Below are 57,671 nucleotides of genomic sequence, written 5' to 3'. Positions count from 1 at the left end.
ATTGTCACTTATTTTACCAATAGCTTTTATTCAAAAACTATTTATTACTGGAGTTTTGGCAGCTATTATTTTGAGTGGTAGAAGTATAACTAGAAACTTTTTTGACAATAAGTTTGTTGTTTGGTTGGCCAGTTTATTGACTTTAGTAAATCCATTTGTATATGATCGGCTAATGTATGGCCAATTGCATTTCTTGTTAGCTTTTGCCTTGTTTGGTTTTGGTTTTTCCCATTTAATCAGGTTAGTTCAATCGAATCAAATAAAAAATTTATTCAAGGCAGCAATTTATTTCTCCTTTAGTTTAGTTTTTTCAGCACATTTTTTATTTTTCATAGGATTAGTAGGAATTATCTTTTTCTTGCTATATCTTTTTCGGATTCCGAAAAATATATTGAACAAACAAAAATTAAAAAAAATAGTTTTATGGTCACTGCTAATTTGCATTGTGATTAACTTGAACTGGATAATCGGAGTTTTTGCAACCAAAACCTTGGATCAAGATTTTATTGGTCAAACAATTACCAAAGAACATCTATTTTTTTTCAGAACTGCTGGTGAGACGGGGCAAGATGCACTGCTTAATGTTATTTTATTATCAGGCTTTTGGGGTAGTGAACAGCATCGTTATTTGGATATTGCTACTAATACTAATTTTCGAGTAGCCTTTATAATGCTAGTGCCATTACTAATTTATGGTGTCTGGCGATTATTCAAAGATCCAAAAACTAAAAAAATAGCTATCGGCCTGATAATCATGTGGATAGTTGCTATCACTTTAGCTGTTGGTATTCGTCTCCCAATAACTAAACAAATTACTGAATTCATGTTTGATAATTTCCCGTTTTATAAAGGGATGAGAGATACAGCCAAGTGGATAAGTCTAATTGTTTTGGTGTACACAGTTTGGTTTGCGTGTGGTGTATATGGTTTAACTCAAAGTAAAGTATTTAAAAGTTATAAAACAGTCTTTATAACAACTTTAATCTTTTTGGTCTGTTTTCAGTCATTACCTTTGTTTGGGGCTGGCTATGGACAGATTAATCCCGCTAGGTATCCTCCAGATTGGCAAGAAGTAGATCAATATTTACTGGAACAAGACTGTGATGGGAATACTTTGTTTTTGCCCTGGCATATGTATATGAGTTTCAATTGGATTGGTAGGATAGTTGCAAATCCAGCAAATTTATATTTTGAATGTCCAGTGATTATAGGAACAAATATTGAGATTGGAAATATTTATAGTAATAATGTAGCTAATGACAGCAATTTTATTGAAGATTGGATAAAGTATAAAGCTCCAGTACAATTATTGAAAAAAGATGAATTAAATATAAAATATATTATATTAGCCAAGGAATTAGAGTGGGAAGATTATTTGTGGATGGAGAAGGATGAGGATATTGAAAAAATAATAGATACTAAGAACTTACTTCTTTATAAAATTAAATAAGGCTATGTTTAAATTAAAAAGTGTAATCAAGTTTTTTCTAAATGATGTGGGCAACCTATTTTCATATATTTTATTGTTTTATTTGACAGCTTTTCTTGGTTCATTATTTTTTTCATCATGGAAGGCTTATTTTAATTGGCCAGCATTCCATATATGCGTTTTTAGTTTGTTTTTATTATTCATAATCAATAATTTTCATAAAACATTTACTTCATTTAAGTTTCATAAAACTAATGATAATTTAATAAAAAATACATCAAATTTTACCACAAAAACAATATTAAAGAATTCTCTTACTTTTATTAAGATTTTTTTCTTGAGGTTGTTACCTAGATTTTGCATAAATTCATATAAAATGTTTGTTAAATTTATTGCAACAGTATTTGCTATTGATAAAACTAAACAATCCTCGAATATAAAAATTATTATTATTAGTATAATCCTAGCATTATGTTTCTATATTCAAGCAACTTTTTTTGATTTCCTAATTTTAATTTTTGCTTTAAGAACGATACTGTCAACGAAAAATGAAAAATGGAGCTTTATTTTAGCCACCATACTTCTAATAATAATTCCTATTTCTATTGCTTTTGATAAAAAACTATTTGCTGAATTTTTGGCTATTTATGCTTACTATTTTCTTGTGATTGGAGTTTCAACTTTATTTATTACCTTAATTAAAAAAAAATCCTTCGAAAAATGAAAACAATAACTTCAATTTACAACATATAGTTTATCCACATACATACTATTAAAACTTTTAGAATAATAAGAAAAATGGTATAATACATTTGGTAATATATAATCTTCTATTAGGATCCAACCTTAAGCATATAGATGAATCCATATTACCATAATCATTAAGCAAACTGCTTAAAGGTCGAATGGTTTAAATTGATTAATCTTAAAATTTACCAAAATGGAAAAAAAAATAGGAAAATTTTTTAGTAGTGAGAAAACAATAGCAAAGGTAATTGTTGCTTTAGTTATGATAGTAGCTTTAGTAACAGTTTTTGACTTGAGTACAGTTTATACAACCTTTGCGACACAAGACTCTGGCTATGGTTATGGTTATGGTGTAGCTTCTGAATATGGATATGGTTATGGTTATTGGACAGAGGAAACTCCGACATTGGCAATCACATACGCTTCATGTTCTAGCAGTTGTACAATCACTCCAAATACCGCAGTTACAATTACCGCAACATTCGGCTCTGCGGTTTCAGGAACACCTGACATTTACATCACGGAAGATGCAGTAGCGACTCAAGCTTACACTGCAATGAGTGGATCAGGTACTACCTGGACATTTGGCTATACAACAGGATCAGGCGCAGCAACAGCCGGCGTGGTAGCGGTTAGAACTCATAGTGGTGACGGTTACACCCCAACTCCAACAAACAGCACATTTACCATCACTGCAGGTGGTGGTGGCAATGGTGGAGGTAATGGAGGTACTACTACAACTACTACAACGACTGAAACTGTGACTACAGATACTGGAGTTGAATTAACAACCGAAACTGTTTCAGAGGTAGTACCAACTCAGGCTGCTGTTATCAATGCAGATAATGAGGCTGAGGGATTGGAACACTTTATTGCATTAACTGGAGATGTGCCAGCAACTGATGGGGAATGGCAAAGTGTTAACTTTATTGCTTACGGTACAACAAACTCTACTGGTATGTCTGTCCGTGACCGAAAAGGTGTAGTTGGTGACTACTTCGACATATATGGTCGAGTACCGGCATCAACAACAGACTGGTATGATATTGATCTAATATTGACCAGCCATAAGCCAACTCAAAGGCAGATCAGCGCTGAACAAACTGCTCTTGTAGACTTCACAAAAGTTTACAAACGTTTGCCAGACTTTAATAACATTTACGATGAATGGGCCTTGTACTATATAGGCTACAACATCAGAAATGTTGTTAGAAACCTTGATAGTGAAAGAGCCGCCATTGGCAGCTTCAAAGGTGTATATGGTTATGTACCAAGCACTTCACATCACTGGTCAATTATGAGAGCAATCGCTTATACCGGAGCAAGTAGATAGAACTTAAAGAAATTCTATACAAAAGAGAGCAGTAACTGCTCTCTTTTGATTTTCGTAATTCATGGTATAATGAATTACGAAGATAATTAATAACAATAAGAATCTATGTTATCTAATCTTAGTCGAATTTTAATCATTTTGGTAATGCTTTGTATAGCTTCTCCAACTTTAGCACAAAGCGCATTTATACAGATCGGCGATATTCAAGGCGAAGCAGAGGATGTCAATCATGACACAACAATTGAAGTTATGGAGGCTGAAAATATAAGCGGATCAACTGAAGGCGGTGCTTTACCAACTGAAGAAATTGTTTTACCAGCAGAATATGATGATTTAGTAATAGAAGAAATAGTTTCTGAAGAAGCGATAATTGATAATGAAGTAACAGTTGAGGACTTAGAGGTTAACGCAAATGTTCAAACAACTTCCCGCTGGCGTCGTTGGTGGCAAAATACCAAACAAGCTATTTCTTTAGCTACAACTTTTGATGCCGCTAAAGCTGCAGAAAAGCGATTTACCTACGCTAATCAAAAAGTTGCTCGAGCCAAATACGTTATTGAAAATAGTGATAATGAAAAATTAAAAGCTAAAGCAGTTAAAGACATTGAGAAAGCTCAAGAATATGTAACTTACATTAAAAACAAAATCACAAGTTTCGATATAGATCCGGAAAAATTGAAAAACCTTCAAGATAAATTTACCCACCAACAGTACTTGCACCATAAAATTCTTGAAAAACTGGAAAACCAAGTGACAAACAAAGCTTATGAAAAAATTAAAGCCACCCGCGAAAGACATTTGGAAAACATGAAAGAAGTTATGGAAAAGGTTGACAATAACGATCCAGAAAAAGTAGCTGAACGTTTACGCAAAATATTTGAAGCAAAACAAGGTAGTAATCTTAAACCTTTAAACGATTTAGAATTTATTGATAAACTAAAAGATAAATTTGGAGATAACAAAAAGGCTTTTGATATAGCTATTGCCGAAAGACACAGAAAACTTGGAGAAAAAATGGAAAAAATTGATGTTCGCGAACGTGCTGCCAAAGTAAAGAATTACATGGCCCATGTTCAAGCTAAAAATGATGAGTTGAAAGAAAAGTTATTAGAAAGACGTCATAAGATTCTTGATCAAGCCGGAAAAGCCAAAGAATTATCCAGTAAACTAAAATCCACCATAAGCACAGCAAAAAATGATGCCCGACGCAGAATCGAAAAAGCTAAAATACTTAAAGCCAAGAAATTAGAATTAACTACCAAGGCTGAAAGCGGTGATGTTGCTGCAGATGAATTATTGAGAAAAATCAACGAGAAAAAGGATCTTATGAAAGATAATCAGAAACGAAAGGTTCACGAAATCAGAAAAGAAAAACAAATGCTACCAGCTTATGACGAAACTAAGTGGGATCCCCAAAAAAAGGAAGTAAAGCCTACTGTTGAAGCTAAGTTCAATCCCAAAGAAATTAATGCACCGAAAACTGAACCCTATGATCAAGGTGGTAGCACAATTAGTGATTCACCAAACAAAGAGTTCACCAATGACGGCAGCAGTAGTGTTTTTCCTAAAGTTGATATTAAAGTTCAACCCGTACAGCAAGGGCCTGGTCTAATTAAAATAAAACCAAAGGTCAAAGTTGCACCAAAAAAACAACTTAATGACACCAACTAGTTGATTTTACACAAAATTTAAGGTAAAATAGAAGATGTTAGTGTAAGCTAGCATCTTTTTAATAACAAACAGAGCAAATGTTAATTATTTACGCGCATCCAGATAAAAAAGGTCATAATGGTTTCATTTTAGAAAAAATAGAACAACTATTAAAGAATAAAAAAAACGACTATAAGCTACTAGATCTGTATGAAGAAGATTTTGATCCTATTTTACAATCGAACGAACTTTATACCAGACCCGAATCAAAAATTTCAGCTCAAGTGAAATCATGGCAAAAATTAATTAAAGAAAACAAAAAAATCATTGTGATATTTCCCAATTGGTGGAATAGTAGTCCTGCAATCCTGAAAGGTTTTTTTGATAAAGTTTTAACTAAGGATTTTGCTTTTCATTATATTGGAAAAAGACCGGTTGGATTACTAAAAGGAAAAGCGGCCGTTATTGTAACCACTGGTGGTCCAGCAATTTATGAAAAGCTAATTGCTAAAAATCGAGCCTTAAAAACCGTTACAAAAAATACTCTAGGTTTTTGTGGATTAAAAACAAAAGGCTATATGATTGACAACTGTTTTGAATTTAACCAAAAACAAAAAAACAAGATTAACAAAAAGGTTAATCAAGTTTTTAAATTTTTCAATTAAATATGGAAAATCCAGGCACCTTACGAAGCAATCTTCACCCAGGTCTTGAGGTAGCTATTGTCCTCAAACAAGACCAAAAAGGCGGGCCATTGACATCTGGGGTGATAAAGGATATACTTACCTCCTCAGCTGAACATCACCGAGGTATAAAAGTCCGCTTAACAACAGGTGAAGTAGGTCGAGTACAACAAATAATTAAGTAACTATAAGAATATTTTATTTTTATGTTTAATGCAAAATGTGATAAATGCGGAAATAGTTGTGAACTTCCGTTTACACCCTCTGGAGACAAACCGGTTTTCTGTGATAAATGTTTCCAAGAAAATAGAAAAAACTCTGACCGTCCTTTATTCAAGGCGGTTTGTGCTGCTTGTGGACAGCGCTGTGAAGTGCCTTTCAACCCAAGCGGTGATAAGCCAATTTATTGTAATAAATGTTTTGGTGGTATAAAAAGAAGCGACTCAAGTGGCGGTTCAGGTGGAGCAGGTGGATCAAGACCTGATTTTGAAACTCTGAATGCTAAATTAGACCAAATTCTAAAGGCACTTGGGATCAAAAGCCAATCTTACTCACGCCCACAAAGTCACGGCGGACGATCATCTTATCATGGACAAAACTCAAGACCCGCATACGGACAAGGTGGCCGATCTTCATATCAAGGGCGAAATTCAAGCTCTTCACGTGGTGGACGAGGCGGACGATCTTCTTATCAAGGACAAAACTCAAGACCTTCACGTGGTGACCAAGGTGGACGATCTTCTTACCAAGAACAAAAACCAAAACCTTATTCTCCTCCGTCTTCAGAAGTAAAGGCAACACCTTCAAAACCAGCTCCAAAGAAAGCTGTAGTAAAGAAAAAGGCAGTAACAAAAAAGAAGGCTACTCCAAAAAAGAAACCTACTGCAAAGAAAGTAGCTACCAAGAAGGCTGCTCCAAAAAAGAAACCGGCAGCAAAGAAAGCAGCTACTAAAAAAACAGCTCCAAAAAAGAAAACTGTAACAAAGAAGAAGAAATAGATTTAATATAGAAAGAGACGCGAGTGTGATAACTCGCGTCTCTTTGTTTTTCACTTGTCTTTTTTGATTGTGATGACTCGGACTCTACCAGCCTTAAGCGCCGCGCAGGCAACTTTGTCACGAATGACAAACCAACACAGGCCAATAAAAGTTCGAAAATACTTCATCTCCATGTTGCCAGTTGATCCACCAGCAGGAATGTTCAAATTCATAGCATACTGCAGCATATACTTTGTTCCCTTTTTCACAGTGACCTCCATGTCGCTTCAAATATACCTCAAATATCATTAGAATATTATAGCACACAAGTATAACTTTGTCAACAGAGAGAATGAATTGCATTCTTACCTATTCTAGGATATAATTAAATTGAATATTATTGCAATTCAATATGAAGAAATGCATTACTTGCGAGAAACAAATTGAAGATGAAAAAATCATCGCTAAACATGATGTTAATTTTTGCTGTGAAGACTGCTTAAAGCAATACGAAGAAAAACTTAAAGAACTTGATGGTGTGGTTGACTGGGATGATTGTTGTTAAAAGTTACAAGTACCAAAAAACAACTGCCAAATATAAAAGCCCGGAACTTTGTTCTCGGGCTTTTGGATTTCATACATCCACACTCACAACATGCAGTGAAACATTGCCGTTATAATTGGCAAGGTTAACCTGGACATTAGTTGGGATCTTAACTCCTAGTTCTGTTGCATGATCACACCAGGCAACGATTGCATCTTTAGCCTGAACTACTGCATCTTCTTCATTTCGGCCTTGAGTATTACATCCTGGCAAAGCAGGTACATCCACAAAAAAACCAGGTTCGTCTTGCTTTAAAACAACTGTAAAGTTTGACATTGTAATCCCTCCATCTTGTTAAAATTCAATTTCAGCGAATCAATTACTATTCAATTTCATTACCTTAAACTAGTAAAATAAACTTATCACAATAATCCCTCATTGTCAAGGCTACAAAAGTTCTGAATTTACTGCTATACTTAAACTATTAACTTACAACTATAATCTCACACCTTTTATAATGCAAAACTTAGAACTACAAAACAACGACGATTCAATATTAAATTTTGAACAATACCAGGGATCAGATTATTTACTATTAATCTTTTTTCGTGGAGCCTGGTGTAATTTGTGCAAAAGGCAATTAGTTGAAGTTAACAGCTTAATTAATGAGTTTACTTCCTCGAATATAAAACCTCTAGCAATTTCACCGGACACTAAGTTTAAATCTAGTTTACTTAAAACTTTTCTCAGATTAAAGTTTCCAATTTTATCAGACACTGAATTTTCTGTGATTGATTATTTTAAACTAAAAACCAAATTCAAAGATCATATCACCAGTAAACCAGCGGTGATTTTAATTTCACCAGACCATCAAGTCATATTTGAAAAAATAGGGAAGGAGTATGATGATACTATGTCCGGCAAAAATATTTTAAATAACTGTCAAAAAATCATTAAATCCAATGTATGAAAAAACTTTTTGTTTCAAGTTTTATTTTGCTCCTACTTTTGTGTCCTGCTTTGACTTTAGCCCAAGAAATTGAAATTATGCCAGTTCCACCATCACCTGACAGTTCTGTTGGTGGTATCATTTTTGGTCAAAAGCACAACTATTCTGTAACTATGCGTGGTAATGGTGAAGCAGTTATCACTGCCAGAATTGCTTTTACAAACTTTTCTGACAATGATTTATCAGAGTTGAAATTTTCCTCAGACGATCAGCTATATGAACTAATGACTTATCAACAAGTTCTACCCCAAGTTTGCGATGAATCAGTTTACAATAAAGAAACTAAAGCTAACGATTGTAAAAAATATTCAGACCCAAACTATTACCAAAACAATCGCTATTATTACGGTAATTCAAAAGGCAGTGCCAAATATTTTAAACTAAAATCACAAACTAATGGTGATTCCATTTTGATTAACCTTGAACAAACGGTTGCACCAGACAAACAAGGAGCTGTTGTTCTATCATATTATTCCAAGAGTTATGTTGAAGAGAAGTGGGGAGGTTTATTTAAGTTCAATTTTAATAATCTAAAAGCTCCCGTCAGAATCAAGGAATTAAACGTGGCAATTAGCACTGATGCAGATTTAGAAATGCGTGGACAAAAGACAACTGTAAATTATGATACTGATATGATGACAGTTGGCGAATCAGCTGGATTGGGAGCAACCAGCTTTTCAAACAAAAGTCTTGATGAAGCTTCAAGAAGAATCGGTTACTCTGGTACAATTAACAAGAAAGGAACGGATCTAGCACCAGACGAAACTTTTAATGTTCCTGGTACATATGCAACGTCTAAGCTAAGACTGAACCTTGGTCGCATTTTAACTACAATTATAATTTTAATATTGTTAATTGTCGGACTGTATTTCTTGAACCGACACTTCAGTGACAGAAAACCAAAAATGGATAAGCCACATGTAGAACCAACACACAAACCCAAAGATCATGATTCACAAATAAATCTTTTTAATGGACAATATTTAACCTGGGCTTTTGTTGCCTCTCTGTGTTTATTTGCTTTAACTTATGCATTAAACTGGCTAGATGATATTCGTTGGCATAAAGTTTTGCCCGACGGTTTTGAGTCAATGATTCTAATTGGTGTAATTGTCTTGTTTCTGATTTATTTATTCTTGATTTTTGGAGTTCCAGCAATCTTTGCCAGCAAAGGTGGATGGAGAGCTTTTGTATCAGTATTATTAGATATAGTTATTATTAGCGCAATCCTTTTTGTGATTCTTATTGCTATACTTGCCATGACCTAAATTCAAAAGTAAATTTAGATAAAAAAAGAGGCTCTAAAAAAGCCTCTTTTTTATATTGACAAAACTGAATATTAATGCTATAATTCTATGATATTGTTTTTTGAAAATTTATTCTAATTTTGGAGGAAAAGATGAGCAAGGTCAATCGAATTTGGATCGTAGCTCCGATGAGAGCCCACACTAGAACTGTGAAGGCAATCTTTGAGAACGGTCCAATCGAGACCTATCTCAGAAAAACCTTTGCCACAAAGCTCCTCGAGTTGGGAAAACTCGAGGAATCGTTTGGAATTGTAGCTGGCACCGGCGTAGGAAAAACTGTTTTTCTGCGCGACATTTGCCAACAACATTTTGGTGACAAATTTCAATACGATATTGTCACCAGTGAAGATGAAGCAACATCCTACACTTGGCAGTGCCCAGTGGTCATCTGTACTACTGGAGTAGCCATGAACTATCTCAAAGCCGGAATCATCAAGAATGACGGCGGTGATGTAGTGATCATCGATGAAGTGCATCAAACCAGTGAACATCTGGAACTTGTTATGGCTCTAGCCAAGTACAAGAAAATTCAAGTAAGCTGGATGAGTGCGACCATCGATTCAACTGTTTACCTTGATTACTTTGGCACCCGCCAGATAATTGAATGTGAACATGTAGAACCTGGTAAAGAAGCAACTGTTAACTGTCATCTTTTTACCTATCAACGGTACGGTCTTGGCATTAACACCAGAAAACCCTGGGTTGAGTACTTTCTCGATGACATGGGCAATCTGGACAAGGTCATTTCCGGACAGCGTGGCATGGTAGTGTTTCTACCAACCCGCGCCATGTGCGAGAAGATGGCCAGAAAATATGATGGGAATTCAACTCTACACACTGATTTCTACCACGGTGGCGAGTCAGCAGACAAGCTGTACAAGTACATGCGTGGTGAAGTCAAGAAACCGTTCATTATATTTATGACCATTGCTGGTTCTTCTTCCCTGAATGTTCAGGGACTGGACTGGGTCGTGATTCATAATGAAATGTTCACTGAAGTGGTGGACAAGTACACAGGAGTTAAAGCGCTGGAAAAGCGAGCGCTTGATTCCAACTTCATCCTACAAATGGGTGGACGTGTGCACGGTCGCGTTGTTGGTGGTCAAATCGACATTCTTACTGAATATGAGGTTGACTACCACACGTTAAAGCCTGTGGTTCCGGAATTTGTACTGGCTGGTGACCTCGAACAGGTTGCTCTGACTTGTGCAAGAATGGAAATTGACTTGGATGAGTTGGATCCTATTGGTGGAATTGATCATGATCGATATCGCCAGGTTTGGCTTATGCTAGTCAAGCGAGGTCTAATTTCCAGGGACAATAAACTGACTGACTACGGTCAGAAAGTTGAAAAGTTCCCGGTGGCCAGAATCTGGGGTGAACATCTTGCTCAGTCGAGTAATGAATTGTTACCGCTAGTTATGGTTTGCGCCGCCACCTCAAGCTTGTACTCCATGCTAAACCGTGATGGTAAGTACGACATCGACGAATTCATTGTTCCATGCAATGATTTACTGACTAAATACAACATCGTAATTCATGCACTGGAAAGCTTTGGCTATATTCGCAAGAATCATCAGGACGGAACTTCCGTCTTTGGACTGAAGCGCGAATACCGAAGCTGGGCAATTGAACATGGGATTTACTACAAGTCTGTGGATAGCACGCTGATTGCAGTCAGCAGCATTCTCCGGGCACTTAAAATTCCGCTATTCCGATTCCAAGAGGACCTTCCGGAAATCACCCCCGAATTAGAAGCTAACTTTAAACAGCTTCTGATCAAGGTTGATGCAATGGAATTAGCCAATCAACGTGGAATTCTGCGTGAGCAAAGAAGCGGCTGGAGTATTGACACAGTGGAACTGTCCAAAACTTCAGTATGTAGAAAAAGCGGACAACGCCTACCTATGTATGGTTCGGTTCATACTATCCGAACCCAACGAAACGGAACGTTCCACAATATGGAAGGTGTGTTCCTGACTATGCAGGATCTGGAAACTGTTTTTAGTGAACCATATATTCACAATGCAAGCTGTAGTCCCTACGGCGGTGTGAATATCAGCTGGTACTATCCAGGTTTAGGAATGGAAAATCTTTTCGTTGTAGAAGACAATGACGACAGAATTCCAGATAAACATCTTACACCTGAACTACTGACCAGCCTTGAAAGTTCATTCATCGACAGACTGGCGTACAATCAGTTGGGAGACTTGGATGATGATATTGAAAGACATAATCAAATCGTTATCCGAGCAATTGTTGGTACTTCACGCTACTCCAGCATAAGTACTGCACGAGATGAATACTCTCGACTGATTCTAGGAACTGGTGTATACACCGTTGAGTTAGCAAAAGAAAAGGGTATCAGCCTGAAAATTCCGAAGTCACGAATTCCAGAAGGGCATGCGCCTGTTCAACCGAATGGTTTTGAAACTGGTCATGTTAACTTTAATGGCGTTAGTGAACCTGGTAACATCTCATTTCGAAATGCGTTATCTGGGATCTTCAGACGTTCTATAACGCGAACTCAACCTATGCCCAGACCCATTCGTCCATTACCGACGATTTATCCGATCCGCCACATGCCAAGTTCTGGCAGTCGTTTCAATAACGATTTTGAAAGCAACACGGCGGCGACACCCAGGAAAAAGTCTGATAAGGGTAATGCTCGGCGACGGAAAGAATTCAAGAAAGACATGGCTGAGCCAATGGTTGAAACCAACGAGCCCGTTATTCCCACTGGAAAAACGCAAGCTCGTGCTGACTGGTTGATTGAACAAACGGAAATGACCAGAGCCAAAATCACAGCGCAAATTGCAATTCGTGATCAAGCTATGGTCGACTACCAAAAGGCATATGATGGCAACGGGATAACACTCGAACATCAACGAGCCTGGACAAACGCTGAAAAGAAAATTACTCAGCTATCTGAAAAAATTGACAAATTTGAAAACGAAGCTCTCGAGATCATGGAGGAACTCGAAGCTTAAACAAACCAAGGACAATCTTGTAACACAAGGTTGTCCTTTTTTTTATTTTCACAAAGTGAATCGGGAAGCGAGACATCTTTGCACCGAACAAACACTGTTGAAACTTTTTAGTTTGTCCTTTATACTAAAACCATGAAAACATCTTTATTCAATTACAATCTTCCACCAAAACTGATAGCCAATGAACCAGCCTCACCGCGAGACAGTTCACGACTTTTGGTTTATAACAAAGATCAAGATAAAATCATTCATGACAAGTTTTTTAATTTAGACAAATACCTTCAAACTGGTGATGTTTTGGTATTTAATAATTCTAAAGTAATTCCAGCTCGTTTACTTGGCAATAAATCTACTGGGGGAAAAGCTGAAGCATTATTATTAAAACAAGAAGATACCGACATTTGGCAAGCAATGTTGGGCACCAGAAAGCCTAAAATCGGCTTAAAACTGCGATTTGAACATGGTCTACAAGCAGGGGTGATTAAGAAGATTAGTGAAAAAACCTGGCTCTTAAAATTCAATTTTGCAGGTCCTAAATTTAGAGCCATTTTAGCCAAAATCGGGCAAGTGCCATTACCTCATTACATTCGGAAGATCAAAGGGCAAGGGGCAAAGATCAAAGATCAATACCAAACTGTTTACGCAAAAAAAGATGGTTCAGCTGCAGCGCCAACAGCTGGCTTGCATTTCACAAACAGATTATTGAAAAAATTAAAAAATAGGGGAGTGCAATTGGAGTTCATAACACTTCATGTTGGCCTAGGAACTTTTGCGCCAGTAAACACTGAAAATATTGAAGACTTCAAAATACATACCGAGTACATTGAAGTTGACTCTGTCACAATTAAGAGTTTAGAAAAAGCTAAACAACAAAGTCGGCGAATTATTGCTGTGGGGACAACCTCAGTTCGAACATTAGAGACAATTTTTTCCAGCAAAAAAGCAAACACTAAAAACTTAAATCTTAAAACTAATATCTACATTCACCCCGGATATAAGTTTAAATTCATCGACGCCATGATCACCAATTTTCATTTACCAAAATCTAGTTTGCTAATGCTTGTCTCCGCATTTATTGGCCGACAAAAAACACTTCAACTGTACAAATTAGCAATTAAACTAAAATATCGTTTTTACAGTTTTGGTGATGGAATGTTTTTATCTTAAAAATTCGCTTTAGACGCTTTAGATTCCGGGTCCTACCTTCGTTAAAACTACGGTAGGCAGGCAAGCCAGGAATGGAATAACAATAAAGAAGAAGATTCAAACATAAAAAACTGTTACCAAAAGTGTCCTTCCAGATTTTACCCAATGCCTCAAAACACCCCCAAGCGTCATTCCGGACTACGATCCGGAATCTCGACAATCACAAGTGGTTATTTTTCATTTGAACTCTTTAACTTAAATTGCTATACTTAAATTATAATATGCAATTCACAGATGAACAAAAAAGTGAACTTCTTGGCTATGCCAGGCAAGTATTAGTTCATATTGTAAAAGATGGCAAGAAAGTTGAACAGGATTGCCCTGATTCAAATTATCTAGAATCAGCGGGTGTTTTTGTTTCGCTTCACAAAGGAAAAGAATTACGCGGTTGCATTGGATACATTGAGCCGGTTTCCAGTATTTGGGACGCAATTGCCGACAACGCAGTTGCCTCAGCCACTAGGGATGTCCGATTTCTAGAAGTTTCTGTTGAAGAACTTGATGAAATTAAAATCGAAATCTCTATTTTAACTCCAGCCAAAGAATGTCAACTCGAAGATATTGAAGCAGGCAAACACGGCGTGATTATCCAACAAGGACCACACAAAGCAACTTATTTACCACAAGTATGGGAAAGCTTATCTAGCAAAGAAAAGTTCCTTGGTACGCTTTGTCAAAAAGCTGGACTAGGTGAAACTTGCTGGACGGATAAATCTACAAAATTTTATAAATATGAAGCAATAGTCTTCAGTGAAAATAGCCAAGGTGGAACAGTATAACAATGTAACAATATAACAATTTAGATTTTATGAACCAATCCTCACTCGTCTCAGCACTAAATGGCAATTCTGATGGAAAACATTTTATTGAAGATTTGCAAACTGGAGACAAATTAGTCAACGAACAATTCGCTGTAAAAAGTATTCGCAACGGAAAAACTTCTGCTGGCAAAGATTACACAGACCTAACGCTGGGCGATAAAACCGGCGAAATAATGGGAAAAATCTGGGAATCTAATCTTGGAAACTGCCAAGAGCCAAAACTTGGACAAGTTGTCGAACTGTCTGGCACAATAGACGAGTTCCGCAATAAACTACAGATAAAAATCACATTCCTTCAACAAGCCGATGATTTTAACTTATCTAATTTTTTGCCAACATCAAAAAAAGATCAAGAATTACTTTGGCAAACTGTTGAAGCTAATATTAAATTAATCAAAGGGAAATATCTAAAAAGCCTTGTTGAATCATTCTTCAAGGAAGAATCTTTTGCAGAAAAATTCAAATTAGCACCTGGAGCTGAAAACATTCACCATGCCTACGTTGGTGGTCTTATGGAACACGTTGTTGAAATGTTAAACCTCGGCAACAGCATCCTAACTGACTTCGAAGATCTCAACCGTGATTTATTAATTACAGGAATACTTTTGCATGATATTGGTAAAATGCAGGAGTTGGCCATCGATCACACGATTTATCGAACCCTTGAAGGAAATTTAGCCGGCCATATTTCTCTTGGTGTAATTTCAATTGACAAAGAAATTGATAAAATAAAAAACTTCCCAACAGAGCTAAGAGCAAAAGTTTTGAATCTTGTTCTTGGTCATCACGAAAAACTAGAATACGGCAGTCCAGTAAAGCCTATGATTCCTGAAACATTTGCTTTGGCTTACATTGATAATCTATCCGCAAAAGTTAACACCGCCCAAAAAGTTATTAATGAAAATAAGAATAGTGACGCGGAGTATTCAGATCGTAATTATGCGTTGGAAACGAAGTTATATTTAAATTAACAGAACTATGAATAAAGAAAAAAAGGACCTCACAGAACAAGAAGGCCCTCAAAACTCTACAATTGTTGACTTTGCCTCTTTTAAAAAAGCCGAGAAAAAAGAATTAAAACCTGGGGATAAATTTACAATTCCAGTCCTTGGAGGATCGGCGAACTTTGGTTTTGAAACTAAATTACCCTGGGTTAAAATTGTCCGAGGTAAAACCGGACACGGAACTAGCGATGAGGGTATTATCAAGGAAGGTGCCACTGTTACAGTTATGGGAACATCAAATGAATTTGGTATTCTTTGTAAATATAATGGTTCATCAAAACATGGAGGAACAGTGTTGAATGATGGTGCAATGTTTTTTATAGACAAAGACGATTTACTATTCTGGCCAGAATTAAACAAATTACAAGAACAAGAAAGAGCCAGACAAGAAGATGAAATTACCAGGATTTTGAAAGGTACTCCCAACAATTAACTCTATTTGCGAAGAATTAATCTATGTCAATCGAGCAGATAAACCCTGAAAGAGAAGTCAAACCTGATCTGTCCCAAAGGCTGAATCAATTTTTTACTGACCCTGAACGATTTCAATTTAAAAAGAAACTTGTATTCAGTGCTGGAACCTGCCCAATGAGAGCTAATAACTCAGAAATACCATATCTTGTTGAATCAACTGATTTGGATGAAGGGACTTTGGTTGACCCAGGTTATGCACAAGCAGAAAGACTAGCTTGGGATTTACAAGCTATCGAAGCATTAACAGATGAACCTATTTCGACAAGCGAAAAACAAGTTGCACCTGGAGAAAAGTTAACAGTTGAATTTCAGTACAAAAGTAAACCAAGAAAGATAACTTTCATTGCCGGCGATGCAACTGAAAAAGAAAACATGCCTGAAAATTTCAATGTTTACTTTTCCGGCCGAAGAGTTGTCATAAACGACGAAGATCTTCAACACACACCCACAGAAAAAATCGCTAACATAATAGAGAGCCTAGCGGATGGCGGTTACGTAATTCCAGACCGCGACCTAGCTGACGATTCTACGTTTTTTTCCAGTGAACAGTTAGCAAGTTTAGACTTAAGCGAAATTGAAGGCATTCGCCCAGAACCAACAACGGTTGAAAAAGTTGATCAAGCCAAGTTTGATCAACTTCGCAATCAAGCTTTTGAACAAGCAATTCAAAAAGGTGAGCTTGCTCCTAAACCATTAGTTCAGACGTTAAAATTCAATAATGGAGAGGTGATTGAAATGTTATTGAATAGACCTGAGCTAGAAGACAGAATTTCAGAAACTGATGAACAATTTCAAGTGATTGAGACAAATTATAAAACTATTGATGAATTTTTTTCTGCCCACCCTGAATTTTCAAAAACTGATTTTAAAATGACCGAAATTGGACTATTTCACAAAACAAAGGATTTACATATTCCGTATGAACCTTTTTCTGAACAAGAAGCAAAAATTCTTGAAGAGATTGAACAAGGTTGCCAAACCCAAGCAACCGAAAAGATAACCCAAAAGGGGATTGGTCTTTATCAAAAAGCAAGTTCGAATAAATAATTTCAATAAATTGATTAACAACTTTCAACTTTCACCTTTCAACTTTTAACTAATATGCCCGATATCTACGGTTACGACAATGAAAAAGTAAATATCATCATGTTCAACATGAGTAGCTTTTTTGATTGGGATCATGGCATTGTAAATCGGAATTATAATATTCTACACTCCTTGGAAAAAGATGATCGCATCGGCAAAATAGTTGGCGTTGATTTTCTGCCGATCGGCTGGAAAAAAGCAGTAAAACATTATTTTCAAAATATATTGTGGGAAATCCGAACTGCAGATATAGTTTACGGTGATTTGACCAGCGCTTGTTACAGACGAACTGATAAAATTTACGCCTACACCAGCATCGACTCATTATTTTCATTCAAAAAAGTGGCGCGGGAACTAAAACGTGTAGAAAAAATGTTGAACCTCAATAATGTAGTTTTCTGGTCATACAATCCCATGTTCACTGAGTTTATTGGAAAACTAAATGAAAAAATGTTTATTTTCGACACTGTGGATAACTGGGTTGAACACCCGCAATACACAAAATTGATGCGCAAGGGTAGACTCGGACGTAATTACAAAAAAATTGCGGACAAAGCTAATTTGATTTTTACAGTCTCCGACGAACTCAAAGATTTTTATAAAGAAATGGATCGAACCAAAGACGTACACTGGATTCCTAATGGAGTGGATTTTGATTTGTTTAATGATCCAGAAAAAATTGATAAGGAAAATGAATTAAACAAACTTGAAGGAAAAATCATTGGTTACTTTGGCACGATAGAGGATCGACTCGATTTTGATTTAATTGCCACACTTGCCAAAAAACACAAAGATAAACAAATTGTTCTTTGCGGTCCAATCTGGCCAGTTGTCAAGCACGAATTCAATAAAAAACTTGGCAAATACAAAAACATAACTACCACCGGGCGAATTAAATATCAGGATGCACCCAGTTACATTAACAAATTCGATGTCGCAATTATTCCACATAAAATTAATAATTTTATAAAATCAACCAACCCAATGAAAATGTACGAATACTTAGCTTGCGGTAAACCAGTTGTAACCACCAAAGGCGCCGGGGTTGATATGTTTAAGGATTTAATGTATATAACTAATGACCATGATAAGTTTTCTGATTTTATTGATCAAGCAATTGCTGAAGATAGCCCTGAACTAACAGCTAAACGTCGAAATGCGGTCAAAAAACACTCATGGCGCGCTAGAGTAGAGAAAATGACTGAATTAATGTTTAATAAATTGGAAATTAAGTAATTGGTAATTTTGTAATTAATTATTATTTGGAAAATTGATCAATTGGTCATTAATTAAATATGCACTTATCAATCATCACTGTCAGCTGGAATGTTCGCGATTTATTGAGTCGATTACTTGACTCAATTTTTCAGTTTACCGATGACATTGAATATGAAGTAATCGTAGTTGATAATGACTCCAAGGACGGTACAGTAGAATCTCTTCATAAATACTATAAACCCTGGATTAAGTCTGGAAAACTGAAAATTATTGACAACAAGCACAATGCAGGATTTGGAAAAGCCAACAATCAAGGCCTAAAAATGAGTCAAGGTAAGTATGTCTTATTTATGAATCCAGACATGGAACTTTTGGAAAACAGTTTTCAGAAATTACATTCGTTTATGAAAAAAACACCCAATGTTGGTATTTGCACCTGTCGTTTACTATATGGAGATAAAACTACTCAACCAAATATTAAAATCAATCCAGATTTATGCAGTCAAATATTAATTCTACTAAAACTGCACCATTTTTTAGGATTTTTACCATGTTTGAAAAAATATCTACAAAAGGATTTTGATTATACACAAAAATCATACGTCAAACAGATTATGGGCGCGTTTGTCTTCACACGCCAAGAAATAATGGCAAAAATGGAAGGGTGGGATGAAGATTACTGGATTTGGTGGGAAGACCTACAACTATGCAAAGATGTCCAAGAACTAGGACATGATCTAGTTTACCTACCGATCACTGAAGTTGTACATTATGAAGGTAAAAGTTTTGCTCAAACCTTTGGACTAAAAAAACAAAAACGATTCAACAAAGGAATGTTGACTTATTTCCGAAAGAATCATTCTATGTGGTCGTATGTTATACTTCTATTACTGCAACCTTTAAGCTATATTCTGACCTTCATTACTCAAATGTTTAGAATTAAACCACGCCCTCAATCAAAAATTTAAATTCTTTTATAACAATATGATCTTAATTAAAGAAAATCAAATTACGCATGAGCCCATTGTTGATGTAATACAAAACCTAGAAATTCTATCTGATTTAAAGCAGGCAATTGAAGAATACATTATCGACAATCAACAAAAAACAATCATCGCGGGCGAACCTTGTTCAGTTTTTCATGTCAGTGGCCTTGCTGAACTGCATCACCAAAAGCTGGCTAAATATCTGAATCGAATTATTTTCAATAACCAGCAGGAAACTGCAATGGTTCACAAAGGAATGTTTGGCAATTATCCGCTATCTCATCACTGGATTCAGGTTGATGATTTAATTATTGATGTAACGATTAAACAGTTTTCTAACAAAAGCATTAATTTGAATGAAACCTTAAGAACACTACTAGATCACAGTTGTTTTATTTGTGATAATGCAAAAAACCCATTTTATCAACTTTATTCTTGTTAACTATGGTGAAACTTAAGTTTTTCGGCTCAACCTTTCGCTTAACCATTTTATTTATTATTCTGACAGAATTACTGTCTTTTTTTGTTTATTGGTATAAAATTGTTTTCGACATACAAGCAATTGTTTTCGTTATAATAATTTCAGTGATTTTTTTAATCAGTTTAAAGGATTTAAAACTTGGACTGTTAGCTGCTTTGACTGAATTATTCATTGGCGCCCAGGGCCATTTGTTTAATTTAAATATTGGCAATTTTGCTATTTCAATTCGTATCGGGATTTTTACCGTGGTTATGCTAGCTTGGTTAATTTGGACAATTCGAAAAAAGACTTATCGCTCAACTGTAAATTTAATTAAAAGTCATAAAGAGTTAATCTATTTAGCAGCAATATGCTTATGGGCATTGGCATTTGCTTTGTTCCGACAAAATTCACTAAAAGATATCTTTTTGGATTTCAATGCCTGGTTATACTTTTTATATTTCCTTCCATTTTTGACTATTTTCAAAACCCAAAAACACTTAAATCAGATTTTACAAGTTTTTACAGCAAGCATTATTGCTATTAGCCTAAAATCAATATTCATTTTATTTATTTTCTCACATAAATTAAGCATACTGCGTGATTTTTATCGCTGGGGCAGAGACACAAGATGGGGAGAATTCACCTTGCTCAGTAATAATTTTTATCGAATATTTTCTCAATCACAAATCTTTATTCTGATCGGCTTTTTCATATTATTAAGTTATTTATTTTTCAAAGGCAAATCAAATTACCGCGTCAAAAATAATCAATATTTATCTGTAGTACTTTTCCTATTACTTAGTACAATCATCCTTAGCCTTTCTCGAAGCTATTGGGTTGGTTTATTTCTTGGATTTATTTTATTGCTAATAGTCGCCACATTTATAGTCAAACAAAAAAAGAGTCGACTAGCCGCGTTAATTATTCGTCTAACGTTTATAACACTCCTAAGTTACGCCTTAATTATTACTATAATCAACATACCAATTTCTTTCGGAAACGGCTTTTCCACTTCCGGCTCTATGATAACAGATCGAATTTCAATTTCAGACAATGCTGTTTCTAGTCGCTGGAGCCAACTACCCAAATTGTCGAAAAAAATCATTAAGCATCCCATAATTGGCTCTGGCTGGGGGACTACTGTAACTTATCAAAGTCAAGATCCTCGAATTTTGAATGAAGAAAATCCGCATGGTTGGTATACAACTTATGCTTTTGAGTGGGGATATTTAGACTTCCTGCTGAAGATTGGTTTGTTAGGATTAATCATTTACCTAACTTTGTTAATTTCAATTTTCAAAAAACTTTGGGATTTACACAAAAAAAACACAGACCGCTATGTTCGCGCTCTGATTCTTGGTTTAATGTTCGGCCTATTTTCACTAATTATTGTTCACGGCTTCAGCCCTTATCTAAACCATCCACTTGGTATTGGATATTTACTAATTTTATTAACATTGATTCCGATACTTCACCCCAAGACAGAACCCACAAAATCCTGATGTCCATTTATAAAATCCTTAACTGACATTTTATTTTTACCCTCAGGCCTAACTTCAAACAACTCAATAAAACCTGAACCTGTTCTCACGAAAATTTTTCCATTTTGTTTCATAACTTTACCCAAGTCAACCTTTTCATTGGGGATCTCTGCTATTTGGGCATTAATTATGTCCAATTTTTTATTTCCGAAATATGTATAACTTCCAGGCCAAACTTCAAATGCTTTAACCTTTCCAATGATTTTTTTCGCAGAATGAGCCCAATTAATCAAGCCGTCTTCTTTTGATACCTTGTAACAAAAGCTTGCTTTATGATCATCCTGAATATCAAAACTAAGATTACCCTTAATATAATCTGGGATCCTTTTCGCCAACAATTGAGCCCCCAACAAAGACAGTTTTTGCTCCAGCTTTCTATAGCCCCAATCAGGATCAATTTGTACGCTTTTTTGAACCAAAATATCGCCAGTATCCATGCCTTCATCCATTAAAATAATACTGCAACCAGTTTCTATGTCAGAATTTAAAAAAGCGCTCTGAATCGGAGAAGCGCCTCGGTACTTTGGTAGCAGTGAAGGATGCACATTCAAACACCCATGCCGAGTAAAGTTTAAATATTCGGATGGCAATATTTTACCGTAGGCTGCCACCACACAGAGATCTGGATTTAAACCGGCTAATTTTTCCAAAAGTTTTGGGTTTTTCTGTAGACTTAACGGTTGATAAACTGGAATACCTTGTTGTTGAGATAAAGCTTTTGTTGGAGGCGAAACAATTTCCAAGCCCCGACCTCCTGGTTTATCAATTTCTGTTACCACAGACACAACCGTATATCGCTTTATTAATTCCATTAAAATTGGAACAGAAAAAGTTGCTGATCCCAGAAACACTATCTTGATTTGTTTTTCATTTATCATGTTTACTTTTTGGATTTGACTAACTTATCAATAAAAAGAATTCCATCTAAATGATCAAGCTCGTGTTGTATGACTCGAGCAAATAACCCTCTGGCTACAATTGTATTTTTTTGACCCTGGCCATCGTCAAAGCGAACAGTTATTTTTCGGCAACGCTTAACTTTGCCATATTTACCTGGAACACTTAAGCAACCTTCTTCATCTATATCTTTAAGAAATGACTTCCGTACAACTTTTGGGTTAACAAAAATAATGACTCCATTTTTTGAATTAATTACAGCCACTCTTTTTCCAACTCCAATTTGCGGAGCAGCCAAGCCAATTCCGTCTTTTTTTTTCATAGTTTCAGTCATATCTTTTACTAATTGACTAAACTTTTCAGTTGTTATTTCACCCAAACTTACGTCTTTAGACTTTTCTCTTAGCCTGTCATCTGGATGAGTGACGATCTCTTTAATCATATATTAATATTAAACCATAAAATAAACACAAAAGGAAATTATTATAAACAATTTCAAAGCTACAACTCCAAAACAAACGTTTGAATTGGGGTTTGTTCATTTTAGATTAATTAGAACAATTAGGGTAATTTAAACATAACTATAACAGGTCAATCGGGCTTTTGTCAATAGTCCAATGCTCTGTTACCTGAGCTAAAATCTCATTTTCAACTGAAAGATCAAGCTCAGGTAAAAATATCGCCATTTGACAACGAAACCGTTTTCGAACTTTTTGTCGATAATGTAAATATGGCTCACTAATCTTGCCTTTGTTTTGGGTAATCAATGAATTAATTTGCTTGTGAAAATTCGAACCTTCTCTTTCGCAAACTGTTTTATCATGATGATCAAAAAATAACTTTATCAGTGTTGCAAATGGGGGATAGCCAAATGTTTTTCTACTATCAATCTCTTGTTTATAGAAATAATCATAACCTTGATTTAGACTTTGAAACGCTAGATTCTCAGGAAAACAAGTTTGCACAATAACTTTTGCGCCAACGGCACGATGAATTAATTCTTGTTGAAAACTATACAATTTAAAATTGGAATTAAAGTCAGCCAAGTAGGCCAAACTATCTATATATACAAAAGCCAGTAACTCTAAATTTTGAAAATGCTTTGTCTTAATTTGCTGACCAGTAGAAATCAATATCTTAGCGGTCGAACTATTCTCATCCTGGGTTAAATCACAAACTTCAGCACCCAAAACATTTCGCAATTGCTCTTTTATTTGCTGTAACCCGATTCCAAGCTTTTTCAACTTCACACTGCGACATTTAGGACAGTTCAAATAGACAGACTGTTTTATACCACAGCGGTAACAAGACAATTGATTATTTTCAACCGTTAAAGGTAATTTACACTCAGGACAAGTAGCCTCAAATCCACAGTCTTCGCAAAAGAAATAACTATACTCACCAAGTTTATTTACAATTAACAAACTTTTGTTTGCTATTTTAATTGAATTCAATAAATCATCTGACAAATAAGTAAATGATTTTTCTCGCTCTCTCTTTAGATCAATAATTTTGATTTCTGATGCTGTTTTTTTTCCCAAGGAGATGTACTTATAATCTTGTTCTTTCGCCAAGTAACTGTCTTCAACCCTGGGAGTTAATGATGATAAAATCAATTTACAATTGGTTATTTCCTGAATTTTTTGAACAACCTTTTGAGTTTCATAACGGGGATTTTGGTCCCATTGCTTGTAATCATCACTATGAGCGTCATCCAAAATAATGGTTCCCAATTTAGACAATGGCGCAAACACCGCAGAACGGGTACCCAAAATAATTTTACTTTCACCAGATTTTATTTTCTGCCAAGCTGTGAAATAACGCGCCTTGGAAGTATACAAATCAGAAGTTAATACTGCGGTTTGTTTACGTAATTCAGGACTCAAGTGAGCATAGAATTCATGAACTTTGTAAACCTGTGGAAACAATATCAAAATTTGCCTTTCTTGCGCTACAATATCCTGTATCAAATTTAAATATAAACACCTCTTTAAATTAATATCGAAAGGAAATAATAAAAAATTACGAGTCTTTGATTTGCTAATTTTTTCAGCTAAATCCTTAACCTCTTGATTTTCCTTCAACTCAGAAACTGGGATTTCTAATTTTTTATCAACTACCTTTACTTTACGTTTAGGCATGTGTGGCAATAACAAATCCAAAGTCGACCCTTTTGAATAATAATAATTTTGGCTAAACCAATTAATAAATTCCAACTGATAGGGTACTAAAGATTTTATTTTGGGTTCCAAACTGATAACCTCTTTGATATATTTGAATTCTGATTTATCTTTCAAACTATGCACAATTCCCAACATCTCACTCTTTTTGAATGGTACATTAACAATTTGACCAGGCACTAATTCTAGATTTTTAGGAATTGAATAATCAAAATAATGCATGCTACGAGGCAATTTTTTATGGGGTATTATTTGAGCTACTTTTTGCATATTTTCATTATAGCACTTCCCACAGATAAAACAAATATTTATGTAAATTTAGAAGCAAATCAGGACTAATCCTTGACAAACACCAATTATTTTGATATGTTATAAGGAATCTTCGTATTATCTAAATCAAAGGAGGATAAGATGTTTCGAAGTGAAGATCATCCAGAAGCCAAAACCGGTGAAAAATTCATCGGGAACATGCCATTCTCAATGTACGACAATCTAGAGTATCAGTCAAAAAGAACGGGCTTCATTGCGTATGATCGCAACGACGCTGAACTCCCAAAATCCAAAGGTCTTTTTCCTGTATTTGTCTCAATCGAAGAATACGAAAAAAAACAAGAGGAGACGACGAATGACTGATTCTGCCATTGTTGATGAATGTACAAAACACAAAACGCGCTAATGAATCCATAAGCGCGTTTTTCTTTTTTAAATGATATTTTGTTATAAATTATAAAACCCTAAAACTTCATTCCGGAATAACAATCTAGAGAGGATTCGGTGCTAACTGGTTTACTTGAATTTAACTGAACCCACTAAATACCCAACTCCAAACGGCGCTTCATAACTCAATACTTCAAAATCATAACTCATATTCTTGATAGCGCCAAGCATAATTAAAAACGATCGCAATCCACACTCACCAGCTTCTTCGATGAATGCTGGTTCCATGTTTAGGATACCTTCAACACTTTTCTTTTTCAAAAGTTGAATTAATTTTTTATCAAACTCTTTGGCTTTTGGCGAAAAACCTGCTGGCGCCTGCATACTTAGACGATGTGATAAATCACCAGATGCAATTATGGCATATTTTTTATCTGAACTATAAATAGCTTCCTTCAAAACTTCACCAAATTCTATATGCTTTTGAAAATTCAAAAAGCTGTAAGTCATTGGAACAATTCGATAATCTGGATTTTTGCGAGTCAAATAGTATAAGGGAACTGAGGCGCCATGATCCAAAGTTGACTCTGAAATTAATTGGATTGGCAATTCAACTTCATTTGCACCTTTGAGTTGATTTATGAAACCAAGATCTGACTTGAACTCTTGTTTGGTAGAAAATTCACCAAACTTTTCAAACGTAGCTGTATACTTTTGGTTAGTATTAATAGTAAAAGCATCAAAATTAATATCACCATGCGGAGTGATTACAATCAAAGTATCAGGTTTAGCATCATTTAAGTCCTGCTCTAAAATGTCCAAAGCGTGAATGGTTTTTTTTAATTTTTTTATATTTTCCTTGCCGATTGATGGAATCAATATCGGAGGATGTGGCACGATTGCTGAAAATACGAGCATATTGAAATTTATTTAAACATTAATTTTTAAAATCAAGGTCGACGACAGCACCCAATTCTAAATTTGATAAGCTTTTCTCATCAACTATATGAACATTTTCCCATCTATATCCCAGTTTTTCAAAGACACTACCTGAAACAATTGGTCTTTTTTGTTCATTAGAAATAACATATACTGCGGAACCTGACTCTGCCTTTACTAAAATTCCATTTTTTAATTTAACTGGGTCCTGATTCGGAAATTTAGATAATTCCTCAGGCGAAACTTGCGTTAAATTATATTGAGGATAATTAAGCTTCAAGATATCCTTAGTTATAATTGGATGTTTTAATCCATCTTGAACATAATAAACGCCACCGGTTTGATTATTTTGTAGCAATGAGCCAGTTGGATAAGCACTCTGCATAGTAATTGGTTCACCTAGATCATACTTTGCAAAATCACTTAAACTCAAGAACTCAAATTCTTCAGGATTGTACCCAAGTAATCTTAAAACCTCAGCGTCAGCAAACTTTCGAAGTTCGTTATCTACCAGCAAAAACACATTGCCCATTGGAGTTTCTAATATAGAGTAATTAGAAAATTTAATCGGATGACCAATTTCATACTTTTCAAGTTCAGCTTTGCTCACTGAAATTACATTAGCAATATCATAACGAGAAATCAAGGCGCTTTTGCTAAAAAACGGCCTGCGTACTCCGTTGTCAATTAGCCAAACTCCAGCCTCTCCCTCTGCCTGTAGCATCGACTCGTCTGGATATTTTTGCGTGAACCAGTTATTCCAGATTTTCCAAAAAACATAATTACCATGAATATGTGGTGTGTAGTTGTATAAATTTGCTGTAGCCTGATTTACCATATAAACTTGATGACCATCTATAGTGTAGGTTTGACCAGCTTTTCTTAACCAGCCTTCAGTTGATTCAATATACCAACGATTCCTGGACGCCATCATTTCCACTTGTGTTGCGAATCCCTTAAATATAATTAAACCTGGATCATCTGGATCACAAGCATCACACACGCCATAACCCATGGCCCAATCATATTGTTTCTGCGTAGGAGTATCATCCTCAACAATGCTTTGTTCTTTCTGAAGCATCACCAATAAAAATTTAGGATTTATCTGATGTTCTATTGAGGCCTGCCAAATAAGCTCTGCTGCTGATTTATCAACTCCATTCTCATCTAATGCGCGATAAGTATCAAGTGTTCCATTACGCCTGTCTAGAAATTCCTGAATATCATTCAAACTCATGCTATAAGCGTCCGTTAAATCAGAGTCAGAGATGATGTAACCATTATTAAACTCAATAGCCAAAACAGGACTGTATGGAATAAACAGACTTAAAACAAGACTTAAAATTATTAAATTCTTAAGCTTTTTCATATGCTCCTATTATAACAAAACAACCTGAGGTTTTCAACCTCAAGCTGCTTTGAATATAAGAAATTTATTTTGTATCAAATTGAACTTTACCTCGTTTAAAATCAACCTTTACTTTATCTTTAGCTGAACCTTCAATTATTTGCAAAGCTAACTCATCTAGAATTTTACTTTGAATTAAACGCTTTAGCGGTCGAGCACCAAACTGCGGATCATATCCTTGCTCAGCCAACATGTCCTTTAATTCAGGCCTAAAGTTGACTTGAATTTCCTTTTCCAACAAACGCTTAGCAACAATATCTAATTGTAAATCAACAATCTGTCGAATATCAGCCTTACTTAGAGCATTGAAAATGATTATTTCATCAATACGATTTAGAAACTCAGGACGGAAATGATCTTTCAGTTTGCCCATAATTTTATCATCTGTACTTTGTTTAAGATCTTTTTCTTTGTTACCAAATCCCAAGTCTGACTTATTCAATGAATCCAAAATCGCATCAGACCCAATATTTGAAGTCATTATGATAATTGTATTTTTGAAATTAACTTTTCGACCCTTTGAATCAGTCAAATGTCCATCATCCAATAATTGAAGTAGGGAATTGAAGACTTCTGGATGAGCTTTTTCAATTTCATCAAATAAAACCACTGAGTATGGACGACGTCTTACTTTTTCCGTCAACTGTCCTCCCTCATCATAACCTACATATCCCGGAGGTGAACCTATCAACTTTGAAACAGAGTGCTTTTCCATAAACTCGGACATATCCACACGTACAATTGCATCTTCGCTATTAAACATGAATTCAGCCAATGCTTTTGCTAGCTCAGTTTTTCCCACTCCAGTTGGCCCAAGAAAAAGGAACGAACCAATTGGTCGATTTTCCTCAGACAAGCCAGCTCTTGAGCGACGAAGAGCATTTGATACCGCAACAATAGATTTCTTCTGACCAATCACACGTTTTGCTAATTCATCTTCTGCATGAGTTAATTTTTCAATTTCGCTTTGCAACATTTTACTAACAGGAATACCTGTCCACTTGGAAACAACTGCGGCAATGTCTTCTTCTGTAACTTCCTCCTTCAATATCTGTCGACCACCTGGGCCAGATTGTACTTTTTTCAATCGAGATTGCAACGACTTAATGGATTTTTCCTTTTCAGGAATCAAACCATAGCGAATTTCAGCAACTCGGTCATACTCAGCTTTTCGTTCCAAAATGTCTGCTTCTTGTTTTAATTTGTCAATGTCTTTTTTATCCTCTTGAATCTGATTAATCAATTCCTTTTCTTTCTTCCAATGTAACTCCAACTGATTTGCTGTTTCCTTTAACTCTGCTAAATCCTTTTCAATCTCTCTAGTTTTCTTTTTTGTGGTTTCAGTTTTTTCCCTAGCAATGGCCTGCTTTTCAATTTCCAGTTTCATAATTTTTCTTTTGAGTTGATCCAGTTCATTGGGCATACTGTTTAACTCAATTCGTAAAGCGGAAGTTGCTTCATCAATAAGGTCAATCGCTTTATCAGGCAAAAATCTATCTGAGATATATTTTAATGAAAGTTTTCCAGCTGCGACTACAGCATCGTCAGTGATTCGCACACCATGATGAACTTCATATTTTTCTTTAATTCCACGCAAAATAGCAATGGTATCATCAAGAGTAGGCTCCAAAACCATTACTGGCTGAAAACGACGCTCCAAAGCTGCATCCTTTTCAATATGCTTTTGATATTCTTTTAAAGTTGTTGCTCCCACACAATGTAATTCACCTCGAGCTAAAACTGGTTTTAATAAATTTGAAGCGTCCAGTGAGCCTTCAATTGATCCAGCGCCTACAATTGTATGTAATTCATCAATAAAAACAATGTACTTGTCTGGATTTTTTTTAACTTCCTGCAAAATGGCCTTCATTCGTTCTTCAAATTCACCACGAAACTTTGATCCAGCTACAATTGACCCAATATCTAAACTCAAGACTTGTTTGTCTTTTAAATTTTCCGGAACATCCCCAGCCACAATTCGCTGAGCTAAACCTTCTGCAATGGCCGTCTTACCAACGCCAGGTTCACCAATCAAGACTGGATTATTTTTTCTTCTACGAGAAAGAACTTGAAGAACTCGACGAATTTCATCATCTCGACCGATAATTGGATCTAATTTTTCTTGTCTTGCTTCTTCAGTCAAGTCAGTTGTATATTTTGAGATAACATCTCTTTTGTTTTCTGGATCTGCTGAGTCAATTTTTTGATCGCCCCGAACATCAGTTAAAATTTGTTTAACCTTAATATAGTCAACTCCAAAAACATTTAATATGTGCGCAGCAGGGGAGTCAACTTTTAATATTGATAATAAAAGATGTTCAGTGCTAACGAACTCGTCACCCATGTTTTTAGCTTCGCGTTCAGAATTAACCAAAACAAAATTCATAGGACCCGTTACAGCGACTTGTCCAGCTTGTTGAACCACCTGACCTTTAGGTATTTTCCCTAATATTGACTTAGCCTGTGCACTAACTTGTTCAACAGGAACTTCCATTTTTTTCAAAACTGTTAAAACTATACTTTCTTTTTGTTCTAATAAAGCGGACAACAAATGAACAACATCAATTTGAGGATGTTTATTTTCAAAAGCAATCGCTTGCGCTTCTTGCAAGGCTTGTTGAGAATTAGTAGTGAATTTACGGATATCCATAGAAATAAGTTCCAAGATTAAAGATTCAAGATTCAAACCATCTTGTTACTTGATACTTGGGACTTGTTACATTTAAAAATTAGCAGTCGAAGCATTAGAGTGCTAAAAGTATTATATAATAAATCCATAAACTGTCAATAGTAAACAAAAAAGACGAGATAATATCTCGCCTTATTTCAACATTCTGTAATGATTGGTAATTCTGTATTACAATTTGCACACTTTGAATCTTTCAGATAAGACTTTGTAGTGTAACCAAGCCTACTGATAACAACCTGACCACAGCTTGGACACAAACTGTTTTGGCCGTTTTCAATTGCAAAACTATCTGCGTAAACGTAGTTAAGTCCAATTCTTTTTGCAACTTTGATTGCTCTAATCAAAGATTCCTTCTCAGTAACTGGCTTGTCATACATTTGATAGTATGGACGGAAACGAGAAACATGCCAAGAAATAAGTGGGCTTACAGTTGCAATAGATTCAACTAAAAACTCTAACTGATTTTCAGAATCGTTCATGCCTGAAATCAAAAGTGTTGTAACTTCAGTATGAATGCCCGCTGCTACGCACAGCTCAATATTTCTTTTTACGGGCTCAAGGCTTGCATTACAAACTTCCTGATACTGATCATCGTCAGCAAATTTTAGATCAATATTAATTGCATCAAGATACGGCTTGATTAGATCAAAAGTTTGTACGGAAAAATACCCATTGGATACCCAAATATTTTTCAGGCCATTATTATGAGCAAGTTTCATTACTTCAAGAGCATATTCCACAAAAATGGTTGGCTCAGTGTAAGTATAGGAAATTGACTTACAGCCACTATTCATTGCCACTGAAATAACCTGATCAGGCTCAACAAATTCACCTGGGACATTCTGTGTTTGCTTTACAACCTGAGAAATATCATGATTTTGACAATGCTTACAACTAAAATTGCACCCAGCACAAGCTATTGAAAAAGTTTTACTTCCAGGCAGGAAATGATTCAGTGGTTTTTTCTCAATTGGATCCTGCCCCATGGCAATGACTTTACCATAATTCAAAAGATGCAATTTCCCACCATCATTTTTTCGAACACAGCAAAAACCAACTTGATCTTGTTCAATTTTACACTTATGCTCGCAGGCAAGACAGTGTACAACACTATCGTGCTTTTCCGCTAATTTATCAGCAAAATATTTTGTTTCCATATTTTTCTCCTTGTTTTTCTTCTTAAAGAACATTATTATATTAAATTAGCACAATAAGCTTATTCCTTCAAGTATCACTCTTTTATTTTAGCATTATTTTTGCTATACTAAAATGGATTATCAAATATGCGATATTTTCTGGCCATAAATTTAACTAAAGAAATAAAGTTTTACCTAGAAGACCTTATTTTAGAGTTAGAAAAAAATAATCAAATTCATGATATAAAATGGACAGAGCCTAAAAACCTCCATTTAACCATGGGTTTCATTGAAAACATAAGTGAATCTACTTCTCAAGAACTATTACAAAAGTTTGAAAATGAATTTGAATTCACTGAATTTACTTTGCGTTTAGACGAGATCGGTATATTTCCGAATTCACAAGCTCCCAAAACTATAGTTATTGCCTTACAAGACACTGAAAAAAAACTTTCTCCGCTTAGAAATATCATAAACCAGACTTTTGAAAAATTTAACATTCCCACCGATAATAGAAAATTTTCACCACACATCACTCTTGGCAGAATAAAGTGGGGGAGAGGCCATATGCATTTAGATACGCCCATTCAAAAGATGGAATTTCAAGTTAAATCAATTGACTTTATGCAAAGCGAACTAACACCGACTGGGCCCATTTACACCAAACTAAAATCTTTAAACTAATAAAATGAATCGTCCACCAGACTTTCACAATAAAGCAATAATCCTTGGCGTCAAAATTAACGATCAACCTTTAGATTTTGTTTTAAATGAAATTGAACGATCAATAGGAACTGAAAGACAATTGAAAATTTTCACTCCTAATCCAGAAATCTGTCTAAAAGCTGAAAAAGATGAAGAGTATCGCCGTGTATTAAATAATGCTTCAATTAGTACTCCTGACGGATTTGGATTAAAACTAGGAGCCAAAATACTTGGTGAAACCCTAGAAAACAGGGTGCCGGGGTCAGATTTAACTCCAGCAATTTTAGAAAAATTCAATCAAACCGGAATCAAAGTATTTATAGCACTCCGAAATGACTCATTGAGCACACCAACACATATTCAAAATTTATTCAAAGAAAACTATTCAAAAATTAAAATTAAAATTGGAGTATTAAATAAAAACAATTATGATAATTGTGATAAAGTCTTAAATGACATTAACAGCTTTGAACCACAACTTGTTTTTGTTTGTCTAGGTGCACCAGATCAGGAAATTTGGATTAACAAATACTTAAAATTTTTATATCCAGTAAAAGTTGCCCTGGGAATTGGAGGAACTTTTGATTTTTTAACAGGCCAAATGAAACGAGCGCCAAAAGTTATTAGAGAATTAGGAATGGAATGGTTCTACCGTTTATACAAAGAACCAACTAGATTAAAAAGAATCAAAAATGCTACAGCGGACTTTCTTTTAACTTGTCACAAATGGAAGAAACGAATCAATTCAGAATATAGAGAAAACGTAGTTGGTGTCGTTACTAATAACGAAGGTAAGTTTCTAGTTCAAAAAAACCCACGCTTCAAAAACCACTGGCAATTTCCACAAGGCGGAGTTGATAAAGACGAAACTATCGAGTCAGCGGTAATTCGAGAAGTCGGAGAAGAAGCAGGTATTCCAGAAAATAAATTACAAATTATCAAAGCCCTTCCGGAGTCTCATATTTACAACTGGCCAGATTACGCCAGACTAATTAAAGGCTACAAGGGTCAAAAACAACAAGCCTACGTACTTAAATTCATTGGCAACAACAGGGAAATAGATATATCCAATAGTCAAGAAGCTGAGGAAATCAGATGGGTAGACAAAGATGATTTAATTAAAACTATTCATCCACATCGACACGAATTTCTTAAAAAAATACTAAAACACATCTAAATAAAAACATTTTAAAACAGAAGACGAGCACTCAGTGGAATGCTCGCTTTTTTGTAAGTCTAATTAATATGATATGAATCTGCAATTTCTTGTTGTTGCTCTTCGTAAAGCTCAAATTCTTTTCCAAGAAAACATGTCTTAATTGATAAGGTTGGAAGCAGACTAACCCTTGTTCCGGATTTCACCAACATCAACAAGCTAAAAACCTTGTGATAACGGAAAAAGTCAAATGAAATAACACGCAAATCATCATTATTTTCCGGCCATAACTGTTCATCTTCTAGCTCAGCCCGAACCTGTAGACCCGCCAAAACACTATCAGCTATTTTTGTATTCTTAGTTAAGCTTTTAACTGCATACAAAACCACCAATTCTTTATCTCCAAAATCAACATTTTCGAGATGAACGCCAGCAATTGATTTTAATTCATTTACAGAGACTGGTAGATCACGGAGATCCTTCAGTCGTCTCCCTCTTCCTCTGATTGCAAAAAACTTTGCTAGCTCCGTAACGGAAGGTAAATTGAAGCAGTCCTCGTCAGGATAAACAAATATAATTTGCCTTCCCTTGTCTTTTTCATTCAGACAAAAACAGTTGCATTGCATGAAATACTGTATTACAAGTGATCGACTGAAAAACAATGGCCAAAATGAATGGCTAACAGGTACAACTAGGTCCTCAGAATTGCTCTTGATCATTTAAATGACACCTCCTTGTTTGGGTGCAGGGTCTTTTAAAGAGCAATGTATTCTATATACAATATTACATGATATCAAGTATTTGTCAATCTGTCCAGTCCGGATTATGGACAGATACTGATGTACGGATTTACTAGAATTAACAACCTTAAATTATGTTGTGGATTCATACTCAATAGATCCGTACATCCGTACTATTCCGTAATCCGTACAGATTTAAAAAGAAAAGAGCCACATTTTGGTTAAAATGTGACTCTCCTGGGATGTGTTAATCCCTAGGTAGAATTAGAGGGTTTTGGCAGGATTCTTGCGGTGTGATTCTAGCCCTCCCAGCCGTTCCGGCCGTGGCCCCGGGGGTTGTGAGCCTGCTGCGGCTGAGTGGAATCCTTGTCCGTCGACGGGTCCGAGGCGCTCTCGAAGATTTCACTCATCGAGACCGTCAAAGACTGCTTCTTCTGTTCCCGCAGAAGTCCTGCGGGAGTGAAGAACGCCCTCTGGAACAAGAACGTGACATACGGCGTGTCCTTGATTTCGATTTTACAAGGATTGGTGGACGGATCCACCTTGTCGCCGTGTCGCGCCACCAGCTGCTCTGCGAGGACCTGCTTGAACGCAGGGATATCGCGAGTCAAGATCAATGCCGCGTACTTCACTTGTCCGAACTCGCGCATCAGCAAGGACATGCCACCCATGAACGGGATGGTCTTGTAATGCGTGTACCGCCGATGGAAGGTCAGAAAGTCCTTCCAGCTCAGTGGATCCAGATCCTTCCTTTTCAGCGCCGCCATGTAAGCGGGCTCGAAGGAAGAGACCTTCTCGCAAAAAACGATACTCGATGCCTCCGGAAGATCCAGGGGATCGGTACACGGAGACCAGGCCGCCAAGTCACGCCCGGCCAGCACTGACAACTCCGTCCAAACCGAATTGTCCGGACCGAAGTCGAGCAGGTCCTGAGCCTGGAGCTTTGAAACCTGAGCCTCGTACCGTGCCGCTTTCTTAGCCTCGAACTCGTTCTGGCGTGCCGTACGCTCACAGAAGTCCTCGACTGCGGACTGCAGGTTCTTGTAAACCTGGAACCGCTTGTCGTTTTCTTTGAGGAACGTGCAGACTGCACCGTGCGATGCCTGGGTACGAGTGTAGTAGAACTTGTCTACACGGACAACCCACACACCGTTCCAGTCGTCGATGACCGGTCCTTCCTTGCCGTCCAGAATTGCCACTTCGCCCCGTTTGGTTGGGTCCGAAATGGCCTCAATGATTGCGTCAACGTCTCCGTCAAATCCCTCAACCAATGCATTCACCAAATGTACCTGTGTCATTGTGTGCCTCCCGGCGTTTAATTGTTAATATTACATTACCAAAAACCAATAATTCTCATCACTTATATAAATCATAAAAACAGTTGGTCCTTGCTACAAAATGTCAAATTATATTTAACGACTAATACAGTATTATAGCACACTTTTTATATTTTGTCAATAGGCTTAAAACTTGAGCCATTATATTTGCTAAATTTAGGCAACAAGACTTGTTAGCCATCTATAACAAATCCGTTTTAACTTTGGCTAAATTAACTATTTACAGAATGCTCAAATTGAACTATAATTTAAACATAATAAAACTCTTGAATATTAAATTTTGCAAATTTGAATTTGTTTAGAATTTAGTTATTAGGATTTAGAATTATAAATATGGATAAACTAAACTTTTCAAAGGTGCGGGTCAGAATAGCACCCAGCCCAACTGGCTTTGTACACATTGGAAATTTGCGTACTATTTTATACAACTATTTATTTGCTAAACATTACAATGGTAAGTTTATCATTAGAATTGAAGATACAGATCAGTCTCGCTTAGTTCAAGGTGCTGTTGAGAACCTTTTACAAGTTTTGTCTTGGACAGGAATTGAATCTGATGAAGGACCCTATTTAACCACTGATAACAAGGTTAAGGAAAAAGGGGACTACGGCCCGTACACTCAATCTGCTCGTCTGGATATTTACAATAAACAAATCAAAGTTTTATTAGAAAAAAACAAGGCTTATCATTGTTTTTGTGACAAAGAACGAATCGACAATTTACGCGACGAGCAACGAAAAAATAAACAAGCCCCAAAATATGATGGCCTTTGTCGCAATTTATCAAAAAAAGAAGTTCAAGCAATGCTAGATTCAGGGGGTAAACATGTTATACGTTTCAAAATGCCGGAAAACAAAGAAGTAGTTTTTAAAGATTTAATGCGCGGTCAAATTTCTGTTAACACAAAAGATCTTGATGATTATGTTTTAATGAAGTCAGACGGTTATCCAACATATCATTTTGCCAATGTGGTTGATGATCATTTAATGAAAATAACGCACATCATGCGTGGTGATGAATGGATTTCTAGCACACCAAAACATGTTTTACTTTATGATGCTTTTGATTGGCAACCACCAATCTTTGCTCATTTGCCCGTACTGCTTAGCAAAACTAAAAAGAAATTGAGCAAGAGAGACGGCGATGTCTCTGTTCATGATTTTATTGACAAAGGCTATATAAAAGACGCTTTTGTAAATTTCATGGCCCTACTTGGTTGGAATGCAGGCACAGAACAAGAAATATACACATTGAATGAATTAATACGTCAATTCACACTTGATAATGTACATAAATCTGGAGCAGTTTTTGATCTAGATAAACTAGATTGGATAAATGGATTATACTTAAGAAAGTTATCACAAGATGAATTTTATGAACTAGCACTCCCATATTTAGAGGCAGAAAAGCTACTACAAGCCGAAAAAGATAAAGTCAAGATTATCAGTTCTGGAGAAATTGTTAGACAATCATATGTCAAAAACATTATAAGTTTAGAACAAACAAGGATCAAACGACTGGATCAATTAGCTGAAGCCGTTAAATTCTTTTTTGTTGACAATCTTGAATACAAAGCCGAAGATATAATTTGGAAAAAATCAAACAAAAATCAAACCTTGACTAACTTAAAAGGCCTACATGCTTTTTTATCCAAGATTGATGACCCAGACTACACTTCAGAAAAACTCGAGAAAACAATCTTACAGTACCTGGAAGATAATAGTTTAGACACTGGCAGTCTACTTTGGCCAATGCGTTACTCTTTAAGTGGGCAAGCCAAATCACCTGGACCATTTGAAATTGCTAGCGCGTTAGGAAAAGCTAAAACCCTGGAACGAATAAACAACGCCATAAAGAAACTTCAATAACTAAAAATCTCCCTAACGTACGTTAGGGAGATTTTTTTATTTTAAATATGTCTGCTATAATATATAGGCTATGAAAACAGCAAGAAGTCTGACAATCATAATCAGCTTAGTGTTAATATTAATCTTAACACCTATTTTAGTTTTTGCTCAATCAGTAGGGGACTTGAATCAACAAATTAGTGACAAAGAACAGGAAATTCAAGACATCAAAAAGAAAGCTTCAGTCTATCAAAAAAATATTCGGGTAAAACAAGAAGAAGCAGCTTCATTAAAAAATCAGTTGATAATAATTGAAAATCAGATTGCCAAAACAGAACTGGACATTGAAGTTACCCAAGCAGAAGTAGCACAAACTCAATTGGAGCAACGAGAAGTTGAGCTTCAGGTCATTACAAAAGAAGACACAATCGACAATCAAAAACGAAATCTGGGCACACTGATCCAACAGATTCATCAGAATGACAATACCAATCAATTAAAAATTTTTGCTCTCAATGATTCTATTTCTGACTATTTTAATGAAGTTGAATATACCAAGGAATTACAAAAAGGTTTAAGCGACGCTTTGACCGATTTAAAACAAGAAAAAAAAGAACTTCTCAATCAAAAGCAGGAACTAGAAGCAAAACAAATACAACTTGTTAAATTAAAACAAGATCTGCAACTAAATCAAGTCAACTTAGCTGGAGAGACTAAATTCAAAGAAAATGTTTTAATTCAAACAGAAAATTCGGAAAAAAAATTTACTGAACTATTCTGGCAAGCAAAAGACGAACAAGAATCTATAAGTGCTGACTTAACCAGTTTAGAAAAAAAAGTTCGCAGTAAATTAAATGAACTCAAAGAAGACAAACCTGAACTAAGGAACAGCCAATTAATGTGGCCAGTACCTAAAAACAAAATCACATCAACCTTTCATGATCCTGATTATCCTTTTCGATATTTATTTGAACACCCAGCAATAGATGTCCGCGCTGCGCAAGGAACAACCATTAGAGCACCCGCTGAAGGATACGTATTAAAAACAAAAGATGCTGGAATGGGATATAGCTATATTGCTTTAATTCATGCTAACGGTCTCTCAACAGTTTACGGACATGTTAGTAAAATTCTAGTTCGCGAAGATGAATATGTCAGTCAGGGAGAAGTTATTGGTTATAGTGGTGGAATGCCTGGAACACCTGGAGCAGGTCGATTAACCTCAGGCCCTCATCTTCATTTTGAAGTTCGCATGAATGGAATCCCGGTTAATCCGTTAGATTATCTCCCATAAAACTTGTTTAATGACCAATAAACCAATTGACCAAATCTCAATTAAATTCAAATTTTCAAACATAGAAAAGACCCCTACCCCGTCATTCCGGACTTGCTTGCCTGCCGAAGTTTCAACGAAGGCAGGATCCGGAATTTGGGTTAGGGGTTTTGCTTTAGATAATAGCTTGCAAAAAAACATCCTTACCCCGTGTCTTTCTCGACTACCGAAGCATTGGAGGAGGCAGTAGACCGGGTGGACATTAAGATCAATATGAAAAATCACGAAGATTTAGTAAAATTATTATTTGATAAAGTCTGTAGTTTATTAGCCGTCAAAGGCATAAAATTGCGCTTTATGAGCCGGAAGGGCATGAAGACAGGTTCATACACCAAGGCTTATATTAATCTACAAAAAAAGCTTATAACTCTAGATATTTATTCACCAAAAACCATGAAACCTCTGTCAATCAATGGCTTAATTAGAACCATTGTTCATGAAATTGCTCACTTACAAAAACCACCGTACCGGCAAAGACACAGAGGTCGATGGATAAATCGTCAGCACTTTCCTGAATTTTACAAACAAGTTGAAAAGAATTTAAATAAAATCAAAAAAGATTCAATATTAGGAATGCATTTTCGTGACTAAATTTGAATAAAGTCACAATTAAAAAACCCCCGACGAAAGTCGGGGGTTTTTCATATCTGAACTTTACTATTTCACTAAATTCTCCCACTCACTAGCTGTAGTAGGTACTACACCATTAGCAGTGAAGTAGCTTTGAACTGTAGCTAATCTCTCAGCCGAAGTTTGAGCCTTACTAGCAACAGTACTACCATAACTGATGAAGTATACAGTGTTCCATCCATTTACATCTGGGCTTGCTCCAACTAGGGAAGTGAAGTCCTGAACTGCTAAAATCTCTGCTTTTAAATTTCTCTCAGCAGAAGCTGGTTTAACTGGAACAACACTTGCAACTGTTGTTTCCACAGGAGCTACAGTTGGAGCTGGGGCCACTACAGGTGCAGCTACAGGAGCTACATCAGCGACACCAGAATAGGCGATAGCTTTCAATACTGCCCAACCAAAACTGTTTCCAGGCAAACTCTTGTATGTTCCAGTATAAGTACCCAAGGCACCTCTTTCTTTAGCAACATCACGCGCTTCTGGTCTTAGTTTATAGGCTACCATGTGAACAAAGCTTTCATTTGATTTTACACTGAAATCAACTGCTCTATTAAATACTTGAGTGAAAGCTTGGATTGCCTGAACTTCATTGGCTAAAACTCGAGATGGAGTAGAACCTGAAGCCATCTTAGCTAAATCACTCCAATCACCAGTTGAAGCTGGTGCTTTGTTATACACTGACTTGTAATCAGAAAGTAAAGACTTTCTTTCTCGTACTTCCATAGCTTTGACCTTTTCAGTTGTTCCGTAGGCTAAATAATTAATAACTTTCCATTCACTAGCTGTTGCAGGAACTTTTCTTTCAAGAGCTACAAACTCATTTACGGCTTCAACTTCTTTGCTTAATTCACGAGTAACTGGTTTCACAGGTTCAACATTATCTGAAACAACAACTTCTGTGGCGATTGCTTTAGTTGTCTCTGTAACTGTTTCCACAACTGTTACTGTTTCTTCTGTGGTAGTCGCGTCCTCTGTAGTAGTTACGTCAGTGGTAGTTGTACTATCAGTGGTAGTTGCTTCTTCTGTGGTTGCTGGTGTTGCAGTTACAGTCTCCGTAGACCTTCTAGCTGAAGCTGCAACTAGCGGAGGAGCAACCAAACCTATTTCTGTCAAATGAGTAATTGTACCAGTTACTGTATTATTAGTTGTATCACGGGCGAGATTATCGAGTGGCATAAGAGTTCCAGTAGTATCATCATAATATGCTAAGGAGATCATTGATTCATCTGTGATTCCTGCAGCAGTCATATCGGCAGCTGTATAGTGGAACACGATTTCAGCACCGTTACCGGTCAACTGGTTAATATCTGAAGTACCTGATGTTGTGGTAGTTCTCATTGAGACATCTACAAAATTTCCAACAGACACCAAATTATCAGAATCAGGCATATCAACTTCTTCTAAGGTTATTGTTCCTGAAGTAGCTGTACTGTTTTGACCAAGAGAACCTGCGCTGGTCGTCATTTCTATTCCAGTATTATTTTCATCATTTACATTAACACCCGACGATGGAGTAAAAGTTGCTGATTCTGACTTTTTAATATCTGTAGCATCTGCAGTCAATGTAATATCTTCACTTGTTACATTTGTACTTGACACTGACACAGCAGTACTAAGAGTTGTCTCGGAGTGAAGTGATCCATCTGCTATGACTGTCCAATTTCCAGCAGTAACAGGAAGAGTATATGTACCATCGTCCTGAATATTAGCCCTAGCCTTTGCTCCAGTCACTGAATCTGTTGCGTAAACAAATCCGCCGGTATTCATTTCCGTTGTACCATCAGATTTATAAATCGTACCACTAATACTTACAGTTTTTTCAACTAAATCATTATCAACTGCCACGTCCTCGTCAGCCGTATCACTATCAAAGTCATAATTGATATCAGAAGTAACAGCTAGAGTTGCTTTTGGCAATGAAGCATAATCTTTATGTTCTGCTTTGATAGTAAATGTTCCTTCCTTAACAGCTACGGAATAATTACCACTAGCATCTGTTGTTGCTTGCTTTGCTAATCCTGTAGTTTCATTTACTAGAAGTACAGCTGCCCCTGAAACAGGAGAATCGCCACTATCCAGAATTGTACCGCTAACAGTTCTCGTAGTTTCACCAGACAAATCAACTGTTACTGTTTGATCAGTTGTTGTAAGGTCAATATTTGCAGAAGGGGAGTAATCACCCAAACCATCTACAAACACCATTACTTTATATGTATCAACGGGTAAGCTCATTGTTGCGCTACTACTCAAATCTGCCACAGGTATACCACGACGACCTGAACCTGTAGTTGATTTTGCTTCTACAAAACCACGTTGACTTGAAGTACCACCGGTAAAAGCAATAGTCAATGTTTTTAACTCTGAAGCATCATAACTAATATTTTGAGTCACATTAGCACTTGTAATTACTACATTGGATCCAACTTCACCGTAATCAGGAGACCACATGGAAACTCGGTATGTCCCTGCACCAGCTTTTACTGAATAATTACCTGCAGTATCAGTCATCTCGTTACGATTGTAACCTCCGGACGGCCAGTCATTATCTGTGTCCCAGGCTTCAACCATAATAGGTACATTAGTCTGAAGATTCCCTCCGATAGAAACATTTCCTGAAATTGTATAGCAAGTTGTAGAAGTTGGTTGGAGTGTTTGATTATTCATATCTCCAGTTGCCTCGGCAACAATAACGGTAGCAGTAGTCGCGCCACAACCATCAAAACTAGGAGGTGTATCAACCTGGATACTCCAAGTACCAGCACTAACATTTAGAATATAATCACCATCTGAGTCTGTATTTGAATGTGCCATTTGGCGAGTTGTAGTTTCTTCTGCCATCACGTGAGTATATTGCATTGGATTACTACTTGAATCAATGGCTCTACCAGAGATCACATAGTCTGGTTTAGCTATTTTTATCAGAAATGGATTTGTGGTAGTAACATTAGCTCCATTAATCTTAACGTCAGCCGTATTATTTCCATCTACTGTGCCTCCATTGTTATCCTTAACAGTTGCAGAACTAGAAGGAGCATCACCAATTCCTGACTTCCATGCTCCAATGTCATAAGTTCCATTAGCTGAAACTTTTAATGTAAAACTACCGTCAGCCTGAGATGAGGCATGAGAACCCATACCACCAAACCCCATAGGTTGAGCAGCCCAAATCTGAGCATCTGGAATAATATTATACATATCACTACCAGAAGCAAAGGACGTCCCCATTCCACTGGTTAACTGCACAGTTGTTCCACTGATAGAAAGAATCTTATCAGTTGATGTATTAGTACCATCAGACAAAACTATGAAATCATTGGCAGCAAAGCCACTTCCACTAGCAACTGTTAAACTTGTAGCATCGGCTGTGTAACCTGAGCCTAAAGTTGTTTGCTTAGAAATCAAACGACCACGTATTTCCTTACCAGCGCTGGTAATTGAAATAGGTAACTGAGTGATTGTTGCATTAGTATCATTTCTCTTTACAACCGGTGTTCCTCCAACACCACTAACAGTAATCCGAGTTGTCATAGGTGGCATCCAATCAGGCATTGGTGGGGGACCGGCCATCGGCCCACTGGGCATTGCTGGCCCGATCCCAACATTGTAATCACCATCAGAAGGTAATAATAACATCGTAGACGCATTTACGACAACACCAGTCAAAGGTATGGTTTCTACTGTTCCACCATTTGGCCCAAAAGCAAATACATCAACGTCTTCTCCCGTAGCAGAAAATGTTCCACTTACCAACACTTCCAGCTGAGCTGAATTTGCTGCGCTTCTCTTTGTAAATGTTAAAGCTTTAGTCAAGGTCTCTGTTTCAGCATTCCAATTATCCCCAGAGCCTGGTAAACAGATCGGCTCTGGATTCATTTGCCCTGAATATTTTGTTGCACCAAGTGCAATCGTTGGCTTAGTAAAGATGTGATAACAACCGTCATTTAGATTTGACCAGGTTTGAGATCCCGTGCCTCCAGCAATTGTAACAGTAGAGTCCATTGGCCCAGACATTGGTGAACCCATCATCAAATTCAAAGCACCTTCTCCATCTGCTGCGGTAATATTTACTCTAATATTATTTGAACCTGCCTCACTTATAAAGTAGGGCATTGAAGTCATTGTTTCAACCAAAGTTCCATCTGCCATATATGCTTTCATATCAACAGTATAGCCTGAAGAATCAAAACCTTGAGCTTTAGTCGGATTAATTATGCCTTTTACTTCAAAATGGAAAAAATCTGGGTCACTTGTTGTCCCTCCATCAGTATCCAGCCATAATGTTAATGTTTGACCAGAACCAGTAATTCCATCATTAGGTACACCCGCCTGAGTTGCAGCAACTGAATCAGCAGCGACACCTGATGTCTTCAAAACCACGGTTGAATCACCGTTCATATTTAGATCCGACTTGTCCGGGTTAAATGTATCAGGAATAGCAGCAGTTAAAACTGTGCCCTTAGGGAAGGTTACCTTGATATATCCACCATCATCTAGTTTATTAGAAGTTCCGCCTGATGGGGGCATAGGGAAGTCAATAAAATACGTAGTATCTGCACCTGCAGTCATGTTCATTGGCATTACACCAGCTCCAAACATCATCGCTTCTTTAGCATCAAATCCACCAAATCCACTCGGTCCACCGGTCATGATACCACCGCCAGACATTCCGCCCCCCATAAATCCACCGCCACCAGGGCCCATCATTCCACCAGACTTAGAAGAATCCATAACATAACCACTGGCCGTATTATTATTCGTGTCTATTGGATTATTAGAAAGATCTATTGCATTGGTAACTGTAAGACTAAACTTATCTGTATCTGCATTTAGACCAGTAAAAGTTAATCCTTTAATCATTACCGTATTTGATTCATATTCATAGTTGAACGACACTCCGCTAGCTGTTAAACTTTCTACTGAATCTGTCCCATTAGGGCCAAAAGTCAAAGCATAATTTGCAGGATTTCGAATACTCCCCGTCCAAAGGTTGGCATTAGAAGTAGTTTCATTTTGCTTCAAAGCACTCATTGACTTATTAAAAGTAACCGCGCAACTATAACTGTCACAATTTGCAAATTCAAGTACTGGTTGTGTAGCATCTGCCAATGTCGTCATTGTAAATGTCCTAGTTAAAGAACTTAAAGTTGTCGGCAAACCAGCCAAATCCTGAATTGCACCAACTCCCAGATCCACTGTAGCAGTATATGTTACTCCAGGAGTCAGTCCGGTGGTAGGCATAATCTTAATAGATTGTGCCATTGGATCATATTTGATGTTAGAGGGGACTGAAGTTGTTCCAGTTTTTAGAGTTACGTTTGTGCTATTAATAGCTGATGGATCCAACGCTTCATTAAATCCTAAATCTACAAAACCAAAATCCATAGGTACTCCAGTTACACCATCATCAGGCCAACTACCATTAATACTTGGGGTTGTTGTATCAGTTGAATCAGTAACAGTAAAATTAGACATGTAATGATCATTACCAGGATTATTTGGATCACCAAGTGTAATACCAGAAGTTCCACGAACACCACCCTTTACTCTAATCTCGTATTCACCAACAGGCAATGGTCCATTAACCCCCATCATTACATATTTTTTGTTTGTACTTAACGTAGTATCAACAATATAAGTACTTGTTACGTCCGTATAAGTTCCACCACTAACAGAATATAAATTAAACGTTCCTAAATTAACACTATTGGAATCAATTGCTTCACTAAACTCAACAATAATCTTGATTAAATTTGTTGCTACATTCCAGCTACCTGGGGATGGTTGAGAGCCATAAACGTATAGGGGACTATATGCACCACCAGCCCACATGCCTTTATCTGAATCAAAATTACCCATCATAGTCGCATATCCAGCATCCTGTGTCATGCTAGAGAAATCGCCTGTTTGCCAAAAACTTTCGTCTTCGGTAAAGTCAAATCCAGAACTACCACTAAAATTATTACTTGTTGACTGGGTAGTAAACATTACAGAATGGCCTCCACCTGGTCTATTACCTTCAAGTGGATTTCCAAACATATCCTTAACCGCAGGCATAACTTCAATTACATAGTCAGTGCCTACGTCCAATAAAGCGACCTTATCAATCACTGCTACAGGGTTACCACCTGAACCGCCAAAAGGGACTGTTTGACCTCGACTGGTTGCTCCAGCGCCTTCGTCAATACTTACATTATAACCGGTAACATTAGTAACAGAGCCACCACTGATTTTTTTTAATTTTATATTTGCCGTAGCTGCATCACAATCTGTACATTCAATTGTCGCGCCGTCCATTGACTTATCAAACATAACAAACATTGGTGCGCGATCTATAACGACATCAATTGGAGCACCCATCATACCATCATCTGGCATAGACATCATTACCCTTGGTGCATCGCCATTACCACCTTGACCACCGGCACCTTGAGATAAACAAAACACCCAACCATCAGAATTTGGATTATTTTCATTTACCGAAACACCCCAAATCTCACTATCCAGAAAACCTCCAGCTGAAGATGCTAGGTTGTATGTTCCATCTGGAACACCTGTAACAGTAAATAAACCAGCGCCTGAGCTTGTTGCACTATAGCCTGTTCCTCTTACATTAATATTAGCATTAGCAATTGGAGAACTACAGTCAGACCCATACACTGTTCCACTAATCATTCGTGATCCAGAAGTTGCTGAAATTGTTATGACAAATGGACTTGATTGCGCTAAAACTGCGGTTGTAGCTGATGGATTTGCAGACGCGTAACCAGCTGCACCACCTCGATCAATAGCCTCTATATAGTAATGCAATCCATTTACCGTAACAGCTGAAGCTGGTATAAAAAATTCCGCCCTATTTTCGCCTTTATCAATTCCAGTAACACAATCTCCCGGCCATGACCCATTAGGAGCTTTATAACATAACTGTTTAGTTGCTAATACTGAGAATGGGTCTTCAACGTCATAAATATTTGCGTCGATAGTAATTGATTGACCAGCAATTGCCATAGCTATCGGCATATGCTCAATTGTTGGTGTGTTATTAACATATTCACCACCCTGCATCCCAGACATTTCTTGCGGTGCTGACGAAGGCTGAGGGTCTGGTGTAATCCTATTTACAAAATCATAAACATTGTTCAAACTGTTATAACCGTTTCCACTAAGAGCATCAGTCGTTGCCATGCCTTGAGCATTTGAGCTGTAAAGTGCTTTTCGTTCAATAGAGGTATTAGTATATGGAAATATAGCAGGTGCTGTGCCCTGATAAATCTTTGCTCCATTACCAATACCAACTATATCAACGACCGTATCGTCAGAATTAGTTAAAACTATGGTATCACCGTCAACCAAATCGCCCGTAAAAGTTGCGTCTGCAACCATATCAACGCCATCAACTGCATTATTATAATTATACGCACTATTCGCCAACAAATAGTGTTTGCCCGAATCTAACGCGGTTGCACCAAGAGTTGCCAATGTTTTGTAAGTATTTGCATTTAACGCCTTAATTTTATATCCATTTAAATTAATTGGGCCACCAGGAGGAGAAGCAATGTACAATTCAATAAACTCATCAGTGGTATTTGCTCCAGCCAACTTGACCTCAGAAATTAAAACAAAACCAGGAGATGAATGGAACTGAAGGCTTGAATCATCATTGTAATTCATTCCACTAGCTTCCGCTCTAGGTGCTTGTGCGGGGTCAGTACTGATAACCAAGTAATCTTCAGGAGTTAAACCAATTCTAGCGGCACTATGGGCAGTTAAAGAAACAAGTGTATGGTCGGAACCATCTCGGGAAGCACCAATAATTGTTTGAGTATCTGTACCATCCTTGGTAAATAATGTATATTTACTTGAACAACTTCCAACAACATCGCCTTCATCACAATTTACGGACGTAGTACTCATATCCATATCAAAATCCAAAAGAATCCCAGTTGGACCATTAAAATACGCTTGGGTAATTCGTGGTGCAACTATATAGTCACCACCACCGCCACCAATACTATTAATTGAGTTTGTTTCAAACGCAGTAATATTTGGAGAGGCTCCAGAAGTAACAATTGTTCCGCCAACACCTGTCTGAAATTGGAACTTAAATGATTTTCCTGCGGCAGGGGAGGCAGCCATTTGCATATGAACAAAATAGTTCCAATCGCTAGCATAACTTGTTAGTAATGTATCATCAACAATATCCAAAGTTGCGTCATAAGTTCCACCACCCTTATCAGTTGACCATTCTGGTTGAGCTTCCCATGCCATTACGGTATCACCACCAGCTGGATCAAACCAACCGTTACCATTAGCATCCTTATAAATGGACAAAGCTTGATTATCTGTTGCGTTTTCAGCTCCAGCAGCGGCAAAAGCGGAAAGCATTGCACCTGGAGTAGCACTACCAAAAGTACTGGTGAAGCGAACTTTGATTGAATTTAGAGTTTCACCTTCGTCAGCAGTAATTTTAAAAGCTGCGATATCACTCATCATCCCACCACTCATATCCCAGGTTGAAAATATTCTGTTTTCCGTAGCAGCTGTAGTAATAGCTGCCTGAGCAGGCAGTAGGGGAGCAAGCACACCAGCTAATCCCATTGCCCAGACAATTGTTGTCATAGCAATGAAGCTGGTGAATAATTTGTTTTTTGCAATTTTTCTCATAAGTTTAAATTAAGTTAATTTTAATTTGATTTTAATTAGTTTTATATATAAATTTTTATTTTTTTTCTAAAAGTTGATTTACACGAGAGTTGAGCATGTAAACTATGCTATAAATCTGATTTTGGCGCCGTAATGAAGCATCCTTAAAAGCTAGAACATTTCTTTGAGTTGCACTTAATTGAATTGACATAATTATTATCAAAATAAACTGGACTATAAACACAATTGCCAGAAGTAGGGGAGCAAGTCTTTTATTCTTTTTAAGATACACATAGAGCCCTCCAATCATTCGCCAAAATTTTTTCATAACAAAAATATTAAGTTAGTTAGACTTTTGTAACAGCTAAAAATCCATTGACAATGTTGCCATAGATGACTGCTTATTTATGTTTTAATTATACCATTTTTACTAATAGTAACAAAGAGTAAAAAAAAAAAATGTGGATAAAATTTAACTGCTTTTTGCATGGAATTTATTGTAAACATCACTCAGTTTTTTGTTAGTTACGTGGGTGTAAATTTGAGTAGTTGAAATGTCAGAATGACCAAGAAATTCTTGAACCAAACGAAGATCTACGCCATTATTAAGCAAGTCTGTAGCAAAGGAATGTCTTAACGTGTGTGGAGTAGTTTTTAAGTGTAATCCAGCTAATTTAACGTATTTCTTTACAATCCTTTCTACTGAGCGAGTGGTTAATCGACGCGAAGTCGCAGCTTTCTTTATAACTGAAAAATTAATGAATAATGCAGGCTCAATATCAGTTCGCTCAGAGACATAAGCTCTAATTGCATTAACAGCGCGAATTGAAAAATAAACAGTTCTGGTTTTATTACCTTTGCCTTTAATTGGTAATTCAAAAACCTTATCTGTGTTTTTTACACTAACCTCATTACGATTCAAGGCCACTAATTCAGAAACTCTCATACCTGAAGAAAATAAAGTTTCCAAGATAGCTTTATCTCGTAACCCTTGAACATTTTTTTGGGAAGGTGAATCCAGTAATTTTTTTACTTTATCAAGAGAAAGAAAGTGAACTGAAGGATTTTTTTCTTGTTTTGCCAAGCTAATTTTATCAGGAGGTAGGGAGATGATGTCTTTATCAACAAAATACGACAACAATGATCGCAAAGCAATTAAATAAAAATTCTGAGTTTTTTTGCTTAAATTTATCTTGGTTTGCCTGGAGGTGGTTTGTCTTGCCAAAAATATTCTGTATTTCCAAATTATTTCTTTCGTAAGCTCGTGTGGGAGTAGGCTATTCATTTTCTTGACGTTTAGCCAGTTTTCAAAGCGCTTGAGAAAACGCGCATAATTTTCCTGAGTTTTTGGACTTAAACCCTTTTCTACATCAATGTAATCTAGAAAATCCGGAATCAATTTTATAATAGGTGAGTTAACTTTTTTCATATAGTATGTATTGAATATTGGGTATTGTGTATTTAATATTGCACGCGTGTCGCATAATGCTAATTAAGAGACGTCCACTTACAATGTAGCACAACAACACCAAATATCCAATAACCAATACCAAATAGTATCCACAGAAGCTCAAAGAATACCAAATATCTACCACCAAACACCTGCTAATAACTACAAACACTTAAAGAATATCAAATACCGAATTATAACAACATCTTACGCAAATTTACGCAAAAGAAAGATGTTTACAGGTACGCTAGTATTCAATTGAATTTTGCGCCCCGTACAGCTCGATTTTGAGGGTCGCTTATTGGCTAAATTTACACAAGAATTTAACGTTAATTATAGCCTCAAAATAGGGTATTTCACCTCAAAAGCACCGTATTTTACATATAACTTCATTGTGTATCAGACATTGCGTATTGTTGATTTATTGTTTGATCTTTTGATACTAAATTAGTTTTATTATGCATTGTGAATTGTGAATTTTTGTATTTAAATCAACTATAGTGAAAAATCCACAAATTTTTAGAGTTTCAATTACCTGCCCCATTTTCATGTTTTAACAAAAGTAAACCAACTTTAACCTTCCCCACTTTTCAACCGGCCATCTTTTTTAAGTGTCGTAAAATCTCAGAGTAGTGAGTGGTGAGTAGTGACCCACATTTGTAATTCGCTCAACATTCTGACTTTTTAATTATAATAAAAAACCGCGTATCAATGATACACGGTTACTCCACTCCACTACGTGCTGGGATTAACCAGACTTGCATGTAAATCATATTTACACACTAACCACTTCTAGCACAAACGATCACGTCTATGCCGGACACCCTTGATTAATATTTTATAAAGCAAACGACCATTCCACTCAAAAACTATTCCAAGACAAGCAAACGCATTCTTTACTTTCTCTTCGATCAACCGTTCATCACTTGAAGAAAAATACTCAGAGGCCGTCACACAGCAAAGATAAAAATCTGACCCACCCGAACTTTGCTCATAATTCAATTGATCTTGCAAAGCCCAAAATATTGAGAACTGTTTACCTGAAGCCTTGGCCCGATCTTGAACATACTGTTTTGTTTTAGCAAAACTTCCCTTGTTCAATCCTGGAGCTGTGTAAAAATCTTCTCTTCGGAGTATATCAAACGCCTTGTGCAATCGGTCAAGAACAACTCCTGGTCGTCTATCCATGTCCCCTCCTTATTGATAATAAATCTTTTCACCAAAACGAAGGTCAATATATTTCAGATTGGTTAAATTACCTTTAACTTCCGGCTGACTAAGTAATGTGCGCAACCTGGTGATCTGCTCCTGAACTGTTAAATTACTATTAAGTCGAAGTTCTATTCCCTCTTCTGACGTGATAGTTAATAGATTATCCTGTTTTTCAATATTAATCAAGTGAAGTGCTTCTCCGACAACAACATTTAATTGTGCGAACATGTCCCTAATATAATCAAGGTCCTTCGCAGAAAGTGCCACCTCCCCCACCTCTAAACCCTGATCATGCAAATCACGAATAGTCAAATAGCCATTACTTTCCTCACAGTACTCAATAGCTAAACCGGTTAAATCCAAATGATAACAAAGATTCTTGGTCAACCAATTTATCGCAGATTTCTTTTCTTTTAAATTAATAATGATCTCGTTGGGCCATTTCTTTTTTATTTCAAATTCTTCAAAATAATAATGATTATAAATTTTTGTTTTTATTTCACTTTTTTGAAATGACCAAAAGTTGTTATGAGAAAAAACTAACCAACTTTTATCATAACGATATTCATCAATTATTTTATTAATATTTTCAGGTTTGATTTTTTCCAATCCATTAATTTCCAGGCTTTGAATTTTAAATACTGGCGAAAAAAACAGAAGATACAATAATCCAATTACTGCAATTGCCATTAACCAGCCCACAAATTTAAATAAACGATTCTTTTTGTTTTCTTTATCTCTAATCAAACGTGGATTTTTGTAATCCATGTTTTTAAAGTCTTTTTGGTACTTGGAGCTTATTTTAGACATACGAAGGAGGGAGAAGGAGGTAGAAGAAGGGTCTTATCTTGGCTAATTTTGATTAGAAATTTTCTCATTTAACTTAACTTTGTTTTCCAAACCATAGCGAGTTTTATCAATTAAAAACATAGTTTTCTTACAACGGTCGTCAAATCCAGTGTATAAATTATTTCCAATAACCTTTCGAATAAATAAATTAGTTACCCTTGAATATAATTCCTGACCTGACCGCCGGCTATACTTCAAAAACCGAATATACTCTTTAATATAACCCGAGTAGTAGCCTTCAACAAAATTTGAACCGATTGAATCATTAGCATTTGCTATCTGGCTTCTGCACTTAAATTCATTTTTGTGAATGCAAATCAAAACATCATTAACTATTTCATTTAGTTGTTCAATACTTTGCCAGACTGCCATTGTTTTATAAAAAGGTTTACTTGATTCATCGACTTTGTTAACGCTCCTACTGCCTTCTTCTCCCTCCTTCACCCTTCTAATTAAAGGATTAATCCGCGTCACAACCTCGTAGTTAATCGTACCAATCTTGCGGGCAATTTCTTCGGCGGTAATCGTTTCACTTGCCTGCTGACCCAAAAGAACAACTTCATCTTCAAGCTGAATTTCTGAAATATGATTAACGTCAACCACGACCATGTTCATACACACACGACCAATTACGCGACAACGCTGACCACGAACCAAAACATTGCCCACACTGGAAAGTCCCCTATCAAAACCATCCCAATACCCGATTGGTAAAACTGCGACTTTGGTTATTGAAGTTAATTTTTCCGTACACCCATAACTAACCGAAGCACCGGCCGGCAAAGTTTTCAAATGTGCAACTTTAGTTTTCCAGGTTAACGCCGGCCGTAAATCAATATTAATCCCCTTTTGCATGGCGCTGACCTGAGTTTCAGTTGATGACCACATTCCATACATACTGATTCCAATTCTAACTAAATCAAAATACGTTTCCGGAAATAAAACTGTAGCTGCACTACAAGCTGTGTGTTTAAGAAAATTTTGAAAACCTTTATTTTCTATATACCGAACAGCTTCCTTAAATTTTTCTAATTGGCTTTTAGCGTAATTATGATCAGTTGTATCTTCAATATTAGCAAAATGAGTTGAAACACCGGCTAATTCAATAAAAGTATTTTGTGAAATTAAATTCAAGTATTTATCCAATTCCTTTAACCAAATTCCTTGACGAGAAGTTCCAGTTTCTATTTTCAAATGCACAAAAGCTGGTTTTTGTAACCTTGAACTAACCTCGCCCAACTTTTCTAGAGTTTCATAATTTGCCACTACTTGATGAAAACCGTTCGTTACAACTTGTTCTAAATTTTCTAATAGTGTATATCCCAAAATAATTATTGGGGTTGTAAGTTGTAAGTTATAAGTTTTAAGTAATTGCAAAGCTTCATTTGCAGAGTCAACTGCTAACCAATCAACTTTGTCTTCAATAACTTGTGCAACTTCAACCAAGCCATGACCATAAGCGTTTGACTTAACAACTCCGCAAATTTTAACATTATTCCCTATTCGATGACGGAACTGTTCAATATTATGAACTAAATTTGCCTGGCTAATTTCTACCCAAGTTTTTGGTTGCATATAGAACCATTTTACTACAAAGGGCAAACAAAATCAAAACTCATAACCTATTCCCCATTGTTTTACTCAAGCACAAATTCCATGAGATTCCGGATTAAATCCGGAATGACAAAGGCGGGGGGATCCAATAACACATCCCAAACTATCATTCGGGCCACGACCCGGAATCTCTTGAACTCTGTACTAAAGTTAACAGGGTGTGCCAAACAAAAAATCCAGCACTTGGTACTGGATTGTAAATTTCAGTCATAAAGGCCCCCCTTACGCAAAGACTCTTCTTCTCTATTGGATAGACGTACGTGTTGATTGAGATCTAAATTACTTTTCCCATAATAGTTAAGACAGCAAAGTGCAATATCCAACCAAACTTCTGCACTCATCCGATCATGAAAAACTTCAATGTCATGATACTCAATTTGGTTAAGGTCGACTTGCCCGACAATACCAGGAACACAGTTTAGTAAAATGACATCATCGCCGGTTTGGGTATCGATTGCTTCAAGGATAGCCATGACCGGTATTGCTTTTTCCAAACACATAAGAATAACTTCAGCTCCCCGACTTTGATCTGCAGAAGAACCGATATCTTCATCTGATAAAACCAAATTGACAATTACCAAATGAAAATCCATTCTTTCAATTAGTTCAGTCGATTGCTCAACTGTAAAAGCTATTTTGAGTTCATGATTTCTTATTTTGCTTTTATCATGGTAATACTTCAGCAAAACTTGATTCTCTGGCTCTGCAAAAAAAGCATCTACTAAAAGGATCATCGTTTCCCTCCGAATTTACAATTTATTATATTATGCAAAGTTAATTTTGTCAAGGTAACAAAAAAAGCGCCATCTTTACAATACGCGCTAAAGGATCGGGATATACGACTTATCCCTCAAGCTTTAAAACTCTCTTACTCATCACAACCTTATATGTTCCATCGGCAAATTTAATGATTCCATTTATTTTATCGCCAACAACATGACAAGAATTCACATCTACAATTTCATGATTTTCAATTTTATTTATAACGACACCATTAACAACAGGCCTATACCCCCCATAATCAAAAAATTCCATGCACCCATTTATCTGATCTCCAGCAACTTGCAAACTGCGAACCTGACCAATTTCATGCCCTCCAATATTATCCAATACAGAGCCATTCACAATTGGCAAAGACTGAAACACTTTACCCCCAAGTTTACGTTTTGTTTGACAAATACCGCTAATCGTCTCATCTCCATATTTCATATTTACAAATTCATATTTAAACTCATCAACCAACTTAGCCGTATTTTGGATTTCTGCTCTTTTTCCTTTATGAACAACGACCCACTCTTTTCTACCAGTTACGTCTTGAAGGAAAAGCACACCACACAATTGGTTGTCAATATTTTTTACATTTTTACAATCAATAATTGATCGATTTTCAAATGCAAACAACTCTATTCCATTAATTATTGGAACTCCTCGTTTATCCGCAGCATTTATAGATATTCCATTAGGAACATGGTTAATCATCTGCAGACTGTCCCAATTCATACTTTCAAATTCAGACAAACCATCATAAATGGCCAACCTTTTTTCTTGTTGAGTATCCTCAATAGCTAAAATAAATGCAGATTCGCCAGTTTTTTCATCAAAATGCAAATCCAGGACATTGGCGTAATTATCAGCATTAGACTCGAAACTGTATCCAGATGAATTTTCTATACTATCTTCAATATTACCGGCTTCATCAATAGTTGCCACCATACCGCGACCATTAACAGATCGAAAAAATCCCAACACTTGATCATCCTTAAAGCTTAAAGCTCGACAACCCGACAAAGGAATTTCCTTTCCTTCCGGATCAGTTAGTTTTCTAACTATATCCCCATTAATTATAGGGTACCAATGACCTTCCTTATCTAAAGGATATTTTATACAAATACGACCATTCAATTTGCCATCAGACTCCGAATATCTTTCCCAACGATCAAGCTCAATGACTTGCCATGGACAATTTTCAACAAAATCCTTAATAATTTTAGGATTGACTAAACCTTCATAATGTTCTGATATCTCTTTATTCTCAATAAACTCTACAATCTGTTCTTTCTTGGCGATATAGTCACGCATAACTTGAAGAGCTTCTTTGTCCCCCGCCTCAGCCTTTACTTTAAGTTCAGCAAAACCTAAACCATCTGAGATTACTTCTAACTCGGACATTAATTTATCAAAATGATCCTGCTGAACTTCAGTGAAGTTAGCGTGCAAAGATTTTTCAGTTAAAGATTGTTCGGGGTTTAGCATAAAATCTAAAGGTGATAAAAGTGTTAATGAGAACTGTTAAATTGACTTAATTCGCTTTAAGTTCGCTAATAATCTGTGTTACGTGTTATGTAATTTGTGCTATGTGTTCAAGGTTAATATTTTTCTTTCATATTTACCATCTTTTTCAAAAACAATATACATTTGCCCATCTTCTGTTAAATCTAATTTAAATATTGCCCCATATTCCTCGCTAACCTTTTCTCCTTTTCCGTTAACCAAAAATCTTACTCCATCTTTTTTAACGTTAAAATATAGCTTTTTGTCGAAAACATAAGGACCTGAAACGCTGTCAAAGTCATCTTGAATTTTTTCACCTTTGTCATTAATAAAATAATCATGTCCTCCCAATTCAGTCGATTTAACCATATAGACGACTTTTCCATTTACCTCCACCAGAGATGGTATATAAACTCCTGTATGCTCACCGCCAATCGTTTTACCATCTTCACGAATTACCATATTTTTTCCCTTTTTTATACCAACTCTAGTAGTGAAATGTAATTTTCCTGCAATATCAGTCAGGTTATCAACCTTATCATAATCTTCATCACTGATTCTTTTTCCGGCGTGATTGATTACAAACATTTTATTTTTCTGGGTAGCAATACAAAATAATCTTCCGCCAACTTCTTTAGGATAACCAATTTTATCATATTTATCACCAATAATCTTCCCGGCCTGATCAACCATAAACTGTTTACCATCATCCTCAGCAACAAAAATCATTTTTCCTGCTATAACTTGTGGTTGCCATCTTATCTTATCATATCCTTGTCCAATTTTATTACCAGCAGAATCAGCAATATACCATTTCCCTCTTTCTTCAACGTGAAATATCAATTTACCATTAACTATTTGAGGCTTCGTAACGGTTTCATAATCACCACTAATTTTTTTGCCAGTTTGATCAACCATATACATCTTGTCTCCATCTTTAACATCTATAATCAATTCTCCATCAAGATCCTTAACCCAAAGATTGTCATAATCATCGCCAATTTGCTCTCCCTTTGAATTGTAAACAGACTTCTTTCCATCTTTTTCAACACAGACATATATTTTTCCTCCGATATCATGAATTGTTCCTTTTTTATCAAACTTTCCTCCTAATCTATTATTATCCTCGTCCACCAAAAACCATTTCTTTCCCTTCCGAGCCATTAAAAACATCTTTCCATTTTCACTATGAGGATAGCCAATTTCATCATAACCTTCAAAAAATCTTTTTTCATCTTTATCTACAATATAATCGCCATCTTCATTCTCTGCCCTAAAAACCATATTTTTACCTTCAAGATCAAAAACAAAATCAACATTATCAAATTCTCCGCCAACGTGCTCTCCTTGCTCATTAACAACAACTTTTTTGTTCCCAATTTTTGCGACAAAATATAAACAACCGTCAATAACTTTTAAAATATGTTTTAATTCATCATATTCCGCTCCTATTTGTTTCCTATTCTCATCGAAAACCATATGTTTCCCGTCTTTCTCAGCCTTAAAATAAACCTTGCCCTCAGCCTCAATAAAATCAGGGGTTCCGACATTATCATACTGAGACAAATCCACTGAGAATTCTTTCATCGGAACTTTTTTATTCTCAATAAATTCCACAATTTGCTCTTTCTTTGCGACATAATCTCGCAGAACTTGAATGGCAGTTCGTTCCCCGACTGAAGTCGGGGGTAATTTACGAGCTTCGACTTCAAGCTCAGCAAAACCTAAACCACCTGAAATTTCTTCCAACTCAGACATTAGTTTATCAAAATAACGTTGCTGAACTTCATCGAAGTTAGCGTGGAGGGCTCGTTCGGTTATTTGTTCTAATGATTTCATACTTTAATGTTTCGTGATATGTGATATGTGTTATGTGTAAAAGGTTAGTTGTTGAAATTCAAAAATTATCATATTTTGTTATTGTTCTATCACAACGTGACCACTTCGTGGCGCTTTATGATCTATGATAAATGATTTTTACTCTAGTGATTTCATATTAGATATTGGGTATCTATTACCTCATTATTCGGATTCTACCCAAAATCCAAACCACCAAAACCCAAGGATCCCTGCCATGAAGTCATGCTTCGCATGTACTTCATGACTAAAGCACTTCGAACGGCAGGACGAGCGAACCGTAAGCCGCATGAGCGCTATCCGCGTCAGCGTAGCCAACCTCGAATCCGTCCTCAAGTACAGCGCAACACAAGGCAGACGGGAACCGAGCTTCTCCTTCAGAATCATACTTATCTGCTGACATCCACCAATGCAATTCTTCCCATTTTGTTTGCAATTGTATTTGCGTTAACAGCATTTGCATAGTTAGATAACAACTTGACCCCATAAGGTTAGACTTTTTTGATAATTCATATTTTGTTGCGTCTGGACTAAATCCCTGCTGTAAATCTAAGATCTGAGCACTGAAGCATATATCACCGTCTACTTCTTGTTCTCTATCTGTTAGCCATTTTGCAAATTCCGTCTCCATTTGCAGATGGTTATCATCTGACAT

At 36.4% G+C, this 57,671-nt stretch carries 46 protein-coding genes and 2 pseudogenes (1 of these 48 running past the window's edge); 27 read left to right on the top strand and 21 right to left on the bottom strand.

Features of this window, described 5'->3' with window-relative positions; translation table 11 throughout:
• The 8 genes and pseudogenes from HN643_05675 to HN643_05640 all read left to right on the top strand — a co-directional run.
• A protein-coding gene (locus HN643_05675) for a hypothetical protein (GenBank protein ID MBT7501124.1) crosses the window boundary here: on the top strand, positions 1–1,450 show its 3' portion. It extends 179 nt beyond the left edge of the window; only the last 1,450 of its 1,629 coding nucleotides appear in the window; its start codon lies off the left edge, out of view; the stop codon is at positions 1,448–1,450.
• Between the two features lie 355 nt (positions 1,451–1,805).
• Positions 1,806–2,153, top strand: coding sequence for a hypothetical protein (locus HN643_05670; GenBank protein MBT7501123.1), 348 nt, complete (start codon positions 1,806–1,808; stop codon positions 2,151–2,153).
• Positions 2,154–2,369: 216 nt separating this feature from the next.
• Entirely contained in the window at positions 2,370–3,509 is a 1,140-nt protein-coding gene (locus tag HN643_05665; protein MBT7501122.1) for a hypothetical protein, read from the top strand.
• A 105-nt stretch (positions 3,510–3,614) separates the two neighbouring features.
• Positions 3,615–5,180 (top strand): hypothetical protein, encoded by a 1,566-nt coding sequence (locus tag HN643_05660; protein MBT7501121.1) that lies wholly within the window; start codon positions 3,615–3,617, stop codon positions 5,178–5,180.
• Between the two features lie 77 nt (positions 5,181–5,257).
• A complete protein-coding gene (locus HN643_05655) occupies positions 5,258–5,824 on the top strand; it encodes an NAD(P)H-dependent oxidoreductase (GenBank protein ID MBT7501120.1) in 567 nt (188 codons plus the stop codon).
• Positions 5,825–5,826: 2 nt separating this feature from the next.
• Positions 5,827–6,027: a YwbE family protein gene (locus HN643_05650; protein MBT7501119.1), complete on the top strand. Its 201-nt coding sequence runs from the start codon at positions 5,827–5,829 to the stop codon at positions 6,025–6,027.
• A gap of 21 nt (positions 6,028–6,048) precedes the next feature.
• Positions 6,049–6,270: pseudogene (locus HN643_05645) on the top strand (hypothetical protein).
• A 378-nt stretch (positions 6,271–6,648) separates the two neighbouring features.
• Positions 6,649–6,816: pseudogene (locus HN643_05640) on the top strand (histone).
• Positions 6,817–6,890: 74 nt separating this feature from the next.
• Here the strand turns inward: HN643_05640 and HN643_05635 are convergent.
• Positions 6,891–7,088, bottom strand: coding sequence for a hypothetical protein (locus HN643_05635; GenBank protein ID MBT7501118.1), 198 nt, complete (start codon positions 7,086–7,088; stop codon positions 6,891–6,893).
• A 143-nt stretch (positions 7,089–7,231) separates the two neighbouring features.
• Here HN643_05635 and HN643_05630 point away from each other — a divergent pair, with 143 nt between their 5' ends.
• Entirely contained in the window at positions 7,232–7,384 is a 153-nt protein-coding gene (locus HN643_05630) for a hypothetical protein (protein MBT7501117.1), read from the top strand.
• A 69-nt stretch (positions 7,385–7,453) separates the two neighbouring features.
• On the opposite strand, the gene HN643_05625 is transcribed toward HN643_05630, so the two are convergent.
• The gene (locus HN643_05625) at positions 7,454–7,699 is read right to left on the bottom strand and encodes a type II toxin-antitoxin system HicB family antitoxin (protein ID MBT7501116.1); all 246 of its coding nucleotides are present in this window, start codon (positions 7,697–7,699) and stop codon (positions 7,454–7,456) included.
• A gap of 181 nt (positions 7,700–7,880) precedes the next feature.
• On the opposite strand from HN643_05625, the gene HN643_05620 reads away from it, so the two are divergent.
• From HN643_05620 to HN643_05565, 12 genes are all read left to right on the top strand, one after another.
• A complete protein-coding gene (locus HN643_05620) occupies positions 7,881–8,333 on the top strand; it encodes a redoxin domain-containing protein (protein MBT7501115.1) in 453 nt (150 codons plus the stop codon).
• Positions 8,330–9,640 carry a hypothetical protein gene (locus HN643_05615; protein MBT7501114.1) on the top strand — a complete coding sequence of 437 codons (1,311 nt, stop codon included), beginning with the start codon at positions 8,330–8,332 and terminating at the stop codon, positions 9,638–9,640. Before HN643_05620 ends, HN643_05615 begins: the two co-directional genes overlap by 4 nt.
• A gap of 131 nt (positions 9,641–9,771) precedes the next feature.
• Complete coding sequence (locus HN643_05610) at positions 9,772–12,669, top strand: hypothetical protein (protein MBT7501113.1); 2,898 nt, start codon at positions 9,772–9,774, stop codon at positions 12,667–12,669.
• A 132-nt stretch (positions 12,670–12,801) separates the two neighbouring features.
• Positions 12,802–13,836 (top strand): tRNA preQ1(34) S-adenosylmethionine ribosyltransferase-isomerase QueA, encoded by a 1,035-nt coding sequence (queA, locus tag HN643_05605; protein MBT7501112.1) that lies wholly within the window; start codon positions 12,802–12,804, stop codon positions 13,834–13,836.
• Between the two features lie 260 nt (positions 13,837–14,096).
• A complete protein-coding gene (gene amrA / locus HN643_05600; GenBank protein MBT7501111.1) occupies positions 14,097–14,654 on the top strand; it encodes an AmmeMemoRadiSam system protein A in 558 nt (185 codons plus the stop codon).
• Positions 14,655–14,683: 29 nt separating this feature from the next.
• Entirely contained in the window at positions 14,684–15,667 is a 984-nt protein-coding gene (locus tag HN643_05595; GenBank protein MBT7501110.1) for an HD domain-containing protein, read from the top strand.
• A gap of 7 nt (positions 15,668–15,674) precedes the next feature.
• Positions 15,675–16,133: a hypothetical protein gene (locus HN643_05590; protein ID MBT7501109.1), complete on the top strand. Its 459-nt coding sequence runs from the start codon at positions 15,675–15,677 to the stop codon at positions 16,131–16,133.
• A gap of 23 nt (positions 16,134–16,156) precedes the next feature.
• Positions 16,157–17,221, top strand: coding sequence for a hypothetical protein (locus HN643_05585; protein ID MBT7501108.1), 1,065 nt, complete (start codon positions 16,157–16,159; stop codon positions 17,219–17,221).
• Positions 17,222–17,275: 54 nt separating this feature from the next.
• Complete coding sequence (locus HN643_05580) at positions 17,276–18,496, top strand: glycosyltransferase (protein ID MBT7501107.1); 1,221 nt, start codon at positions 17,276–17,278, stop codon at positions 18,494–18,496.
• A gap of 59 nt (positions 18,497–18,555) precedes the next feature.
• Entirely contained in the window at positions 18,556–19,446 is an 891-nt protein-coding gene (locus tag HN643_05575) for a glycosyltransferase family 2 protein (protein MBT7501106.1), read from the top strand.
• Positions 19,447–19,462: 16 nt separating this feature from the next.
• Positions 19,463–19,906 (top strand): hypothetical protein, encoded by a 444-nt coding sequence (locus HN643_05570; GenBank protein MBT7501105.1) that lies wholly within the window; start codon positions 19,463–19,465, stop codon positions 19,904–19,906.
• Between the two features lie 2 nt (positions 19,907–19,908).
• A complete protein-coding gene (locus HN643_05565; GenBank protein MBT7501104.1) occupies positions 19,909–21,429 on the top strand; it encodes a hypothetical protein in 1,521 nt (506 codons plus the stop codon).
• Here HN643_05565 and HN643_05560 read toward each other — a convergent pair.
• The 3 genes from HN643_05560 to priA all read right to left on the bottom strand — a co-directional run bounded on the left by HN643_05560 (position 21,399) and on the right by priA (position 24,815).
• Positions 21,399–22,346, bottom strand: a complete 948-nt coding sequence (locus HN643_05560) for a methionyl-tRNA formyltransferase (GenBank protein ID MBT7501103.1) — start codon at positions 22,344–22,346, stop codon at positions 21,399–21,401. The two genes, HN643_05565 and HN643_05560, sit on opposite strands and share 31 nt — an antisense overlap.
• Before the next feature lie 2 nt (positions 22,347–22,348).
• Positions 22,349–22,807 (bottom strand): peptide deformylase, encoded by a 459-nt coding sequence (gene def, locus HN643_05555; protein ID MBT7501102.1) that lies wholly within the window; start codon positions 22,805–22,807, stop codon positions 22,349–22,351.
• Between the two features lie 139 nt (positions 22,808–22,946).
• Positions 22,947–24,815, bottom strand: coding sequence for a primosomal protein N' (priA, locus tag HN643_05550; GenBank protein ID MBT7501101.1), 1,869 nt, complete (start codon positions 24,813–24,815; stop codon positions 22,947–22,949).
• Between the two features lie 141 nt (positions 24,816–24,956).
• Here priA and HN643_05545 point away from each other — a divergent pair, with 141 nt between their 5' ends.
• Positions 24,957–25,178: a hypothetical protein gene (locus HN643_05545; protein MBT7501100.1), complete on the top strand. Its 222-nt coding sequence runs from the start codon at positions 24,957–24,959 to the stop codon at positions 25,176–25,178.
• 153 nt (positions 25,179–25,331) lie between these two features.
• On the opposite strand, the gene amrB is transcribed toward HN643_05545, so the two are convergent.
• The 4 genes from amrB to amrS form a co-directional block, all read right to left on the bottom strand.
• Positions 25,332–26,120 carry an AmmeMemoRadiSam system protein B gene (gene amrB, locus HN643_05540; GenBank protein MBT7501099.1) on the bottom strand — a complete coding sequence of 263 codons (789 nt, stop codon included), beginning with the start codon at positions 26,118–26,120 and terminating at the stop codon, positions 25,332–25,334.
• A 19-nt stretch (positions 26,121–26,139) separates the two neighbouring features.
• Positions 26,140–27,510, bottom strand: a complete 1,371-nt coding sequence (locus HN643_05535) for a hypothetical protein (GenBank protein MBT7501098.1) — start codon at positions 27,508–27,510, stop codon at positions 26,140–26,142.
• Positions 27,511–27,574: 64 nt separating this feature from the next.
• Entirely contained in the window at positions 27,575–30,199 is a 2,625-nt protein-coding gene (gene clpB, locus HN643_05530) for an ATP-dependent chaperone ClpB (protein ID MBT7501097.1), read from the bottom strand.
• Between the two features lie 176 nt (positions 30,200–30,375).
• Positions 30,376–31,395 carry an AmmeMemoRadiSam system radical SAM enzyme gene (amrS, locus tag HN643_05525; protein ID MBT7501096.1) on the bottom strand — a complete coding sequence of 340 codons (1,020 nt, stop codon included), beginning with the start codon at positions 31,393–31,395 and terminating at the stop codon, positions 30,376–30,378.
• Between the two features lie 126 nt (positions 31,396–31,521).
• Between amrS and thpR the strand changes: the two genes are divergently transcribed.
• Positions 31,522–32,058 carry an RNA 2',3'-cyclic phosphodiesterase gene (thpR, locus tag HN643_05520; GenBank protein ID MBT7501095.1) on the top strand — a complete coding sequence of 179 codons (537 nt, stop codon included), beginning with the start codon at positions 31,522–31,524 and terminating at the stop codon, positions 32,056–32,058.
• A 4-nt stretch (positions 32,059–32,062) separates the two neighbouring features.
• Positions 32,063–33,256 (top strand): WecB/TagA/CpsF family glycosyltransferase, encoded by a 1,194-nt coding sequence (locus HN643_05515; protein ID MBT7501094.1) that lies wholly within the window; start codon positions 32,063–32,065, stop codon positions 33,254–33,256.
• A gap of 59 nt (positions 33,257–33,315) precedes the next feature.
• On the opposite strand, the gene HN643_05510 is transcribed toward HN643_05515, so the two are convergent.
• The gene (locus tag HN643_05510; protein MBT7501093.1) at positions 33,316–33,954 is read right to left on the bottom strand and encodes a hypothetical protein; all 639 of its coding nucleotides are present in this window, start codon (positions 33,952–33,954) and stop codon (positions 33,316–33,318) included.
• 320 nt (positions 33,955–34,274) lie between these two features.
• The gene (locus HN643_05505) at positions 34,275–35,273 is read right to left on the bottom strand and encodes a hypothetical protein (GenBank protein MBT7501092.1); all 999 of its coding nucleotides are present in this window, start codon (positions 35,271–35,273) and stop codon (positions 34,275–34,277) included.
• Positions 35,274–35,645: 372 nt separating this feature from the next.
• Here HN643_05505 and HN643_05500 point away from each other — a divergent pair, with 372 nt between their 5' ends.
• The 3 genes from HN643_05500 (at position 35,646) to HN643_05490 (ending at position 39,084) form a co-directional block, all read left to right on the top strand.
• Entirely contained in the window at positions 35,646–37,181 is a 1,536-nt protein-coding gene (locus HN643_05500) for a glutamate--tRNA ligase (protein MBT7501091.1), read from the top strand.
• A 70-nt stretch (positions 37,182–37,251) separates the two neighbouring features.
• Positions 37,252–38,454, top strand: coding sequence for a peptidoglycan DD-metalloendopeptidase family protein (locus tag HN643_05495; GenBank protein MBT7501090.1), 1,203 nt, complete (start codon positions 37,252–37,254; stop codon positions 38,452–38,454).
• A gap of 252 nt (positions 38,455–38,706) precedes the next feature.
• Entirely contained in the window at positions 38,707–39,084 is a 378-nt protein-coding gene (locus tag HN643_05490) for a hypothetical protein (GenBank protein ID MBT7501089.1), read from the top strand.
• 66 nt (positions 39,085–39,150) lie between these two features.
• Here the strand turns inward: HN643_05490 and HN643_05485 are convergent, their stop codons facing one another.
• The 10 genes from HN643_05485 to HN643_05440 form a co-directional block, all read right to left on the bottom strand.
• Positions 39,151–47,784 carry a hypothetical protein gene (locus HN643_05485; GenBank protein ID MBT7501088.1) on the bottom strand — a complete coding sequence of 2,878 codons (8,634 nt, stop codon included), beginning with the start codon at positions 47,782–47,784 and terminating at the stop codon, positions 39,151–39,153.
• 55 nt (positions 47,785–47,839) lie between these two features.
• Positions 47,840–48,091, bottom strand: a complete 252-nt coding sequence (locus HN643_05480; GenBank protein ID MBT7501087.1) for a hypothetical protein — start codon at positions 48,089–48,091, stop codon at positions 47,840–47,842.
• Between the two features lie 144 nt (positions 48,092–48,235).
• Positions 48,236–49,192 (bottom strand): tyrosine-type recombinase/integrase, encoded by a 957-nt coding sequence (locus HN643_05475; protein MBT7501086.1) that lies wholly within the window; start codon positions 49,190–49,192, stop codon positions 48,236–48,238.
• An 813-nt stretch (positions 49,193–50,005) separates the two neighbouring features.
• Complete coding sequence (locus HN643_05470; GenBank protein ID MBT7501085.1) at positions 50,006–50,401, bottom strand: hypothetical protein; 396 nt, start codon at positions 50,399–50,401, stop codon at positions 50,006–50,008.
• 9 nt (positions 50,402–50,410) lie between these two features.
• Complete coding sequence (locus HN643_05465; protein MBT7501084.1) at positions 50,411–51,235, bottom strand: FtsQ-type POTRA domain-containing protein; 825 nt, start codon at positions 51,233–51,235, stop codon at positions 50,411–50,413.
• Between the two features lie 42 nt (positions 51,236–51,277).
• Positions 51,278–52,849 (bottom strand): alanine racemase, encoded by a 1,572-nt coding sequence (gene alr, locus HN643_05460; protein ID MBT7501083.1) that lies wholly within the window; start codon positions 52,847–52,849, stop codon positions 51,278–51,280.
• A gap of 242 nt (positions 52,850–53,091) precedes the next feature.
• The gene (locus HN643_05455; GenBank protein MBT7501082.1) at positions 53,092–53,622 is read right to left on the bottom strand and encodes a hypothetical protein; all 531 of its coding nucleotides are present in this window, start codon (positions 53,620–53,622) and stop codon (positions 53,092–53,094) included.
• A 109-nt stretch (positions 53,623–53,731) separates the two neighbouring features.
• Positions 53,732–55,141, bottom strand: a complete 1,410-nt coding sequence (locus HN643_05450; protein ID MBT7501081.1) for a hypothetical protein — start codon at positions 55,139–55,141, stop codon at positions 53,732–53,734.
• A gap of 99 nt (positions 55,142–55,240) precedes the next feature.
• Positions 55,241–56,998, bottom strand: coding sequence for a hypothetical protein (locus tag HN643_05445; GenBank protein MBT7501080.1), 1,758 nt, complete (start codon positions 56,996–56,998; stop codon positions 55,241–55,243).
• A gap of 265 nt (positions 56,999–57,263) precedes the next feature.
• Positions 57,264–57,647 carry a hypothetical protein gene (locus HN643_05440; GenBank protein ID MBT7501079.1) on the bottom strand — a complete coding sequence of 128 codons (384 nt, stop codon included), beginning with the start codon at positions 57,645–57,647 and terminating at the stop codon, positions 57,264–57,266.
• Between the last annotated feature and the right edge of the window lie 24 nt (positions 57,648–57,671).

This window comes from Candidatus Falkowbacteria bacterium (assembly GCA_018674305.1).
Classification (GTDB): Bacteria; Patescibacteriota; Patescibacteriia; order UBA11705; family JABHMO01; genus JABMRF01.
This window is presented reverse-complemented; position numbering and strand designations above follow the sequence as displayed.

Coding starts and splice junctions, on each gene's coding strand:
- HN643_05445 (MBT7501080.1), bottom strand. CDS start 56,998: ATGAAATCATTAGAACAAATAACCGAACGAGCCCTCCACGCTAACTTC.
- HN643_05440 (MBT7501079.1), bottom strand. CDS start 57,647: ATGGAGACGGAATTTGCAAAATGGCTAACAGATAGAGAACAAGAAGTA.
- HN643_05515 (MBT7501094.1), top strand. CDS start 32,063: ATGAATCGTCCACCAGACTTTCACAATAAAGCAATAATCCTTGGCGTC.
- HN643_05560 (MBT7501103.1), bottom strand. CDS start 22,346: ATGATAAATGAAAAACAAATCAAGATAGTGTTTCTGGGATCAGCAACT.
- def (MBT7501102.1), bottom strand. CDS start 22,807: ATGATTAAAGAGATCGTCACTCATCCAGATGACAGGCTAAGAGAAAAG.
- queA (MBT7501112.1), top strand. CDS start 12,802: ATGAAAACATCTTTATTCAATTACAATCTTCCACCAAAACTGATAGCC.
- HN643_05665 (MBT7501122.1), top strand. CDS start 2,370: ATGGAAAAAAAAATAGGAAAATTTTTTAGTAGTGAGAAAACAATAGCA.
- HN643_05570 (MBT7501105.1), top strand. CDS start 19,463: ATGATCTTAATTAAAGAAAATCAAATTACGCATGAGCCCATTGTTGAT.
- thpR (MBT7501095.1), top strand. CDS start 31,522: ATGCGATATTTTCTGGCCATAAATTTAACTAAAGAAATAAAGTTTTAC.
- HN643_05655 (MBT7501120.1), top strand. CDS start 5,258: ATGTTAATTATTTACGCGCATCCAGATAAAAAAGGTCATAATGGTTTC.
- HN643_05595 (MBT7501110.1), top strand. CDS start 14,684: ATGAACCAATCCTCACTCGTCTCAGCACTAAATGGCAATTCTGATGGA.
- HN643_05455 (MBT7501082.1), bottom strand. CDS start 53,622: ATGATCCTTTTAGTAGATGCTTTTTTTGCAGAGCCAGAGAATCAAGTT.
- HN643_05590 (MBT7501109.1), top strand. CDS start 15,675: ATGAATAAAGAAAAAAAGGACCTCACAGAACAAGAAGGCCCTCAAAAC.
- HN643_05610 (MBT7501113.1), top strand. CDS start 9,772: ATGAGCAAGGTCAATCGAATTTGGATCGTAGCTCCGATGAGAGCCCAC.
- HN643_05475 (MBT7501086.1), bottom strand. CDS start 49,192: ATGAAAAAAGTTAACTCACCTATTATAAAATTGATTCCGGATTTTCTA.
- HN643_05660 (MBT7501121.1), top strand. CDS start 3,615: ATGTTATCTAATCTTAGTCGAATTTTAATCATTTTGGTAATGCTTTGT.
- HN643_05650 (MBT7501119.1), top strand. CDS start 5,827: ATGGAAAATCCAGGCACCTTACGAAGCAATCTTCACCCAGGTCTTGAG.
- HN643_05625 (MBT7501116.1), bottom strand. CDS start 7,699: ATGTCAAACTTTACAGTTGTTTTAAAGCAAGACGAACCTGGTTTTTTT.
- HN643_05465 (MBT7501084.1), bottom strand. CDS start 51,235: ATGTCTAAAATAAGCTCCAAGTACCAAAAAGACTTTAAAAACATGGAT.
- clpB (MBT7501097.1), bottom strand. CDS start 30,199: ATGGATATCCGTAAATTCACTACTAATTCTCAACAAGCCTTGCAAGAA.
- HN643_05505 (MBT7501092.1), bottom strand. CDS start 35,273: ATGACACAGGTACATTTGGTGAATGCATTGGTTGAGGGATTTGACGGA.
- HN643_05535 (MBT7501098.1), bottom strand. CDS start 27,510: ATGAAAAAGCTTAAGAATTTAATAATTTTAAGTCTTGTTTTAAGTCTG.
- alr (MBT7501083.1), bottom strand. CDS start 52,849: ATGCAACCAAAAACTTGGGTAGAAATTAGCCAGGCAAATTTAGTTCAT.
- HN643_05500 (MBT7501091.1), top strand. CDS start 35,646: ATGGATAAACTAAACTTTTCAAAGGTGCGGGTCAGAATAGCACCCAGC.
- HN643_05450 (MBT7501081.1), bottom strand. CDS start 55,141: ATGCTAAACCCCGAACAATCTTTAACTGAAAAATCTTTGCACGCTAAC.
- HN643_05485 (MBT7501088.1), bottom strand. CDS start 47,784: ATGAGAAAAATTGCAAAAAACAAATTATTCACCAGCTTCATTGCTATG.
- HN643_05615 (MBT7501114.1), top strand. CDS start 8,330: ATGAAAAAACTTTTTGTTTCAAGTTTTATTTTGCTCCTACTTTTGTGT.
- amrA (MBT7501111.1), top strand. CDS start 14,097: ATGCAATTCACAGATGAACAAAAAAGTGAACTTCTTGGCTATGCCAGG.
- HN643_05575 (MBT7501106.1), top strand. CDS start 18,556: ATGCACTTATCAATCATCACTGTCAGCTGGAATGTTCGCGATTTATTG.
- HN643_05510 (MBT7501093.1), bottom strand. CDS start 33,954: ATGATCAAGAGCAATTCTGAGGACCTAGTTGTACCTGTTAGCCATTCA.
- HN643_05495 (MBT7501090.1), top strand. CDS start 37,252: ATGAAAACAGCAAGAAGTCTGACAATCATAATCAGCTTAGTGTTAATA.
- HN643_05480 (MBT7501087.1), bottom strand. CDS start 48,091: ATGAAAAAATTTTGGCGAATGATTGGAGGGCTCTATGTGTATCTTAAA.
- HN643_05580 (MBT7501107.1), top strand. CDS start 17,276: ATGCCCGATATCTACGGTTACGACAATGAAAAAGTAAATATCATCATG.
- HN643_05630 (MBT7501117.1), top strand. CDS start 7,232: ATGAAGAAATGCATTACTTGCGAGAAACAAATTGAAGATGAAAAAATC.
- HN643_05565 (MBT7501104.1), top strand. CDS start 19,909: ATGGTGAAACTTAAGTTTTTCGGCTCAACCTTTCGCTTAACCATTTTA.
- HN643_05670 (MBT7501123.1), top strand. CDS start 1,806: ATGTTTGTTAAATTTATTGCAACAGTATTTGCTATTGATAAAACTAAA.
- amrB (MBT7501099.1), bottom strand. CDS start 26,120: ATGCTCGTATTTTCAGCAATCGTGCCACATCCTCCGATATTGATTCCA.
- HN643_05620 (MBT7501115.1), top strand. CDS start 7,881: ATGCAAAACTTAGAACTACAAAACAACGACGATTCAATATTAAATTTT.
- HN643_05545 (MBT7501100.1), top strand. CDS start 24,957: ATGTTTCGAAGTGAAGATCATCCAGAAGCCAAAACCGGTGAAAAATTC.
- HN643_05490 (MBT7501089.1), top strand. CDS start 38,707: ATGAAAAATCACGAAGATTTAGTAAAATTATTATTTGATAAAGTCTGT.
- priA (MBT7501101.1), bottom strand. CDS start 24,815: ATGCAAAAAGTAGCTCAAATAATACCCCATAAAAAATTGCCTCGTAGC.
- HN643_05585 (MBT7501108.1), top strand. CDS start 16,157: ATGTCAATCGAGCAGATAAACCCTGAAAGAGAAGTCAAACCTGATCTG.
- amrS (MBT7501096.1), bottom strand. CDS start 31,395: ATGGAAACAAAATATTTTGCTGATAAATTAGCGGAAAAGCACGATAGT.
- HN643_05470 (MBT7501085.1), bottom strand. CDS start 50,401: ATGGATAGACGACCAGGAGTTGTTCTTGACCGATTGCACAAGGCGTTT.